The following is a 55,848-nucleotide window of genomic DNA, read 5'->3' as shown; positions in this document are numbered from 1 at the left end:
CGCTCGGCCCATTGGTGTTACGTTCTGAGGCTACCCCCTCTGTCGCCTTCGGCGACATCTCCCCCTCAAGGGGGGAGATTATCAGCGTAGCCATCACTCCGCGGCTTCCAGATGGCCGGCGATGCGGCGGCTCTGCTGAGCCTGCTCGTTGTATTCCTTCTGCCATTCCGACGGCCCGTTGGAGGCGCCGACCTGAACCGCCGTCACCTTGTACTCCGGACAGTTGGTTGCCCAGTCGGAGAAGTCGGTGGTGATGACGTTGGCCTGCGTGTCGGGGTGGTGGAAGGTGGTGTAGACCACACCCGGCGACACGCGATCAGTGATCTGCGCGCGCAGCGTCGTCTCCCCGGCGCGGCTCTGCAGCCGCACCCAGTCGCCATCGCGCAGGCCACGGTTTTCGGCATCGTGCGGGTGGATTTCCAGCAGATCCTCAGCATGCCAGGCGACGTTCTCGGTGCGACGGGTCTGCGCGCCGACATTGTACTGGCTGAGGATGCGGCCGGTGGTCAAAAGCAGCGGGAAGCGCGGGCCGGTCTTTTCGTCGGTCGCGACATATTCGGTGCGGATGAACTTGCCCTTGCCACGCACGAAGCCGTCTATGTGCATGATCGGGGTGCCTTCCGGCGCCTTTTCGTTACACGGCCACTGCACCGAGCCCATCTTATCCAGGAATTCATAGGAGACATTGGCGAAGCTCGGCGTCGTCTTGGCGACCTCGTCCATGATCTCGGAGGGGTGCTTGTAGTTCCAGTTCAGGCCCATCGCCTGGGCGAGGCGCTGCGTCACTTCCCAGTCGGCGAGGCCGTTCTTCGGGGCCATCACCTTGCGCACGCGGTTGATGCGGCGCTCGGCATTGGTGAAGGTGCCGTCCTTCTCGAGGAAGGTCGAGCCGGGCAGGAACACGTGGGCGTAGTTGGCGGTCTCGTTGAGGAACAGGTCCTGCACGACGACGCATTCCATGGCTTCCAGGCCGGCCGAGACGTGCTTGGTGTCGGGGTCCGACTGCAGGATGTCTTCACCCTGGATGTAGATGCCCTTGAAGGTGCCGTCGACGGCGGCATCCAGCATGTTGGGAATGCGCAGGCCTGGTTCGTTGTCGAGCTTGACGCCCCACAGGCTGTCATAGATGTCACGCACGGCGTCGCCCGAAATGTGCCGGTAGCCCGGCAGTTCGTGCGGGAACGAGCCCATGTCGCAGGCGCCCTGAACGTTGTTCTGGCCGCGCAGCGGGTTCACGCCGACGCCCTTGCGGCCGATATTGCCGGTCAGCATGGCGAGGTTGGCGATACCGATGACGGTCGTCGAGCCCTGGCTGTGCTCGGTCACACCGAGGCCGTAGTAGATCGCGCCATTGCCGCCGGTGGCATACAGGCGGGCAGCGCCGCGGATCGTTTCGGCCGGAACGCCGGACAGCTTTTCGACTTCTTCGGGGCTGTGGCGCTCATCCGAGACGAACGAAGCGTAGTCTTCGAACTCCGACCAGTCGCAGCGCTCGCGGATGAACTTCTCGTCGAACAGGCCTTCGGTGACGATGACATGCGCGATCGCGGTGACCACGGCGACGTTCGTGCCCGGCTTCAGCGCCAGGTGATGTGCCGCCTCGATATGGGCCGACTTCACCATCTCGGTGCGGCGCGGGTCGATGACGATCAGCTTGGCGCCGGCGCGCAGGCGCTTCTTCAGGCGCGAAGCGAACACCGGGTGGGCCGAGGCCGGGTTGGCGCCGATGATCAGCGCGACATCGGTGTCTTCGACCGAGTCGAAGTCCTGGGTGCCGGCCGACGTGCCGTAGGTCTGGCCGAGGCCGTAGCCGGTCGGCGAATGGCAGACACGCGCGCAGGTGTCGACGTTGTTGTTGCCAAAGCCCTGGCGGATCAGCTTCTGCACGAGGAAGGTTTCCTCATTGGTGCAGCGCGACGAGGTGATGCCGCCGATGGCCCCGCGGCCATACTGGTACTGGATGCGACGGAATTCCTTGGCCGTGTACTCGAGTGCCTCTTCCCACGACACTTCGCGCCACGGGTCGGCGATGTTCTCGCGGATCATCGGGTTGAGGATGCGCTCCTTGTGCGTGGCATAGCCATAGGCGAAGCGGCCCTTGACGCAGCTGTGGCCGCGATTGGCCTTGCCGTCCTTCCACGGCACCATGCGCACCAGTTCGTCGCCGCGCATTTCGGCCTTGAACGAGCAGCCGACGCCGCAATAGGCGCAGGTGGTGACGACCGAGTGTTCCGGCTGGCCGATCTGGATGACCGACTTTTCCGTCAGCGTCGCCGTCGGGCATGCCTGCACGCAGGCGCCGCAGGATACACACTCGCTGTCGAGAAACAGTTCATGCGCGCCGGGCGACACGCGTGAGCCGAAGCCACGGCCTTCGATGGTCAGCGCGAAGGTGCCCTGGACCTCTTCACAGGCCCGCACGCAGCGCGAGCAGACGATGCACTTGGAGGGATCGTAGGTGAAGTAGGGGTTGGACTCGTCCTTGGCCATCCACTTGAAGTTTTCGACGCCGTCGTTCTTGGCGCGAACGTGGTTGTCGCCCTCATAGCCGTAGCGCACGTCGCGCAGGCCGACGGCGCCGGCCATGTCCTGCAGCTCGCAGTCGCCATTGGCGGCACAGGTCAGGCAGTCGAGCGGGTGATCGGAGATGTAGAGCTCCATCACGCCCTTGCGGATGTCCTTGAGACGGCCGGTCTGGGTGTGCACCACCATGCCCGGCATGACGGGCGTCGTGCAGGACGACGGCGTGCCGTTGCGGCCCTCGATCTCGACCAGGCAAAGCCGGCACGAGCCGAAGGCGTCGACCATGTCGGTGGCGCAGAGTTTCGGAATGGCGATGCCCGCTTCCATCGAGGCGCGCATGATCGAGGTGCCTTCAGGCACGGTGACCTCGAAGCCGTCGACGGTCAGCGTGACCTGCTTTTCGGACTTGGAGGCAGGGGTGCCGAAGTCGATTTCGTGAATGAGACCCATGATGTTGTCTCCTATTCCGCTGCCTGGGCGACCGCTGCCGGTCGGAAATCTTCGGGGAAATGGTTGATGGCGCTCATCACAGGGTAGGGCGTGAAGCCACCCAGTGCGCACAACGAACCAAACTTCATCGTGTTGCAGAGGTCGGTCACCAGCGCGAGCTGCTTTTCCGGCTCGATGTTCTGCTTGAGCTTGTCGAGCGTCTCGACGCCGCGCGTCGAGCCGATGCGGCAGGGCGTGCACTTGCCACAGCTTTCGATGGCGCAGAATTCCATGGCGAAGCGTGCCTGCTTCAGCATGTCGGCGCTGTCGTCGAAAACGGTGATGCCGGCATGGCCGATCAGGCCATCGCGCTTGGCAAATTCTTCGTAGTCGAACGGCGTGTCGAACAGCGCGCGCGGGAAATAGGCGCCCAGCGGGCCGCCGACCTGCACCGCCTTGACCGGGCGGCCGGTTGCGGTGCCGCCGCCGATCTCGTCGACGATCTCGCCCAGCGTCAGGCCGAAGGCCACTTCGAACAGGCCGCCATGCTTGACGTTGCCGGCGATCTGGATCGGGATGGTGCCGCGCGAGCGACCCATGCCGAAGTCCTTGTAGTACTGGGCGCCCTTGTCCATCACGATTGGCACGGAGGCGAGCGAAATCACGTTGTTGATGACGGTGGGCTTGCCAAACAGGCCCTGGATCGCCGGCAGCGGCGGCTTGGCACGCACCACGCCGCGCTTGCCTTCGAGGCTGTTGAGCAGTGAGGTTTCCTCGCCGCAGACATAGGCGCCGGCACCCGAGCGGATCTCGATGTCGAAGCCTTGGGAGGATCCGAGAACGCTCTTGCCGAGAATGCCCGCGCGACGGGCGACCTGCACGGCCTTTTCCATCACCGCGATCGCATGCGGGTATTCGGAACGGATGTAGACGTAGCCCTTGGTCGCGTGCGTCGCGAGGCCGGCAATCGCCATGCCTTCGATCAAAACGAAGGGGTCGCCTTCCATGATCATGCGGTCGGCAAAGGTAGCCGAGTCGCCTTCGTCGGCGTTGCAGACGATGTATTTCTGCTCGCCCGGCGTATCGAGGACCGTCTTCCACTTGATGCCGGTCGGGAAGCCCGCGCCGCCGCGGCCGCGCAGGCCGGACTCGGTCACCTGCTTGACGATGTCGGCGGGAGCCATGGCAACGGCATTGCGCAGGCCGACCAAGCCGCCATGCGCTTCGTAATCTTCCAGCGAGATCGGATCGGTGATGCCGCAACGGGCGAAGGTCAGGCGCGTCTGCTTGGCGACGAAGGGCAGCTTTTCCGGATCGCCGAGCGAAAGTCTGTGCTCACCGCCGGTGACGAAACCTGCGTCAAACAGCGATGCCACGTCCTTGGCTGCTACAGGGCCGTAGGCAACGCGGCCAGCATCGGTGACGACCTCGACCATTGGCTCGAGCCAGTACAGGCCACGTGAACCGTTGCGCACGATCCTGGCGTCGATGCCGCGCGCTGCAATCTCTTTTTCGACCGCCTTGGCGACCTTTTCGGCGCCGAGCGACAGCGAACCCGAATCGCCGGGAATGTAGATCGTCACGCTCATGAGCGGATCTCCTCGGCGATTTCATCGATCTTGTCGGCATCGAGACGGCCGATCACTTCGCCGTCGAGCATCGCGGCAGGGGCACAGGCACACAGGCCGAGGCAGTAGATCGGCTCCAGTGTCACGGCGCCGTCCTTGCTGGTCTCGTGGAAGCCGATGCCGAACTTCTGCTTGATCTGGGCGGCGATCGCGTCGCTGCCCATCGACTGGCAGGCTTCGGCCTGGCAGACCTTGAGCACATGCCGGCCCGCGGGGTGGTGGCGGAAATCATGGTAGAAGGTGAAGACGCCGTGCACTTCGGCGCGCGACAGGTTCAGCGCTTCGGCGATGATCGGCAGGGTTTCCTGCGGAACATAGCCAAACTCTTCCTGGACGCCATGAAGAATCGGGATCAGCGGACCCTCGAGGTTCTTCAATTCGCTGATCACCGCGGCGGTTCGCGCGGCGAGTTCGGTACTTGCAGGCTGCATGACCACGCAGCGCCCTCCCTGACACTGGCGCCTTACTTGGGCGCTATATCCCTATTGAACCCGATCTAGGGGGTCGGAATCAATAAAGCTGTTTCGTCACATGATAAAAATTTTCTATCGAGTGGACGAAAGCAGGGGCATCATAGCTCACGCCTTGCGGCGGAAATCGCCTGCCAGCGCCATGGCTTCGTCAAGCAGCGCCTGCACCAGCGTCGTGTTCGGATCGCGCCGCGCCACGACCAGTCCGACGGTGTGGCTGGCATCCGGTTCGACGATCGGAATGGCCCGGATCGGTTCGGCAAAACCGAACGTTTCCGCGAGGTTGAGCGGCATGATCGACGACCACTTGCCGGTCCTGATGTGGGAGAACAGCACGATCATCGAGTTCGATTCGAGCGTCGGCCGCACCTGCACGCCGGCATCGGCGAGATGCTGGTCGATGATGCGGCGGTTCTGCATGTCGGGGGTCAAAAGGCACAGCGGTAGCGTGCTCACCTCTTCCCACGTCACCTTGTCGCGATCGGAATATTCGTTCCCCACCGCCGTGATCAGCTGGTAGCGCTCGGCATAGAGCGGCACGCTGGTCACCCGGCCGAGCGGCTCGTTGTCGAGATAGGTGATTCCCGCGTCGATCTCGAAATTGCCGAGCAGCGACAGAACTTCGATCGAGGTGCGCGACAGGATCGAGAAGGTGACGCCGGGGTGCTTCTCGCGAAACGGCGTCGTCAGCCTTGGAACCATGGCGAGTGCGGTTGGGATGGCGGCGATGCGGATGCGGCCCGAAAGGCCGTGGCGGGCGGCGCGCATTTCCTCGCGCATCGCCCGGGTGTCGCCGACGATGCGCCTGGCCCAGTCCAGCACCTGCCGGCCCTCCGTTGTCAGGCCTTGGAAGCGCGACCCGCGCTGCACCAACATCACGCCGAGGACGTCCTCGAGTTGCTTGATGCCGGCGGACAGCGTCGGCTGGGTGACGCCGCATGCCTCGGCGGCGCGCCCGAAATGTTGCTCCCTTGCGAGTGCGATGAAGAACTCAAGCTTGTCTATCATGCCGGAAGGCTATCCGGCGCCGGCCGGATTAGCCAGTCTTCACAAGGGACTACCGCATCAAAAATCATTGGTTGATGAGGTTGAGGATGTTGCCGTCGGGATCCTTGAACCACGCAACCCTCAAGTCGCCGAAGACATGGACGTCGCCTTCGAGGCGGGTGTCGGGCATGTCGTAGTGCTCGAATGTCACGCCTTTCGACTTCAGCTCCTCGACCAGCCCGTCGATCTTGTCGCCGACCGCCCAGGTGACCGCAGTCGCCTTGTTGGTCCCGGCATATTCCGAGCGGTAGACGTTGATCACGCTATCGCCGCTCTTCAGCACCGACACCTCCTCGCCCATATGCTCGACCTCCCTGAGGCCGAGTGTCTTTTCGTAGAAGCTCTTGGCGCGCCCGAGATCCTTGACGGCCAGATTGGCAACGGCATTGATTTGACCAAGCATGTCAGTCTCCTCTCTGTTTGCCCCCCGTTCAGGTGAGCCCTGCATTGGGTTGAAGATAGTGCCGCCCCGCTGGGGCGACAGGTCTTGCCGTGTGTCAGGTCGGCGAGTTCACGAGCCGGAAAGCCGCTTCCGTTCGGCAATCGCCTTGAGGCTGGCGAGGCCTTTTTCGAAGTCCTTGCCGACCATCTTGTCGAAGTTCATGAACACCTGCATCACCTTGGACATGAAGGGCGAGGGGCCGGTCATTTCCCAGTTCAGGCGGGTTTTCCCGCCCTGCGGCTCCATGGTGAAGCGGGCCACGTTGTGCGCTTCGAACGGCGTCAGGAAGTCGAGCTTGATGACCACCTTGTTCGGCGCCGTCACCTCGATGATCTCCATCCGGCCGCTGCCGACCTTCTTGTTGCCGTCCCATTCGTAGACTGCGCCCCGGCCGGATTCCGCCCCGCTCATCTTGCGCTTGAGGTCGGGGTCGAGCGCTTCCCATGGCGACCAGTCGCGCCAGTTGTGGAAGTCGTTGATCAGCGGAAAGATCGTGTCAGGCGCGGCGTCGATGTCGGTCGTCCGGCTGATGCTGAAGGTGGCGGGCTTGGTGGCGGCGATTGCCAGGATCACGAGGACCGCAAGCACGGCCAGCGCGAGGATGATGACGATAATCTGCATTTTCGTTTCCTTGGATATGGCTTGTTCAGCGGCTAAACGGGATCAGCGCCCGCAGGCGCGGATCGCGCAGATACAGCCCGCCCCAGGCCATCAGCCCGAGGTAAACGCCAAACAGGGTGTGCGAGAACATCGGGTTGCCAATGCGCAGATGGATGGCGATCGCGCCGCCGAGATAACCGGTCAGAAGGATCGCGCCGAGTATCGCCGTCCTTGGCCAGGCGTAGAGTACGGTGCAGACGAGCGTCAGGATGCCGAGCGTCCGGGCAAGCTCCGGCGGAAAGCCGAGTGCCGCGGTGGTTTCGATCACCACCTGTAGCGGCACGAGCTTGATCACCGCGTCAAACACCAGGAACGCGATCAGGGCGCCGCTCAACACGCGGCCGGTCCAAAGTGCCGGATTCGAAATTGCAGGGGTCTCAATGGCTGAATGCGTCATGTTTTCCTCGTAAAATCGCGTTTGCTGCTTATTCGCCGGCGTTGCCGCTGCTGATCATCCACGGCGTGCCGAACTTGTCCTTCACCATGCCGAAACCCTTGGCCCAGAAGGTCGGGCTGAACGGCATGTTGACGGTGCCGCCATCGGCAAGCGCCGCGAAGATGGCTTCGGCCTTGGCCAGATCATTGGTGTCCACCGATACCGAAAATCCCGACATCTCCGTCCGGTATTGCGGTGGTGCATCGGAGGCCATGATCGACTGGTCGCCGATGACCAGTTGAGCATTGATGATCTTGTCCTGCCATTCCTCGGAGACATCCTTGCCGGCTGGCGTTTCGCGGTGAGTAAGCATGCCGACGATCTCGCCGTCGAATACTTTGGCATAGAACTCGAAAGCTTCACGGCAGTTTCCGTTGAAGAAAAGATAATTGACGAACTTCATCGCCGTGCTCCAGGATTAGGCTTCGTATGCCCCAAGGACGGCGCAGGCAGCGCCGATCCTACATGGGGGCGAAAATTTCTTTTGTCGGACAATATCGGGCGATTGGCGGGCTTGCCCAACGGGCGAGAGCCCGCTGCCATTTCGGGTAGCTTGGTTCTTGCGGCAAACTGCATTATCTGAAGCCCAACAGATAGCAGCAGGTTCGACACATGACAGTCACCAAGGAAATCGTTGTGGAGCGTCTCAAGACGGTCAACGGCCCGGATTTCTCAGGCAACATCGTCGATCTCGGATTGGTCTCCGACATCTTCATCGCTGACGGCAAGGTGTTCTTCTCGATCACCGTTCCGGCCGCGCGCGCCCAGGAGATGGAGCCGCTGCGGGCCGCCGCCGAGCGCGTCGTCAAGGCGATTCCCGGCGTCAACGGCGCTGTCGTTGCCCTGACTGCCGAGAAAAAAGGCGGTGGCATGGAAGCGCCGGTGCCGTCGCGTCCAGCACCTCCGCGTCCGGCGGCAGCACCCGCACCCGCCGCGCGCCCCGCACCGCAGGCGCCCGCTTCGCATAGCCAGGGCAAGCGCGGCGTGCCAGGTATCGCCTCGATCATCGCGGTCGCCTCGGGCAAGGGTGGCGTCGGCAAGTCGACGACCGCCGTCAACATCGCGCTCGGCCTCGCCGCCAACGGCTTGAAGGTTGGCGTGCTCGATGCCGACATCTACGGCCCGTCGATGCCGCGCCTGCTGAACATCCATGGCCGGCCCGAGACGGTCGACGGCAAGATTTTGAAGCCGATGCAGAATTACGGCCTCAAGGTGATGTCGATGGGCTTCCTCGTCGACGAAGAGACGCCGATGATCTGGCGTGGCCCGATGGTCATGTCGGCGCTGACCCAGATGCTGCGCGAGGTCGAATGGGGCCAACTCGACGTGCTCGTCGTCGACATGCCGCCCGGCACCGGCGACGCCCAGCTCACCATGGCCCAGCAGGTGCCGCTTGCAGGCGCCGTCATCGTCTCGACGCCGCAGGACCTGGCCCTGATCGATGCCCGCAAGGGCCTGAACATGTTCAAGAAAGTCGACGTGCCGCTGCTCGGCATCGTCGAGAACATGAGCTATTTCATCGCCCCCGATACCGGCAAGCGCTACGACATCTTCGGCCATGGCGGCGCCCGCAAGGAAGCCGAGCGTCTCGGCGTCACTTTCCTGGGCGAAGTGCCGCTGGAGATGGGCATCCGCGAAAGCTCGGACGCCGGTACGCCCGTCGTGGTGTCGAAACCCGACGGCGCCGAAGCCAGGATCTATCGCGACATAGCGACCAAGGTCTGGGCGCGGATCCAGGAAGAGAAGGGCGCATCCGAGGCGGCTGTGCCGACGATCGTGTTCGAGTAAGGGCAGCGATATAGGCTGAGCACTTGGCCGGCGGGATGATCCCGGAGCTTGCGATCCTTCGCACCCCTCTCTGTCCTGCCGGACATCTCCCCCGCAAGGGGGTAGATTGGCAGCTCGTACGCCGCAGCACATCCTGCAACAATGGTGATTGGCGAAAGTCGATATGACGTCTGATCTCCCCCCTTGCGGGGGAGATGTCCAGCAGGACAGAGAGGGGTGGGAAGGATCGCTGCGCGCCTCCCGGCTCAGCTTTCTCTTGGTGGCAGCCGCAAGCCGGCGTTGCGGAAGCCAGGCGGTGCTTGCAGCCGGGTGAGCAGCACCACTTGTCGCAGATAAACGCCACGTGGCCTCAGGGTGCCAATTGCAAACGGTGCGCTAGTTCGGCTTGTATTCTCGCAATGGTTGTTGTACTCGGCGTCCATGCGAGCGCTGCCCTGTTCGCTCCAACGAGCGTCTATGTAGGGCAGGTACAATGATCTTCAAATCTTCGAATATGGCCAACCGACGTAACCCCGCGACGGCAGTGCTGCTGCTAGCTGCGTCCTTTGTTGTGCCATCAAACGTCGCCTCCGCAGGCGAGGCACCATCCTCTTACAATTGGTCGGGCGTGTATGTCGGTGGGAACGTGGGCTGGTCAGGCTTCAACAGCGAGTGGACCGACGTCGACGATGACTGGGGTATCTCGCCGTTCGACGCGGGGTCGCGCGGGTTTCTGCTGGGAGGCGTGGTCGGCTACAACCACCAGTTGGGCAACAACCTGGTGCTAGGCATTGAAGGCGACTTGGCCTTCACCTCCAACAAGCGCAGCTTCGATCCGACGGGTGCCGACGAGGTCGACATGGTCAACAGGATGGACATGTTCGGCACGGTGCGCGCGCGGGCGGGTTATGCTTTTGATCGCTTCATGCCATATGTCACCGGTGGTCTTGCCGTTGCGCACTTCAAACATGTTTGGACCGAAAGGGATGATGTCAGCGATAGCTGGCCAGATTTTGGCGGCACCAAGGCTGGCTGGACGCTGGGAGCAGGTGTTGAATTGGCCCTTAGTGACCGCTGGACGGTAAAGGCTGAGTATTTGCACGCCGACTTCGGCGATGTGGTCTCAAGGAACGAAGACGGCTATCGCTTGAAAGTCGATCGGGCGGTGAACACAGTTCGCTTCGGCCTGAACTACAGGTTCTGATCTCGACAGGCAGACCACAAAGCCCCGGCTCTAGCCGGGGTTTTTGCTGCAATTCAAGCGTTGCTTGGCCGGACGAACGCAGCCGCCGCGCGACCTGGATGGCGAGCCTGATTCGGGACTGCGCGCCAAACTCGAACGGTGAGCGGCCAAAGCGTTTCCGCCTCACCCCTCCCTTACCGGTATCCGCCTGACCTCAAATCCCGTCTTGGTCGTCTCGAACCCGGCGTTGCGGTAGAAGCCCAGCGTCGCCGGTTCCTTTGAGCTGGTCAGCAGCATCACCTTGTAGCAACCGAGCGACCACGCGGCCTCGACCGCCGCCAGCAGCACGGCCTTGCCGTGGCCCCGGCCGCGGAAGCCGGCATGGGTCACAACATTCTCGATCAGTGCATAGTTGGCGCCGCCGCGGACGAAGTTGGGCACCACCACCAGCGTACAGGTCGCAACCTGCTTGCCGTTGATAAGGCCGAGCAAGACGCCGCTCGGGCCGTAATGCGAGAACCGCTCCCAGATTTCCTCCGCATGTCCGGTGCTGACCGGCTCGTCAGGCACCAGATGGCGATAGAGCTGTACCAGTTCGGGCAAGTCCTCGCGGGTCGCCCGGCGGATGGTCAACTCGTTGGCCATGGGTTTTCCTTTGGAGTGGCTGGAGCCAACGGGTGTACCTGGGTAGACCCCGCTCAAGCCTCGCGCGCCAGATAGGCCGGCAGGTCGGCGATCGAGTCGAGCACCACGTCGGCCATCGGCGTCAGCGATTCCCGCGTGCCGGTGCCCGACAGCACGGCGATTGCCAGCGCGCCGCCGGCTTTTGCCATTTCGAGGTCGTGGCGGTTGTCGCCGACCATGGCGATCTCGGACGGCTTGAGGCCGGTCAGGTCGGAAAAGGCGTGGATCGCATCCGGCGCCGGCTTGGGATTGGCGACCGCGTCATAGCCATAGGCCGCGTCGAACATCTGGGCGACGCCGAGCGACAGCAGCGTCTTTTCCGCCCCGCCGGTCGAATCGTTGGTGGCGACGCCGAGCCGGAAGCCGGCGCTGTGCAGGCTTGCCAGCGCGTCCTTGCTGCCCGGCAGCGCCACTGCCTTGGCGGCACCTTCCTCCGCCGTCACCTCGTCGAAATGCCTGACCATCGCCGCCCGCTCGGCGGTGCTGGCTGCGGGATACCAAAGCTCGACGATGTCGGCGTTGGTGCCTGCGGCGAACACCGAGTCGGCCTTGAAGCAATGGGCGGCGAAATCGTAGCCGGCGGATTCCATCAGCGCCTTGGCCCGCTCCTGGTCGCCATCCGCCGCCTTCAGCGCCATCATTTCGCCGATGGCAAACCACGTCGCCTGGAAATCGACAAGTGTCCCGTCCTTGTCGAAAAGTATGCCCTTGATGCCCCTCAAATCGCTCACTCCTCCGACCTAGTGCACCGGCATAAGGCCGGATGCGCAGGTTCAATGCGCCTGTGCGGCGTCCGCGGCCTGGTTGTCGCGTGGCGCTCTGAGGCGGTGGATATGCTCCACGAGGCCGGCTGTCGAGGAGTCATGACGCGCGGCATTTTCTCGCCCATCCACGACAGGCAGCAGCCCGGTGGCCAGTTCCTTGCCGAGTTCGACGCCCCATTGGTCGAAGGCGTTGATGCCGAACAGCTGCGCCTCGACGAAGACGCGGTGCTCATAGAGCGCGATCAGCCGGCCGAGCATGTGCGGGTCGAGCTTGCGGTAGAGCAGCGTCACCGACGGGCGATTGCCCGAGAAGACGCGGTGCGGCGCGATCTTGTCGACCTCCTCTGGCTTGATGCCCTTGGTCAGCATCTGCCGCCGGGCTTCTTCAAGCGTGCGGCCCTTCATCAGCGCTTCCGACTGCGCCAGGCAGTTGGCAAGCAGCAGGTCATGGTGTTCCTTGAGGTCGGGCTCATGGCCTTCGGCCGCCGCCAGGAACTCGACCGGAATGAAATCGGTGCCCTGGTGCAGCAGCTGGAAGAAGGCGTGCTGGCCGTTGGTGCCGGGTTCGCCCCAGACCAGCGGGCCGGTCGGCGTCACCACGCCGCCGCCGGAAAGCGTCACGCTCTTGCCGTTCGATTCCATGTCGAGCTGCTGCAAATAGGCCGGCAGGCGCGACAGGCGCTGGTCGTAGGGGATGACGGCGCGGGCCGGATAGTTGCACACCGCCCGGTGCCAGAAGCCGACAAGCCCCATCAGCACCGGAATGTTGTTGAGCAGCGGCGCGGTGGCGAAATGCCGGTCCATGGCGTGCGCGCCGGCCAGGAACTCGCGGAAATTCTTCGGCCCGATGGCAATCATGATCGGCAGGCCGATGGCCGACCACAAGGAGTAGCGGCCGCCGACCCAATCCCAGAAGCCGAAGACGCGGGTCGGCTCGATGCCGAACGCGGCCACCTTGTCGAGCGCCGTCGACACGGCGGCAAAATGGCTGCCCACCGCCTTGGCGCCCAGCTTCTCTTCGACCCAGCGCCTGGCGGTGGCGGCATTGGTCATGGTCTCGACTGTCGTGAAGGTCTTCGACGCGATGATGAACAGCGTCGTCCCGGCGTCGAGCCCCTTCAGCGTGTCGTGGATATGGGCGCCGTCGATGTTGGAGACGAAATGCGCGCGCGGCCCATCATGATAAGGCGCCAGCGCCAGCGTCGCCATGGCCGGGCCAAGGTCGGAGCCGCCGATGCCGATATTGACGATGTCGGTAATCTTCTTGCCGGTGGCGCCCGCGGCCTTGCCCGAGCGGACGTCTTCGGCAAACGCCGACATGGCATCGAGCACGGCATGCACGTCCACCGTCACGTCATGGCCGTCGAGCATGACCGGTTCGCTGCGCGGGTTGCGCAGCGCCGTATGCAGCACGGCGCGGTCCTCGGTTACGTTGATGCGCTCGCCGGCAAACATCGCCGCGCGCCTGCCTTCGAGATCGACCGATAGCGCCAGCTTTTCCAGCAGCGCCATGGTGGTGGCGTCGACGGCGCATTTCGACCAGTCGAGCAACAGATCGCCATCAGAGGCGGAAAAGTGCTGGAACCGCTTCGGGTCGGAGGTGAACGCTGCCCGCAAGTTCTTCGGCGCGTCCTGGTGGTTGTTGCGAAGCGCGGCCAGCGCCGCCTTGAAAGGTTGGTCGATCACCTTGGAACTCCGGAATTTTGCTCTGCCCGCATCGCCTGCAATGTCATCCTAGCAGACCTTCGGACTCATTGAGAGGCGTCGCCGTGGACTATCGCGGCAAATTTCAATCGATTCAACTGGGTGTGTTTGCAACCGGGGCTGGAAAGGTTCACTGGCATAAATCTATAGGATTAGAAAAATTGATTGGTGCAACTGCTTGTACCAAGGATAGCTTTCTATGGTCCAGCAAAGTCAAAAAGACTGGACATGCAGGAAACGTCCCCATGCCACAGCGAAACGACACGGCGATCTGGTCAGGCTTGTTCCGGATTTCGGCGGAATCAGGTCAGACGCTCCAGGCCCAGATCCGGCAGGCGATCGTCGCTGCCATTCTCGATCGTCAGATCGCGGCTTCGATGCCGCTGCCCTCGTGCCGAATCCTCGCCGAAAAACTCGGCGTCGCGCGCGGCACGGTCGTGCTGGCGTTCCAGCAGCTTGTCGACCAGGGATTCCTCGTCGCGCGCGAGCGCCGCGGCCACTTCGTCAATCCCGAAGTTCTGGCAACGCCGGCCAAGCCGCAGCAGAAGAGCCCCGATCAGGCCAATGAAATCGATTGGAAGGCGCGCCGTCAGATCGCAGCCTCCGACATGCAGCCGCCGGCCAAGCTCGATAACTGGATCAAGTCGTCCTACCCGTTCGTCTACGGCCAGTTCGATCCGACGCTGTTTCCGACTGCCGAATGGCGCGAATGCAACCGCATGGCGCTGGCCGTGCTTGAGATCCGCAACTGGGCGGCCGACATGGTCGACCGTGACGACCCGTTGCTGATCGAGCAAATCCAGGCGCGGCTGTTGCCGCGGCGCGGCATCTTCGCCAATCCCGACGAGATCATCGTCACCCTCGGTGCGCAGAACGCCCTCTACATGCTGGCCACGCTCCTGATGACCAAGGGCTCCAAGGTCGCCATGGAAGACCCGGGCTATCCGGACGCGCGCTCGATCTTCCGGCTCTCAGGTGCCGACATCGAGCCGGTTCCAGTCGATCATTCAGGCATCGTCACCTCGGCGATTCCGTCGGATGCCGGCTTTGTCTTCGTCACGCCGAGCCATCAGTGCCCGACCATGGTGCCGCTGAGCGCCGAGCGCCGGCAGGATCTGCTCGCTCGCGCATCGCGCAACAACCAGATCATCATCGAGGACGGCTACGACAGCCAGCTGCTCGACGAAGCACCGCAGCAGGCGCTCAAGAGTCTCGATCGCTCGGGCCGCGTCGTCTATGTCGGCTCGATGTCGAAGACGCTCGCGCCCGGCCTGCGCCTTGGCTACATCGTTGCCTCGGCGGATCTCATCACTGAACTGCGCGCTCTGCGCCGCTTCATGCTGCGCCACCCACCGGCCAACAATCAGCGCGCGGTCGCGCTGTTCCTGTCGCTTGGCCATCATGAGGCCCTGGTGCGACGCCTGTCGACGGCCTTCACCGAGAGGCGCAAGCGATTGGTCCAGGCGATCTCGGCTTTTCTGCCAGACTGGCAGTCGACGGACTCGGCCGGCGGCACCTCGCTATGGCTCGAAGGGCCACGCGGCACCGACTCGCGCGGGCTTGCGGCGGCAGCCGCCAGCCGCAGCGTGATCATCGAGCCGGGCGAGCGTTTCTTCGAGCACTCCGACAAGCCGACGCGCTTCATGCGCCTGGGCATTTCCTCGATCGCCCTGCAGCACATCGAGCCCGGAATCCGCGAACTGGCCACCGCTGCCGGACGTCGCCCCGCGGCCGCGTGATTCCCAACAGAGCGTCCCGTGCGCGTCCGCTTGGACGCGCACGGGACGCTCTGACGTTTGGAATCTGCGCATCGTGCCTGCCGAAAATCGATGCCGATTTTCGCGCCGATGCGCTTGCCGGCGATCCCTCCGTCCGTCGGCTTATATGAGCGCTCTGGCATATCCGGCGCAATCCTCTGGCCCATAGTCTGGGCCAATGGACATTGCATAGTCGCGCAAAGGGAACGAGGCGACACGACGGTGGCATAATCACTGCGGGCCAGCCTCACACAAATTCGGAGGACCTGCATGTCAGTTGCCATCGAAAGCCATGACCTGTCGGCAGAGCAACGCTCGCGCCGGTCCGGTGGCAGGGAGGCGCGACGGGCGATGCGCGCCGCTCCGCTCGCCGATGACATCCGCCCCATCCGCGCCGGCCTCGAAGGCGGTCGCTTCAAGGCATTGGGCCAGGGCGATCTCGAACGCATCCATGAGGCCGTGCTGACGCTGCTCGAAACGGTCGGTTTCGCCAACGCCATTCCAAGCTGCATCGAGGCGCTGACGCGGGTCGGAGCGACCTACAGCGATGACGGGCGCATCCGCTTCCCTCGTGAACTGGTGCTCTCGACGATCAGGAACGCTGCCCGCAATTTCACGCTCTGCGGCCAGGACCCCAAACATGACATGCTGATCCAGGGCAAACGCGTGCATTACGGCACCGCCGGCGCTGCCGTTCACCTCGTCGACGTCGAGAAGCGTGAGTATCGCGAAAGCCTGCTGCAGGACATCTACGACGCGGCCCGTCTCGTCGATGGTCTCGACAACATCCATTTCTTCCAACGCCCGATGGTGCCGCGCGACATTCCCGACCCGCTGGAAATGGACTTCAACACGCTCTACGCCTGCGTTTCCGGCACCTCCAAGCATGTCGGCACCAGCTTCACCGTCCGCGAAAACGTCGCCCCTGCCTTGCAGATGCTTTACGAGATATCAGGCGGCGAGGAGAACTTCAGGGCGCGGCCGTTCGTCTCCAATTCCAATTGTTTCGTCGTGCCGCCGATGAAATTCGCCGAGGATGCCTGCGGCGTGCTCGAGGCCTGTGTCGAGGGCGGCATCCCGATCCTGCTGTTGTCGGCAGGGCAGGCGGGCGCCACCGCTCCGGCGGCTATCGCCGGCGCTGTCGTCCAGGCGGTGGCCGAGGTGCTGGCCGGCCTCGTCTACGTCAATGCCCTGAAACCAGGCCAGCCCGCCATCTTCGGCACCTGGCCCTTCGTCTCCGACCTGCGCACCGGTGCCATGTCCGGCGGCTCGGCCGAGCAGGCGCTCCTCACGTCCGCGTGCGCCCAGATGGCCCAGTTCTACGATCTGCCCGGCGGCTCGGCCGCCGGCATGGCCGACTCCAAGCTGCCCGACGTCCAGTCCGGCTACGAGAAGGGCATCACCAATGTGATGGCGGGCCTGTCCGGTCTCAATCTGGTCTATGAGTCGGCGGGCATGCATGCCTCGCTGCTCGGCTTCTGCCTGGAAAGCCTGATCATAGACAATGACATGCTGGGCCAATGCCTGCGCTGCGTGCGCGGCATCGAGGTGTCAGACGCAGCACTGTCGATCGACACCATCACTGAAGTCTGCCTCAACGGGCCCGGCCATTATCTCGGCAACGAGCAGACGCTCAGGCTGATGCAGACCGAATATTTCTATCCCGCCGTCGCCGACCGCTTTTCACCCAAGGAGTGGATCGAGAAGGGCAAGCCCGACCTGCTGGGCAAGGCCGTCGCCGAGAAGAAGCGCGTGCTGGCCGAGCGTTTTCCGCGCCACGTTCCAAAAGCTACCGACGACAAGCTGCGCGCCCTTTTCGGCGAACTTATCAAGCTGCCGCGCAGTGGCATGGGCGGGTAAGGCGGCTAGTCGGCGCTCAGCCCGAAGCGTTCAACCACTTCAGGGTTGATCAGCTTGGCGTGCAGTGCCAGCAGAATGATCTGGGCGTCGAAGCTGTCCTCCGCTTCGAGCGCCGCTTCGATGCGCAGTTCGACGCGATGGACCAAGTCACCACCATTGGCTTGCTGGAAAACCTCAGGTCCGGCGACGCAATAGCCGAACAATTGCGCCACCGGCGGGTACGCCTGCGACGGTGGATCGTTTGGCCAGTGGTCCTTCATCAGGTTGACGATGGTTAGCTTGACGCCTTCCGGCACCAGCGCGGGATGCAGGTCGTATGAGCGCAAGGCCGCGTCCAGTTCGCGCAGATCGCCCGAACGGCCGAACATGCCGAGAAAGCCGAGGGAAGAACGTCGTTTGGCCATGGGACATCAATTCCTTTGGTCCCCAGTTAGTCGGTCCTCGGTAGATTTTCAAAGATAGCTGGCTCGCCTCGGTCAGTTTTTTGTCTGGCGGATGGAATAGCTGTCATCCTCTCCCGTTCCTCCCGGGCAATCGCAAAGATTGTCCAACAGGAGATGACAGATGAAAAAGATGCTCGCCATCCTTGGCACAATGCTGCTCGCGGCGCCGGCTGCGAATAGCACGGCCCATGCCGACGACGACTTCTCGAAGTTCTTCAAGACGGTCATTTCGGGCGGGAAGTCGGGCGGCTCGAGCTGGTCGAATTCGAACAGCAATTCGAGTTCCAACCGTTCGTCGAACTCGTCGAACAATTCCAGCTCCAACAGCTCGTCCAATTCGTCGAGCAACTCCAGCTCGAATTCCAGCTCCAACTCCTCGTCGAACTCGAGCTCGAACAGTTCCTCGAATTCGTCGTCGAACGACGACTGATCTACACGCAAGACATCAAGCAAAAGGGCCGGTGGAAATCTCCACCGGCCCTTTTCGTTTCCTTCGGAACCGATTTCTAGCGCAGTGCCCGCGCCATCTTCCTGTACCAGCCGTCGGAGGCGATGGTGTTGCGGAAGACGCGGGTGCGGTCCTGCTTTTCGTCTTCCCGCTCGGCGCGGATGTCGGCTGACAGCTCCAGCGCCTTGCGTTCGAACGGAATGACCTGCGCAATCGGCGCGCCCTTTTCGATGATATGCAGCCCGTCCGCGCCGGTGGCGAAGAACGGGAAGTGGATTTCGGCCGTATAGGTATCGGTGTCGACCACGCCCGACACCAGCTCGAAAATACCGTTCGGCCGGTTGAGCGGCTGCACGAACAGGCAGCTCCAGCCCGGTGGCGTGCGAACGGTCCAGTAGTTGTGGAACTTGCACGGCGGTGCCGGCTGGCGTGGGTTGCCGGCGACCTGGTGCGCACCGTGATTGCTGACCAGCGTGCGATCGAAATCCCAGGCCGTATCAACCTTCTTGCCGCCGTCCGAGATTTCCATCCGCACCGTTGCCTGCAGCCTGATGATCCAGCCGGCGGACATGGCATCGAGAAACGGCATGCAGCGCTTGATGGTCAGCCCGCTGTCGCCTGTCGAGAGCTTGGCCGGGTCGACCGCCGGCAACTTGCGAAACCAGTCGGGCAGGAAGGTCTTGGCCGGCACCGGCGGCGGAATGACACCTTCATCTTCGGGACGGCACAGAAAGCGGATCGAGCGCGGCTTGGGCGAAAATGAAAACATCGGGATCTCCTGCGTGATGGCGGGAGAACGTGCAAACCAGGGTTCTATTCCGTCCGTATCGGCACTCTTGACAGGGCGCCTTTGCAGTCGTATTTAGCAAATAAGTTAATTAACAAGACTGCTAAATAAAATGATGGACGATCGCCTCGACGCCACTTTCTCTTCGCTCGCCGACCCGACCCGGCGCGCCATCCTTGCTCGGCTCGCCCAGGGCGAGGCGACGGTCAACGAACTCGCCGAACCGTTCGCCATGAGCCTGCCGGCCATCTCGCGCCACCTCAAGGTGCTGGAGCGTGCCGGGCTGATCAGCCGCGGCCGCGAGGCGCAGTGGCGACCGTGCCGGCTGGAGGCCGCGCCACTCAAGGACATCGCCAACTGGGTCGAGCACTACCGCCGCTTCTGGGATGCGAGCTTCGACCGCATGGCCGACTATCTGAAGGAATTGCAGACAGCCAAACCGAAGGGAGGTCCCGATGACCGCAAGAACTGACACCGTCGCCGCACAGTCGCTTTCGCTTGAGTTCTCTCGCGTTTTCGACGCTCCGCCAGCGCTCGTCTTCAGGATGTGGTCGAGCCCGGAGCACCTGACGCGCTGGTGGGGGCCGAAGGGCTTCACGTCGAGCTGCAACAAGCTCGAGTTCCGTAAAGGCGGCAGCTACCATCTGCTGATCCATGGCGATGTCCAGGATGGCATGACGGGCATCTTTCGCGAGATCGTCGACAACGAGCTGATTGTCTTCACCTTCGCCTGGGATCACGATCCAGACTGGCAGACGCTGGTGACGGTGACGCTGAAAGCTGAAGGTGACGGCACGCGGCTGACCTTCCGGCAGGAGCCTTTCCTCGATATCGAGACCCGCGACTCGCATCTGGGAGGCTGGGGCGAATGCCTCGATCGCCTGGCCGATGCGCTCGCCGGCCGACCCGTGGTCTGACCCTTCGCGCGCCAAACGCGCCAGTTACGCGCCTAATGAAACCAATGCCTGCCGGGGATCGTAGCCAATCCTCGGAACGATGAGCCATGCCTGGGAGACATGATATGCTGAAATCCTATCGCGGCAGCTGCCATTGCGGGGCGGTGCATTTCGAATGCCAGCTCGATCTTGCGCCCGTGGGGCAGCGTTCGAAACCCGAGCTCGACGGCGTCTGGTGGACGTCGAGCTTCCGCTGCAATTGCTCGTGGTGCGCCAAGACGCGCTTCTGGAAGGGCTTTGCCCGTCCCGCCGGCTTCCGCGTCTCGTCGGGCCGGGAGTTGCTGACCGAATATCGCTTCGACGGTGCTGAGATCCGCCACACTTTCTGTAGCCGCTGCGGTGTTCATCCCTTCGCGACTGCCAGTTTCGAGCCGATGGGCGATTTCGTCGCCGTCAACATCGCCTGCCTCGACGGCGTCACGCCAGAGGAGCTGGCCGCAGTGCCGATCACCTACGAGGACGGCAGGAACGATGCCTGGGACCGGCCGCCAGCGGTGACCTCCTACCTCTAGCCCAGACACTGATAGTTTGAAGCCGAGTATGTCGGCTGCCATTCGGCAGCCGATGGGAAACCTGTGTCCAAACGATGGAGCGTGAAATGCAGCATGAAATCGTAAGCCGAGACGAGTGGGTGGCAGCGCGCCGGGCGCTGCTCGCCAAGGAAAAAGCAATGACCAGGGCGCGCGACGAGTTGAGCGCCGAGCGGCGCCAGTTGCCCTGGGTGAAGATCGACAAGCAGTACTATTTCGACGGCCCCGATGGCCGGCTTTCGCTGTCTGACCTGTTCGATGGCCGCAGCCAGCTGTTCATCAAGCATTTCATGATGGGCCCGGGCCAAGTCCACCACTGCGTCGGCTGCTCGTTCGAGGTCGACAACGCCGAAGGCGTGCTGGTGCATCTCGAAAACCACGACGTCACCTATGTCGCGGTGGCGCGCGCGCCGCTGGCCGAGATCGAGGTGCTGAAGCGGCGCATGGGCTGGCGCTTCAACTTCGTCTCTTCCTTCGGCAGCGACTTCAATTACGACTTCAACGTCTCCTACACACCCGCGCAATTTGCGGCGAAGAAGGCGGTCTACAACTTCACGCCGCTCGACTTCGAGATCGAGGATCTGTCCGGCGACAGCGTCTTCTACAAGGACGATGACGGCCAGATCTACCACACCTATTCGACCTTCGGCCGTGGCGGCGAGCAGTTCCTCGGGGCTTATGGTTTTCTCGACGTGATGCCGAAGGGCCGCAACGAGAACGGGCCGTTCTATCTCCTCGCCGACTGGGTGAGGCCGCACGACATGTATGGCAAAGGCGGCACCGTCGAGATGACCGGACGCTACCACCCGGCCGATTGCGGCTGCGGCAAGCACGCATGAGCAGGGAGCAACGCCGATGTGCTGCGCCATTGGAGCGCTGATCATCGCTGTTGTTGCAGCCTGGCGCCGCTTGTTGGGAGCGGCGTCTGGCTGGCATCGCTGGGCGCGATGGGTTGCGGCTGTTGCCGCGGCCTTGGCCCTTGGCGCCGGGACCGCCGCTGCCGCGCAACATTTCCAGCATTATGCCGAACGCGCCGAGGCGCATCGGCGCACGGTTCTGGCCGAGATTTGGGCCCAGCCAATCTGCGACGGCGCGTCCGCGCGCCGTCCGAACGGGCAACTGCTGTCGCGGCTCGACTGACCAAGGCGCTTGCGCCCTGGTCTCCGCGCCTAATGATTGTCGCGCGGGATACCCTTGGTTTGCGCCACGCGCTGGTACTTCACCGCCGGCTTCAGCACCATGCCTTCCGACAATTGGTCGACCATGCCGCGCTGGATTTCCTGCCACGGCGTCTGGTGCGCCGGATAGTGATAGCCGCCATTGTTTTGCAGTTCGGCGCGGCGGCGGGTGATCTCGTCGTCGGTGACCAGAATGTCGGCGGTGCCTTTCTTCAGGTCGATGCGCACCCGGTCGCCCGACTTCAGCAGCGCCAGCCCGCCACCGACGGCAGCCTCGGGCGAGGCGTTGAGGATCGACGGCGAACCCGAGGTGCCCGACTGGCGCCCGTCGCCGATGCAGGGCAGCGAGTGGATGCCGCGCTTGAGCAGGTAGGCCGGCGGCTGCATGTTGACCACTTCGGCGCCGCCGGGATAGCCGACGGGGCCTGCACCGCGCATGAACAGCACCGTGTTCTCGTCGATGTTCTCGGCCGGGTCGTCGATGCGGGCGTGATAGTCCTCCGGCCCGTCGAACACCTTTGCGGTGCCTTCGAAGGCTTCCGGATCCCTGGGGTTCGACAAGTAGCGGTCGCGGAACTCGGGCGAGATCACGCTGGTCTTCATGATCGCGCTGTCGAACAAGTTGCCCTTGAGGTTGATGAAGCCGGCATCCTTCTTCAGCGGGTCGGCGACCGAGCGGATGACCTTGGGGTCCATATTCTCGGCGGCGGCACAATTCTCGCCCATGGTCTTGCCGTTGGCGGTGATGACGTCTGGATGCGGCAACAGGCCGGCCTTCATCAGCTCGGCGACGACGGCAGGCACGCCGCCGGCATGGTGGTAGTCCTCGCCGAGATATTCGCCGGCTGGCTGCAAATTTACCAAAAGCGGCACATGGTGGCCGACCTTTTGCCAGTCGTCATTGGTAAGCGGCACACCGAGATGGCGGGCGATGGCGTTGAGATGGATCGGCGCATTGGTCGAGCCGCCGATCGCCGAATTGATGACGATGGCGTTTTCGAAGGCCTCGCGGGTCATGATGTCGGAGGGCTTCAGGTCCTCGCGCACCATGTCGACGATGCGCTTGCCGGTCTCGTAGGAGATCTGGCCGCGCTCGCGATAGGGCGCGGGGATCGCGGCGGCACCGGGCAGCTGCATGCCCAGTGCTTCGGCCAGGCTGTTCATCGTCGTTGCCGTGCCCATGGTGTTGCAATAGCCGACCGACGGCGCCGACGATGCGACGATGTCCATGAACTGGTCGTAGTCGATCTCGCCGGCCGCGAGCTTTTCGCGCGACTTCCAAACGATGGTGCCCGAGCCGGTGCGTTCGCCCTTGTGCCAGCCATTGAGCATGGGGCCGACAGACAGGGCGATCGCCGGGATGTTGACGGTGGCGGCGGCCATCAGCAGTGCCGGCGTGGTCTTGTCGCAGCCTATGGTCAGCACCACGCCGTCGAGAGGGTAGCCGTACAGCACTTCGACGAGGCTGAGATAAGCGAGGTTGCGGTCGAGCGAGGCGGTCGGGCGCTTGCCGGTTTCCTGGATCGGGTGGCAGGGAAACTCGAACGGCACACCGCCGGCGGCAACGATGCCGTCGCGCACCCGCTTGGCCAGCTCGATGTGATGGCGGTTGCAAGGCGACAGGTCCGAGCCGGTCTGGGCGATGCCGATCAGCGGCTTGCCCGACTGCAGCTCCTCGCGCGTCAGGCCGAAATTCAGGTAGCGCTCGAGATAGAGCGCGGTCATGCCGGGATTGTCGGGATTGTCGAACCACTCCTGCGAACGGAGCTTCTTCGTCGTTTTTTGGCCGGCCATCAATTCCTCCCGAAATCCGGACCTGCATCGTTATGGCAAGGACCAAACAGCTGCAAGAGCGACGAAGGGCGCACCGCGCGGGATGCCGCCGCGAGGTGCCGTGGCGCAACTTTCACCCGGCAACTGGTCCGGCATGCAAGGCTTCTCTCCCGGCGCTGCGATGATATGAATGCGCCCGCCAGCATGGGAGCAGCAGTGCCTTGATCGACGATCGCCTCTACATCGACCCCGAGCTTGTCCAGTTCTACGACCTCGAAAACGAGGGCGGCGACGACGTCGACTTCATCATGCGGTTCGTCGGCGATGCCGGCAGCGTTCTCGACCTCGGCTGCGGCACCGGCGCGCTGACGGCAATGCTGGCCAACGGCCGTGCCGTCACCGGCGCCGACCCCGCGCCTGCCATGCTCGATGTCGCCCGCAAGCGCCCCGGCGGCGATCGTGTCGAATGGGTCGAGGGCGATGCGCGTTCGCTGCGCCTCGGCAAGAGCTTCGACCTTGTGCTTCTGACCGGCCATGCCTTCCAGGTGTTCCTGACAGCCGAGGACCAGCGCGCCGCGCTCGACACCATTGCGGCTCATCTCGCACCTGGCGGACGCTTCATCTTCGACAGCCGCAATCCGCTGGCCAGGGAATGGCTGGAGTGGGGGCCTGACGATTCGCGGCGCATCATCGAGCATCCGACCTTCGGCGCCGTCGAGGCGTGGAACGACGCCGTCCGGGACGAGGCGAGCGGCATCGTCAGCTATGACACCTTCTACCGCATCCCGGCTGACGGGCGGCAGTTCCATGCCCGGTCGCGCATTGCCTTTCCGGCGCAGGAGCCGCTCGCCGCTGTCATGGCCGAGGCCGGGCTCGTCGTCGACCGCTGGCTCGGCAGCTGGCAGGGCGCTCCATACGCGCCTGATATGCGCGAGATCATCCCGATCGGCCACAAGGGCTGACCCGGGCGGCGCGATGGACAAGCGCCGGAGGCTGCGATACCCCTCAAGGATCGGCATTCGGGAGGATTTCGCATGGCTCTGGTGATCGAAGGCGAAGAAAAGATCGCGGCACCCATCGCGGTGGTGTGGAAAGCGCTCAATGATCCCGCCGTGCTCAAGGAGAGCATCCCCGGCTGCGAAAGCCTGGAGATGACTTCGCCGACCGAGATGGCCGCCAAGGTGGTGCTCAAGATCGGGCCGATCAAGGCGACCTTCACCGGCGAGGTGACGCTGAAGAACCTCAAGCCACCGCACTCCTACACCATCGTTGGCGAAGGCAAGGGCGGCATCGCCGGCTTCGCCAAGGGCGGCGCCGACGTCACGCTGACCGAGGACGGGCCCGATGCGACGATCCTCAAATACGAGGCCAAGGCCGATGTCGGCGGCAAGATCGCCCAACTCGGCAGCCGCCTGATCACCTCGACCTCCAAGAAGCTGGCCGGCCAGTTCTTCTCGACCTTCGGCGAGAAGGTGGGCGGAGCGTAAGAGGATTTCCCTCGCCCCGTTTACGGGGAGAGGGTGGCCCGAAGGGCCGGGTGAGGGGCAGCGCCATCTTTTCATCAGTTTGCGCTGCCCCTCATCCCCCTGCCGGGACCTTCTCCCCGCAAGCGGGGCGAAGGGACCAAGCTTATTCACCGCCACGCCCCGTTTCCGGTCTGGCCTTTGTCAAAGAACGCTCCCGTGTTGGGAGAAAAGTTCGGGAAGCGGGGCGCGAGGCCGAGCCTGCCGAATGTGAGTATGTGGCGCGAACCTCGCGCCCCGCCGGCGATTTCTGTTTCCGCCCGTTCCGCTTCCGCAGGCATGGCATTTGCGCCTTGCCCCACTAGCGCTCGTCCAGCGCACCCCGGGCGTAGTCCCGGGAGGGGAACCTTTTGGCGGAACCTCCCCGGGCGACGAGCTACGTTGGCTCGCCGCCGGAGGCGCCGGTTCCTCCCCGCTGACCACCGTCGCGACCGGCGTTCCCGCGGGAGAAACTGGAGTGGATTGTACGGGAGGTTTTCAGGGCGTGGAGAAATGGCAGCGGCTGTCCACGCGGGATGGTGACAGCTGGTGACGGTTTGGTTTGCGCTTTACGAGGCCAGCCTTCCACGTCTCGTTCCTTCGCACCCCCCTCTGGCCTGCCGGCCATCTCCCCCACAAGGAGGGAGATTAGTCGCGTCGCCGATGGCGCTCGTCCTGCGAAATTGTACGGAAAAGCCCGACGGTTCTGGTGAAGTAGACGGTTGGCTGCGGGGGCAGATGACGGCCTGATCTCCCTCCTTGTGGGGGAGATGCCCGGCAGGGCTGAGGGGAGTGCGAAGGATCGCGACCGTGCAGATGCTGCGAGCGTTTCTGCGCGGCAAAACGCGAGAGCGTGGAAAACATCTCCACACATCGCAGCCCTGCCGATCTCCGCCCGTTACATCGCCGCAACCGGCGCCGCCTCCCTGAACCTCAAACCCAGCACCAGCGGTACGCTGAGCGCGTAGACGGCGATGACCGACAGCCAGATCGCGCCGGGCCATTGGGCGCGGACGAGGAAGTAGAAGCTGGAGAAGCCCAGCGGTGCTGCGATCGAGGCCAGGCTGAGCGCCGAGGCCATGACGCCCTGGAATTGCCCTTGCTGGCTCTCGTCGACCTGTCGGGTCGCGAGCGACTGGAGCGCCGGCACGCCGATGCCGCCGAGGGCGAAGAGCGGCATGATGGCAAAGATCATCCAGCCCTTGGTGGCGAAGGCCATGACGACCAGTGCTACGCAGGCGCAGGCGATGCCAACGAGGATGGCCGCGCGCTCGCCGAGCAGCTTGACCGCAGGGCCGGGGAGGAACGCCTGGGCGAGGGCCTGGCAAACGCCGAACGTGCCGAGCGACAGGCCGATCCACAGCCCGTTCCACTGGAACGCATCGCTGCCCCATAGGGCCCAGGAGGTGCCATAGGCCTCGCCGGTGGCGCTGAAGATGAAGAAGACAAAGATGACGGGCAAAAGGCTCTTCATCGAAAACAGCCAGCGCAGCGGCCGAAGTGGATTGAGGGCGGCGAGGTCGATCTTCTCCCGGCTGGGCGTGCGCGATTCCGGCAGGACGAAGAAGGCCAGCAAGAGGTTGCAGGCGTTGAGCAGGGCGGCGGCGATGAAGGGCAGGCGCAGCCAATGGTCGCCGAGCACACCGCCCAGCACCGGTCCGATGATGAAGCCTGCGCCGAACATGGCGTTGAACAGGCCAAAGCGGCGGGCGCGCTGATGCTCGGCGGAAATATCGGTGATGTAGGCCGTCGCCACCGAGACGTTGGCGCTGGTCAGGCCGGCAATGGCGCGGCCGAGCAGCAGCATCCACAGGCTGGGGGCGAAAGCCAGGAACAGATAGTTGACGGCGGCACCGGCGAGCGAAATCAGCAGCACCGGGCGGCGGCCGAGCCGGTCGCTCAGCGAACCGAGGACGGGTGCGAAGACGAACTGCATGGCGGCGTAGAGCGCTGTCATGACGCCGATGTAGGCGGCGACATTTTCGGCGTGGGTGACGTCGCGCAAAAGTGCGGGCAGGATCGGAAAGATGAGGCCGATGCCGATGGCATCGAGGACGACGGCAACAAAGATGACGATGAGCGGCTTGCTCATGGCGGACTCCAATGGACGCAAGCGTGCAGCGGCGCCTGGCGCCGACGGGTGCTCGCAATGGGGCCTGATTGGTGTCAGGCGGGATGATTTTCGGGAGCCGCTGGCGACCCACGCTCGAAACGGCATGGGTGCTTATGCTTGACCGCCTGGACGACTATTCATCCACCTGTTTACTCCGCCACTGAGCGGATCAAGGGAAGCGGTCGCTTTTCGCGACGGGTTCCCTTTACGTCATGTGGTGGTGCGCGGCAACAGTCTTCTTGCTCGGCATGCGTGCAACAATGGGTCCGCCACGTCCTTGTAGCGGATTGACCGCGCGATATACGAAACATATATGGTACGTATATTCGTTTCAGGAGACGTTCATGGGCATCGTGAAAATCGACGAGGACCTGCATGAGGAAATCAGGCGGGCGAGCACGGTGATGTGCCGGTCGATCAATGCGCAGGCCGAGTTCTGGATGAAGATCGGCATGCTGGCCGAGGCCAATCCGACGCTGTCGTTCAACGAGATCGTCAAGATGCAGTTTGCGGCGGCGCAAGTGCATGTCCGGGATCTGGCGGTCGCCTGAGATGGTCAAGACGGCGGACGAACTGGCGCTGATGCGCGTGGCGGGCAGGATGCTGGCGTCCGTCTTCGAGATGCTGGACGAGCAGGAGCTTGCCGGCATGTCGACATTGCAGGTCAACGATCTTGTCGAGCGCTTCATCACTGTCGACCTTGCCGCCCGTCCGGCCAGCAAGGGGCAGTATGGCTTCAAGCATGTGCTGAACTGCTCGATCAATCACGTGGTCTGCCACGGCGTGCCCAATGGGCAGGAGATCATCCGGGACGGCGACATCGTCAACTTCGACATCACGCTGGAGAAAGGCGGCTACATCGCCGATTCGAGCAAGACCTACCTTGTCGGCAACGCCCCGCCCGCGGCGACCCGGCTGGTGCGGGTGGCGCAGGAGGCGATGTGGAAAGGCATAAGGCAGGTTCGGCCGGGTGCGCATCTCGGCGACATCGGCTTTGCCATCGAACGGCATGCCAAGCGGAACGGCTATTCGGTGGTGCGGGAATATTGCGGGCACGGCATCGGCCGCGAGATGCACGAAGAACCGCAGGTGCTCAATTTCGGGAAGCCGGGAACAGGCATGAAGCTGCGCGAGGGCATGGTCTTCACCATCGAACCAATGGTTAACCAGGGCACCCGCAAGGTTTCGACCGGAAGCGACGGATGGACCGTCGTGACCAACGACCGGAAACTCTCGGCCCAGTTCGAGCATACGGTCGCCGTCACGGCGACCGGCGTCGAGGTCCTGACCCTACGCCGCGACGAGGCGCGGATGCCGGGGTGACGGCCATGCCGCAGCCGGCATTGACGCCGAAACCACACTGAGGCAGTGACGCGGCGTTCATGGTGGCGGTGCGATGTCTTCCTTTTCCCTTGCGATTTTCGACTATGACGGAACGCTGGCCGACAGCTTTCCGTGGTTCTGCTCGGTGCTCAACCAGACCGCGCGGCAGTTCGGCTTTCGCGAGGTCGCCGAAAACGAGATCGACGAACTGCGCGCGCTTGGTACGCGCGAGATCGTTGCCCGCCTGGGCGTCGCCAAATGGAAGCTGCCGGCGATCGCCATGCATATGCGCAAGCTGAGCGCGGAGAGCCGCGATGCGGTGGCACTTTTCCCTGGCGTCGAAGCCATGCTCGCGAGCCTTGCCGCAAAAAACATAAGCGTCGCCATCGTCAGCTCCAACACTGAACCGACCATCCGCCGGACGCTTGGGGCGGCTGCGGTTCATGTCAGTCACTTCCAGTGCGGCGCGTCGCTTTGGGGCAAGGGGGCGATGTTCAAGGCCGCCATCAGGCACCTGGGCGCCGACAAGCGGCGCACCATCGCCATCGGCGACGAGGTCCGCGACATCGAAGCGGCACGAGGCGCCGGCATCGCTTCGGGAGCGGTGACCTTCGGCTACAACACGGGTGCAACTTTACGCGCCCAAGGGCCCGATCTTGTTTTTGACGACTATGCCGATCTTGTCGCGAAATTGACGGCCTGATCCGGCACCTCGGCAAACCACCTTATCGGACACAGCGAGACGGCCACCGTGGAGTTTCCACGGTGGCCGTCACGTTCGGATGGAGCTTGGCCTCAGCCCCTCAATTCGCGCCTGAGGATCTTGCCGACATTGGTCTTCGGCAGTTCGGTGCGGAACTCGATGTATTTCGGCCGCTTGTAGCCGGTGAGGTTTTCGCGGCAGTAGGCGATCAGCGTCTCGACGGTAAGGTCGGGATCCTTGCGCACGACGAACAGCTTGGGCACTTCGCCCGAATGCTCGTCCGGCACGCCGACGGCAGCGACCTCGAGCACGCCCGGATGCTGGGCAACGACGTCCTCGAGCTCGTTGGGATAGACGTTGAAGCCCGAGACCAGGATCATGTCCTTCTTGCGGTCGACGATCTTGGTGAAGCCGCGCTCGTCCATGAAGCCCATGTCGCCCGACTTGAAGAAGCCGTCCGAGGTCATCACCTTGGCGGTCTCGTCGGGGCGGTTCCAATAGCCGGCCATCACCTGCGGCCCCCTGATGCAGATCTCGCCGACCTCGCCGAGCGGCATGTCGTTGTCGTCCTCGTCGCGGATGGCGATGTCGGTCGAGGGCAGGGGCAGGCCGATGGTACCGGTGAAGTCGGGCGACGAGCACTTGTTGGCGGTCGCCACCGGCGAGGTTTCCGACAGGCCGTAGCCTTCGGTGATGTGGTTGCCGGTCGCCTTCTTCCAGCGCTCGGCCACCGGCCGCTGCACCGCCATGCCGCCGCCGAGCGACAGGATCAGGCCCGAGAAGTCGAGCTTGCGGAAGTCCTCGTTGTTGGTCAGCGCGTTGAACAGCGTGTTGAGGCCGGGGAAGATGTTGAACTGGAACTTGCCCAGTTCCTTGACGAAGCCGGGGATGTCGCGCGGGTTGGGGATGAGAACGTTGAGCGCGCCCTGCTGCATGCCCATCAGCGCGTTCACCGTGAGCGCGAAGATATGGTAGAGCGGCAGCGCGCAGACGAAGGTCAGGTGCGGCGGCTTGGGCCTGACCGTGTAGGCGTCCTCGACCCACAGCGCCAGCTGGGCGACGTTGGCGAGCACGTTGGAATGGATCAGCATCGCGCCCTTGGAGACGCCTGTCGTGCCGCCGGTATATTGCAGGAAGGCGATGTCGTCGGCCTTGACCGCGACCGGCTTGAAGCTGAGGCCGGAGCCTTCCTTCAGCGCCGCCATGAACTTGACGTGGCCGGGCAGCGACCAGGCCGGCACCAGCTTCTTGACGCGGCGCACGACCAGATTGACCAGCAGGCCCTTGAGCCCGAGCATTTCGCCCATCGAGGCGACGACGACATGCTTGACCTGGGTCCTGGCAACTACAGCCTGGAGTGTGGTGGCGAAGTTTTCGAGGATGATGATGGCCTCGGCGCCTGAATCCTTGAGCTGGTGCTCGAGTTCGCGCGGCGTGTAGAGCGGGTTGACGTTCACCACGGTGTAGCCGGCGCGCAGGATCGCCATCATGGCGACCGGATACTGCAGCACGTTGGGCATCATGATGGCGACACGCGCACCCTTGGCGAGGCCCTTGGACTGCAGCCATGCGGCGAATGCCGTCGACATGCGCTCGAGCTCGCCATAGCTCATCGACTTGCCCATGCACGAGAAGGCCGGGCGGCCGGCATACTGGCGGCAGGCTTCGGTGAGCAGATCGCCGATCGAGCTGTGGGCGAGCGGCGGCATCTCGGCCGGCACGTTGGCCGGATAGCTCTCCAGCCACGGCTTGGCGCCGGACCTTGCGGCTACTGTCTTGGCGGGTGCCGCGGCTTTGGCCGCGGGTGCAGCCTTTGCCGCCGGTGCGGGCTTTGCGGCAGCTGCCTTGGCGGCAGGCTTTGCCGGCGCTGACTTTGCAGCGGGCTTCGCCTTGGCCGCGGGCATCTCGGCAATCTTGGCCGGGGCGGCGGCTGCGGTCTTGGGTGCCGGGGCCTCGGCCTTCGATGCGGCGGGCTTGGCGGCAGCCGGTTTTGCGACGGCGGTCTTGGTCTTGGTCGCGGCAGCCTTGGCGGTCGGCTTTGGCGCTGCAGCCTTTGCCTTGGCCGGGGCGGCTTCGGTCTTGGTTGCAGGCTTCGCAGCCGCTGGCTTGGATGCCTCGGGCTTGGCGGCCGCTGGCTTGGACGTCGTCGACTTGGCTGCGGCCGGCGTGGCCTTCGCAGCAGCGGCGGCAGGCTTTGCTTCGGTTTTCTGAGCCGGCTTGGCGGCGGGCTTGCCTGGCTGGGCCTTGGGCTTCGGCGCCGCAGAAGCCTTTGCCGGCGCTGCGGCCGTGGCCTTGGCGGGTGCGGCTTTCGGCGCCGTCGTCTTGGCCGTCGCTGCCTTGGCAGGCGCTGCCTTTGGTGCCGCCGCCTTGGCTGCCGGTTTGGTTTCGAGCTTGGTCGTATCGGCTGGCTTGGTGGCCGCCTTCGTGGTTGCGGTCTTTGCCGTGCTTGCCTTGCCGGTCGATTTAGCCAATGCAGCCTCCCTGGGTTGTTCTTGTTACCGGCGTTGATGGTCCGCCGGCTTTCGCCCTCATCCACGTCGCAGCGCCGCAAGAACAGTGCCGCGTCGGGGCATGTTGTAGTTGTTTGTATTGCCACCTGACGTTAACGGCAAGTATCACCCAACGTCACCTCGCAGAACGAATTTTAGGATTCGCAGTTATATCGGGCCGAACCAGCAACAGCGCCCGAATTGCCCTCGCCCGCGATGATAAAACCTGCCGCCGCCGAATCTAACGCGAAGTGCAAATGGCTGGCCGGCCAATGGAAATCGCGAATTTTCGACTATTTCGAAGTCATCTGTGGGTAAATTATTCTGCTTACCAAAGGGCAGGTAGGCGGGGAGTTCCAAAGCTGGATAAACGGTGCTTATATGCGCGCCTGCGAGCCTGACGGGTAGGGCTTGGGAAAAATCATAGGGAGTGTTCAATGTTGAAAAAAACGACCTTTGCGGCCGCGTTGCTGGCTGCAACCGTCCTCAGCGGTGCGGCGAGCGCTAAGACGTTCGTGTACTGCTCGGAAGGTTCGCCGGAAGGCTTTGATCCGGGCCTCTATACCGCCGGTACGACCTTCGACGCCGCCGCGCACACTGTCTACAACCGCCTGCTTGAATTCAAGAAGGGCACCACCGAGACCGAGCCGGGCCTGGCCGAGAGCTACATGGTTTCCGACGACGGCCTGGAGTACACCTTCAAGCTGCGTCCGGGCGTCAAGTACCAGACCACCGAGTTCTTCACGCCGAGCCGCGACTTCAACGCCGACGACGTCGTCTTCTCGTTCGATCGTCAGCTCAAGGCCGACAATCCCTGGAACAAGTACGTTGCCGGCGCTTCGTGGGAATACTCCGCCGGCATGGGCTTCCCGGAAGTGATCAAGTCGGTCGAGAAGGTCGACGACCTGACCGTCAAGATCACCCTGACGCGCAAGGAAGCACCGTTCCTCGCCAACATCGCGATGCCGTTCGCTTCGATCGTGTCGAAGGAATATGCCGACAAGCTGCAGGCTGACGGCAAGATGAACCAGATGAACCAGCAGCCGCTCGGCACCGGTCCGTTCGCGTTCGTCGCCTACCAGCAGGACGCCATCATCCGCTACAAGGCCAACCCGGATTACTGGGGCGGCAAGCAGAAGATCGACGACCTCGTCTTCGCGATCACCCCTGACGCATCGGTTCGCTACCAGAAGCTGAAGGCTGGCGAATGCCACCTGATGCCGTTCCCGAACGCTGCCGACGTGGCTGCGATGAAGGCTGATACGAACCTGAAGGTCGTGGAGCAGGCTGGCCTGAACGTCGCCTACCTCGCCTACAACACCACCCAGGCTCCGTTCGACAAGCCGGAAGTCCGCAAGGCGCTCAACCAGGCCATCAACAAGCAGGCCATCGTCGACGCCGTGTTCCAGGGTGCCGCAACGCCAGCTACCAACCCGATCCCGCCGACCATGTGGTCGTACAACAAGGCCGTCGAAGACGACAAGTACGATCCGGAAGCATCGAAGAAGGGTCTTGAAGCCGCTGGCGTCAAGGACCTCAAGATGAAGGTCTGGGCGATGCCGGTTTCGCGTCCCTACATGCTCAACGCCCGCCGCGCGGCGGAGCTGATCCAGTCCGATTTCGCCAAGGTCGGCGTCACGGTCGAGATCGTCTCCTACGAGTGGGCCGAGTACCTCGACAAGTCGAAGGCCAAGGATCGTGACGGTGCCGTCATGCTCGGCTGGACCGGCGACAATGGCGATCCGGACAACTTCCTCGACACCCTGCTTGGTTGCGACGCCGTCGGCGGCAACAACCGCGCCCAGTGGTGCAACAAGGAGTTCGACGATCTGGTGACCAAGGCCAAGGAGACCTCCGACGTGGCCGAACGCACCAAGCTCTATGAGCAGGCGCAGGTCGTGTTCAAGAAGGACGCTCCCTGGGCAACGATCGACCACTCGCTGTCGATCGTTCCGATGCGCAAGGGCGTCGAAGGCTTCGTCCAGAGCCCGCTCGGCGACTTCGCTTTCGACGGTGTTGACATCACGGAGTAAGGTTGCCTAAACAGGCCAGCCTTGGGTTGGGGCGCTTGGATCACAAGCGCCCCAATGCACATTTTGTGCTACCCTTACCTTTTTCTCGGAACATTCACTTAAAAGGTCTGACATGCTCCGGTTCCTCTTGGGGCGGCTAGCCGTCCTTATCCCGACGTTCGTCGGGGTCTCCATCATCGCATTCTCGTTCATTCGTCTGCTGCCCGGCGATCCGGTCGCCCTTCTTTCCGGCGAACGCGTCATGTCGCCCGAGCGGCACGCGGAAATCTCCGCCCAGCTGGGTTTCGACCGGCCCATCGTCATCCAGTATCTCGACTATCTCTGGGGCGTGGTGCGCGGCGATTTCGGCACGTCGATCGTCACCAAGAGGCCGGTTGTCGACCAGTTCTTCGAACTTTTCCCCGCGACCGTCGAGCTTTCGCTCTGCGCCATCATCTTCGCCGTCGTCCTTGGCGTTCCGGCAGGCATTATCGCCGCGATCAAGCGCGGCTCGTTCGCCGACCAGGCGATGATGGGCACGGCACTCGTCGGCTTCTCGATGCCGATCTTCTGGTGGGGCCTGCTTTTGATCATGCTGGTATCAGGCATGCTCGGCTGGACGCCCGTCTCCGGCCGCATCTCGCTGATGTTCTATTTCCCGCCCGTCACCGGCTTCATGCTGATCGACTCGCTGCTCTCCGGCCAGGCCGGCGCGTTCAAGTCGGCCGTCAGCCACCTGATCCTGCCGACCATCGTGCTGGGCACCATTCCGCTCGCCGTCATTGCGCGCCAGACGCGCTCGGCGATGCTGGAAGTGCTGTCGGAGGACTATGTCCGCACCGCTCGTGCCAAGGGCTTGTCGACCTTCCGTGTCGTCGGTGTCCATGCGCTGCGCAACGCCATGATCCCGGTCGTCACCACGATCGGCCTGCAGGTCGGCGTGATGCTTGCCGGCGCGATCCTGACCGAGACGATCTTCTCATGGCCGGGTATCGGCAAGTGGATGGTCGATTCCGTGTCGCGGCGCGACTATGCGGTCATCCAGGGCGGCCTGCTGATGATCGCCGCGGTCATCATGCTGGTGAACCTTGCCGTGGACCTGCTCTATGGTCTCATCAATCCGCGTATCCGGCACTAGGAGGGCGTCATGTCTCAAGCTGCTGCAACCAGTGCCGTCTCGACCGATCCGTCCCGCCGGGCGCGACTGGCCGAATTCTGGTACTACTTCTCCGAAAACCGCGGCGCCGTCATCGGCCTCGTGTTCTTCATCTTTCTCGTGCTGGTGGCGATATTCGCGCCGCTGATCGCGCCGCACGATCCGACCCAGCAGTACCGCGACGCGGTCCTGGTTCCACCGGTCTGGCAGGAGGGCGGCCGCGCCGACTTCCTGCTCGGCACCGACGCGGTCGGCCGCGACATGCTTTCGCGCCTGATCTACGGCACCCAGTTCTCGCTGTTCGTCGGCGTCATCGTGACGACGCTGTCGCTGGTCGTCGGCGTCGTCTTCGGCGTCATCGCCGGCTATTTCCGCGGCTGGGTCGACACCGCCATCATGCGCGTGATGGACATCATTCTCGCATTCCCGTCGCTGCTGCTTGCCCTCGTGCTGGTGGCCATCCTCGGGCCGGGCCTTGTCAACGCGATGATCGCGATCTCGCTCGTCTACCAGCCGCATTTCGTACGCCTGGCGCGCGCGGCGGTGATGAGCGAAAAGTCCCGTGACTACGTCGTCGCCGCCAAGGTCGCCGGCGCGAGCCATACACGGCTGATGTTCAAGACGATCCTGCCGAACTGCATGGCACCGCTGATCGTCCAGGCTACGCTGTCGTTTTCTTCCGCCATTCTCGACGCCGCCGCACTGGGCTTCCTCGGCATGGGCGCGCAGCCGCCGACGCCGGAATGGGGCACCATGCTGGCCGAGGCCCGCGAGTTCATCCAGAGCAAGTGGTGGGTGGTGACGCTTCCGGGCGTGGCGATCCTCATCACCGTGCTGGCGATCAACCTGATGGGCGATGGCCTGCGCGACGCGCTCGACCCCAAGCTGAAGAGGTCCTGACATGGCGCTTCTCGAAATCGAAAACCTTGTCGTCGAGTTCCAGACGGCCTCCGGCCCGTTCCGGGCGGTCAACGGCGTGTCGATGAAGGTCCACGAACGCGAGGTTCTCGCCATCGTCGGTGAATCCGGTTCGGGCAAGTCGGTGTCGATGCTGGCGGCGATGGGGCTTTTGCCCTGGACGGCCAATGTCACCGCCGACAAGCTGACCTTCAACGGCCGCGACCTGCTCGCGATGCCCGCCAACGAACGGCGCAAGATCATCGGCAAGGACATTGCCATGATCTTCCAGGAGCCGGTGGCGAGCCTCAACCCGTGCTTCACCGTCGGCTTCCAGATCGAGGAAGTGCTGCGCGTGCACATGGGCCTCGACAAGTCCGCCCGCCGCAAGCGCGCGATCGAACTGTTCCAGTCTGTCGGCATTGCCGATCCGGCCGAGCGCCTCGGTTCCTACCCGCACCAGATGTCGGGCGGCCAATGCCAGCGCGTGATGATCGCCATCGCCATCGCCTGCAACCCGAAGCTGCTCATCGCCGACGAGCCGACCACGGCACTCGACGTGACGATCCAGAAGCAGATTCTCGATCTGCTGATGAAGCTGCAGGCCGACCATGGCATGGGCCTGATCATGATCACCCACAACATGGGCGTCGTGGCCGAAACCGCCGACCGCGTGGTCGTGCAGTACAAGGGCCGCAAGATGGAAGAAGCCGACGTGCTGACGCTGTTCGAGAACCCGAAGAGCAACTACACGCGCGCTCTGCTGGCGGCGCTGCCGGACAATGCGACCGGTGATCGGCTGCCGACGATTTCGGAACTCTTCGTCGACGACCAGGTGGAAGGGGCTGCACGATGAGCGTCATTCTCGAAGCGCGCAACATCGTGCGCGACTACCATGTGCCCGGCAGCTTTCTGAAGAAGGCCAAGACCGTTCATGCCGTCAAGGGCGTGAGCTTCCAGGTCGAGAAGGGCAAGACGCTGGCGATCGTCGGCGAAAGCGGCTGCGGCAAGTCCACGCTCGGCCGCATCCTGACGCTGATCGACCCGGCGACGTCGGGCGACTTGCTGCTCGAAGGCAACAAGGTCGACATCGCCAAGGGGGATCTCACGCCGGAGATGCGCCGCAAGGTGCAGATCGTGTTCCAGAACCCCTATGGCTCGCTCAATCCGCGCCAGAAGATCGGCGACATCCTGACCGAGCCGCTGGTCATCAACACCAACACGCCGGCCGACGAACGCCGCGACCGGGCGATGGCGCTGCTGAAGAAGGTCGGCCTCGAAGAGAAGCACTACAACCGCTACCCGCACATGTTTTCGGGCGGCCAGCGCCAGCGCATCGCGATTGCCCGCGCACTGATGCTCAACCCGAAGCTCCTGGTGCTGGACGAGCCGGTCTCGGCGCTCGATCTTTCGGTGCAGGCACAGGTGCTGAACCTGCTTGCCGACCTGCAGGATGAGTTCCAGCTGACCTACGTCTTCATCAGCCACGACCTCTCTGTCGTGCGCTACATCGCCGACGAGGTGATGGTGATGTATTTCGGCGAGGCGGTCGAATATGGCAGCCGCGACGAGGTCTTCGCCGACCCCAAGCACAGCTATACCAAGACGCTGTTTGCGGCGACGCCGCGCGCCGATGTCGAAAGCATTCGCGCCCGCCTGGCCAAGAAGAAGGCCGCCTGAGCGGCTGCGAATCTTCGACTGACGACGTCACGCTTCGGCCCGGAAATCGGCAACGGTTTCCGGGCCGAAGCATTTCCGGGGCGTTCGCGCGCCAAATGGCTGCTCACGTAGCACAATGTTTTGGGCCAGCGAGCCAAAACGCCAATTTCGTCTCTCGCAAAACGGCTTTCCCGGATCATAATCCCGGCCATGATCTTGATGGGGCCGGCGATGTCGCCGTGCCGAGGGCATGGAGGCTGACATGGCGGGTTTTGACATTTCGAGGCGCAAGATGCTGGCCGGGTCGGCCTTCCTGCTGGCCTCGACAGCGCTGCCGTCGATCGGCTGGACGCAGGCCAAGAAGGGCGGGCGGCTCGTCGTCGCCGCCGACTCCGAGCCGCGCAATCTCAACCCGGCGATCGTTGCCTCCAACGGCGTGTTCTTCGTGTCGAGCAAGGTTGTCGAGCCGCTGGCCGAGGCCTCCTTCGACGGCGAGGACGGCCTGGCCCCGCGCCTGGCGACAAGCTGGGAGGGCTCGGCCGACGGGTTGTCTGTGACCTTCAAGCTGCGCGAGGGCGTGACCTGGCACGACGGCAAGCCGTTCACCTCGGCCGACGTGGCGTTCTCGGCGCTCAGCATCTGGAAGCCGCTGCAGAATCTCGGCCGCGTCGTGTTCAAGAACCTCGAGGCGGTTGAAACGCCCGACGCGCACACGGCCGTCTTCAAATTCTCCAAGCCGACGCCGCTGCAGCTGATCAAGAACGCCCTGCCGGCGCTGACGTCGGTCGTGCCCAAGCATGTCTATGAAGGCACCGACATTGCCGCGAACCCGGCCAACAATGCCCCTGTCGGCACCGGGCCGTTCAAGTTCGCCGAGCACAAGGCCGGCGAATATTACCGGCTCGAGCGTTACGACAAATATTGGGGCGAGAACGAGCCGGCACTCGACGAGATCATCTATCGCGTGCTGCCCGACCGTGCTGCGGCTGCCGGCGCGCTGGAAGCCGAGGAAATCCAGCTGGCGGCGTTTTCGGCGGTGCCGCTGGCCGACCTCGAACGCATCTCCAAGGTGTCGGGCCTCAAGGTGATCACGGAGGGCTACGAGGCGCTGACCTACCAGCTCGCCGTCGAGATCAACCATCGCCGCAAGGAGCTGGCCGACCTCAAGGTGCGCCAGGCGATTGCGCATGCGATCGACAAGGACTTTGTCGTCAAGACGATCTTCCTCGGCTACGCCAAGCCGGCGACAGGCATCGTGCCGCAGAATGACAAGCAGTTCTACAGCGCCGACGTGCCGGCCTATGGCTTCGACGTCGCCAAGGCCAACGCGCTGCTCGACGAGGCGGGTTATCCGAAGAAGGACGATGGCAAGCGTTTTGCGCTCAAGCTTCTGCCGGCGCCCTATTTCAACGAGACCAAGCAGTTCGGCGACTATCTGCGCCAGGCGCTGGCCGCCGTCGGCATCGACGCCGAACTGGTCAACAACGACTCGGCCGCGCACCAGAAGGCCGTCTACACCGACCATGCCTTCGACCTGGCCATCGCGCCGCCGGTGTTCCGCGGCGACCCGGCGATCTCGACGACGATCCTGGTGCAGTCGGGCATCCCGGACGGCGTGCCGTTCTCCAACCAGGGCGGCTACAAGAACGACGAGCTCGACGCGCTGATCGCAAAGGCGGCGGAGACACTCGACGCCAAGGCGCGCATCGAGCTCTACAAGGAGTTCCAGAAGAAGGTGGCAGCCGACCTGCCGCTGATCAACGTCGCCGAATGGGGCTTCATTACGGTCGCGCGCGACACGGTGAAGAACGTGTCGAACAACCCGCGCTGGGCGGTTTCGAACTGGGCGGACACCTATGTCGAAACGTGACATCATCGTTCCAGTTGGGATGATGATCCGTTACTGAGCATGCCTTTCGAAATCGCAGTGCCTGAATTTACCCACACCCCTACCCCCTCCCCACAAGGGGGAGGGGGACTGGCTGCTGCGCGCCCTTCAAGTGCGTGGCCGCTCGTCTTGGCAGTCGGGGCGGCGCGAGTATTCTCCTCCGTCTTGTGGGGAGAGGCCAGGGGCGGGGGGAACTCCTTCACTCCGGCAACCCCCACGCGGCCCCTTCGGGCGACGCATCGGGGCGAGCCACGGGTCTCGCCCGTCCTTCGGACCCCCGCAAGGGGGAGGGTCGGCTGATGAACCGCGCCTGGCGCCTCCTGAAACGCCGTTTGGTCGGCAGCATCCCGGTGCTGTTGATCGTTGTCGTCGGCTCTTTCCTGTTGCTTGAAGCCGCCCCAGGCGATGCGGTCGACGCCTATGTCGCCTCGGTCGGCGGCGACGCCGGCATGATCGAGGCGCTGCGCCAGAGCTGGGGGCTCGATGCCTCGCCCATGACGCGGCTTGCCGCCTATCTCTGGGCGCTGTTGCATCTCGATCTTGGCCATTCTGTCGCGCTGTCGCGGCCGGTGCTGTCAGTGGTGCTGGAGCGGCTGCCCAACACGCTGCTTTTGATGGGTGCTGCCACGGCGCTGTCGTTCTTCCTCGGCACAGCCCTTGGCATCGTCGCCGGCTCGCGCCCCGGCAGTCTGCGCGACCGGCTGTTGTCGGTCGGCTCACTGGCGCTCTATGCCGTACCCGGCTTCTGGCTGGCGCTGGTGCTGACGATCGTCTTTTCGGTGCAGCTGCGCTGGCTGCCGCTCGCCGGCATGGAAACCATCGCTTCCGGCAAGACCGGTTTTTCGCGCGTGCTCGACATCGCCCGCCATCTCGTGCTGCCGGTGACCAGCCTCGGCATCATCTATCTCGCGCTCTACCTCAGGATGATGCGCGCCGGCATGGCCGAAGTCTGGCGCATGGATTTCACCCTTGCCGCGCGTGCCCGAGGCATTGGCCGGCGGCGCATCGTCTGGCGCCATGTCGCGCGCAACGCGCTGTTGCCGCTGGTCACCATGCTCGGCTTGCAGTCGGCGGCGATGCTCGGCGGCAGCGTCGTCATTGAAAGCGTGTTTTCTATCCCCGGTCTTGGCCGGCTGGCGCAGGAGGCGGTCGGCGCGCGCGACACGCCGCTGCTGATCGGCATCATCCTCGTCAGCGCGGTGCTGGTGATTGTCATCAACCTGCTTGTCGACATCGCCTATGCAACGCTCGACCCGCGCGTCGGCGCGAGCGAGGCGAACGCATGAGCCTGCGTCGCCTGTTCCGCACGCCCGAGGCCGTGGCCGGCTTCGCCATTCTCGGCTGCCTGGTGCTGATGGTGCTGTTGGCACCGGTGCTGTTTCCGCGCGATCCGCTGTCGATTGCCGGGGCGCCCTTGCTGCGGCCGTTTCAGGACTGGGCGCTGCCGCTCGGCACCGACAGGCTCGGCCGCGACGTGCTGGCCGGGCTGTTCCATGGCGCGCGCACCTCGCTGGCCGTCGGGCTTGCTGCGGCTGCCGCATCGATCCTCGTCGGCAGTGTCATAGGCACCGTCGCCGGTTTTGCCGGCGGGCTTGTCGACGAGGCGCTGATGCGCATCACCGACGCGTTCCAGACCGTACCGGGTTTCCTGCTGTCGCTGGCGCTGGTCAGCGTCGTCGGTCCTTCGCTTGGCGTCGTCGTGGTGGCGATCTCGCTCAGCGCCTGGACCGGGCCGGCGCGCATCGCGCGTGCCGAAGTGCTGTCGATCCGCGAGCGCGATTACGTCGCCTCGGCGCGCGTCATCGGCATGCACCCCATCGAGATCGCCTTCCGCGAGATACTGCCCAACGCATTGCCGCCGGTGCTGGCGCTGTCGTCGGTGATCGTGGCTGCCGCCATCCTGACCGAGGCAGCGCTGTCCTTCCTCGGCCTCGGCGATCCCAACCGCGTCACCTGGGGCGGGATGATCGCGGAGGGCAGGGCGGTGTTGCGCTCGGCGCCGTTCCTTTCGATCATCCCAGGCATCGCCTTGGTGCTCGCCGTGCTTGGCGTCTACCTGGCCGGCGAGGGCATCGTCGAAAGCGCGGCCACCAGGCGGGGGAACGCCTGATGCCGCTGCTCAGCATTCGCGGGCTTGGTGTCCGCTACGGCAACAATGTCCAGGCGCTCGACGGCGTCGACCTCGACCTCGGCGCCGGCGAGCGGCTGGCGATCATCGGCGAGAGTGGCTCGGGCAAGAGCACGCTGGCGCGGGCTGTCGCCGCGCTTCTGCCGCCAACGGCCACCCTCCAAGGCAAGGTCACCTGGCCGGAACTGGGACGGGTTGCGCGAAACGGACGCGACATCGGCTTTGTCTTCCAGGACCCGGCATCGAGCCTCGACCCTGTCATTTCAGTTGGCGACCAGGTCGCCGAGGTGGCGCATGTCAATCTCGACATGGCGTGGCCTGCAGCGCGGCGCCTGGCTGGCGAGCTGCTCGACCGGGTCAGGCTGCCCGAGCCGGCGCTGCTGGCCAGCGCTTATCCGCATCAGCTCTCGGGCGGGCAAAAGCAGCGCGTGGCGATTGCCGCGGCGATTGCGGCGGGGCCACGGCTGTTGATTGCCGACGAGGCGACGAGTGCGCTCGACACCATTGTCCAGGCCGAGATCGTGGCGCTGATCCGCCGCCTTGTCGACGAAGACGGCATGGCCCTGTTGTTCGTCAGCCACGACATCGCGCTGGCTGCCAACCTGGCCGACCGCATCGCCGTGTTCCGGCATGGCCGGATGGTTGAGCTGGCGGCAACGGGCGACCTGATCGCGGCACCGGTGAGCGACTACACCCGCGCCCTGCTCGGCGCCCATCTGGGGCTGGGTGCCGCCTTGGGGGCCGGCGCATGAGCGCGCCACTGCTTGGGGTCGAGGGCCTGTCCAAGCGTTTTTCGCGCGGCGGCAAGAACTTTGCTGCGCTCGATGGCGTCGGCTTTTCCATTGCGGCGGGCGAAACCCTGGCGCTCGTCGGCCCGTCCGGCAGCGGCAAGTCGACTGTGGCGCGCATCCTGCTGCGGCTCGTCGAGGCCGATGCGGGCAGCGTCCATTTCCAGGGGCAGGACCTGCTGGCGCTGCGGGGGCCTGCGCTGCGCGCGGTGCGTGCAAAGTTGCAGATGGTATTCCAGGACCCGCAGGCGGCTTTCAATCCGCGCGCGACGGTGGCGCGTCTGCTCGATGACCCGCTGCGCATCCACGGCGTGGTCGACAGGAGCGAACGACCAAAGGCGATTGCCGCACTGTTGGCGCGTGTCGGCCTGTCGGCGGAACTCGCTGGCCGCGCCGTGCACGAGATTTCGGGCGGCCAACGCCAGCGCGTGGCGATCGCGCGCGCGCTTGCTACGAGGCCGTCGCTGATCGTGCTCGACGAGGCGGTGTCGGCGCTCGATGTGCTGGTGCGCGCCGACATCCTGCGCCTGCTCGCCGAGCTGCAGCGCGAGCAGGGCATCGCCTATCTTTTCATCTCGCACGATCTCGGCGCGGTGCGTGCCATTGCTCACCGCATCGCCATCATGGATGGCGGCAGGATCGTCGAACAGGGTGCGGCGCGGGCGGTGATCGCGGCACCAGTCTCGGCTACCGGCAAGGCGCTGGTGGCGGCTACGCCCGAACTGCCTGTTTCCAAGGAGACCGTTTCGTGACCGAACATGCCATCAGGGCGGAAAAACTCGCTGCCGAACTCGATGCGGCCTTCCGCAACCGCGCCGACCTATACCGGTTGATGCTCGACGAACTCGCCGCCGAACTCGGCGACGACAAGGCTGAGGAGATACTGATCCGGGCGATCGAAAAGCGCGGCCGCGAGGTGGCCGAGGTGGCCTTCTCCAGCTTCGGGCCCAACGACGCGCGCGCCATCGGCGAGGCCTTCCTGGCCGTCAGCCCGGATGGCGGGCGCATGTATCCGACCGATGTCGAGCGCAGCGATCACCACATCGCTTTCAAGGTCAAGCGCTGCCCGCTCAAGGATGCCTGGGTCGGCGCAGGTGTCGGCGACGACAGGCTTGCCACCTTGTGCCGGATCGCCGGCGCTTTCGACCGCGGCCTGTTCGAGGCGACCGGCGTGCGCTTCGACAATGTCACCTGGACGCCGGGCCATGGCTCCGGCTGCTGCCACATCTGCCTGACCGACAGGGACGGCTGAAAAGCTCCAATTCGGGCACGATGGACTTCGCCCGGCGGGTCATGCGACGATTCCGTCACCGGCGTGAGTCGTGGGCCGGCAACATGAGGCAAGGCGATGTATAAATTCGAGGTCTACAAGGACAAGGGCGGCGAGTTTCGGTTCCGCTTCAGGGCGTCCAACGGCGAGGTGATGTTCGGTTCGGAAGGCTACGCGGCCAAGGCATCGGCGCTGAAGGCAATCGAGTCGATCAAGAAGAACGCACCGGGTGCCACCGTCGACGACCAGACAACGGCCATCGCCTGATCCTGCACTGCCGCGGGTCCAGATGGACGCGCAATGTCGTTGAACCAGCGTATCGAGCTTTCCGAAAACCTGTGCGGGGTTCCGGGCCGATGCGCGAAACAGGAGAGATCATATGGGTATCGAAAGCCTGCTTATCTTCCTTCTCGTCGGTGCGGTTGCCGGCTGGCTCGCCGGCCAGCTCGTCAAGGGCTACGGCTTTGGCCTCATCGGCAACATCGTCGTCGGTATCGTCGGCGCGCTGATTGCCGGCTGGCTGTTTCCGGCCATCGGCATCAGCCTTGGCTCCGGCATCGTCGCCGCCATCATCCACGCGACGATAGGTGCGGTGATCCTGCTTGTGCTGCTCAGGCTGGTAAAACAGGCGTAGCGAAGCGCCACAAGAACTCAAAAAAGATCGCCGGCAAGCCAAGCTTCGCCGGCGATTTCTTTTTCCGCCTGATACCGCGCAGGCGCTAGTGGCCGTGCCGCCTTGGCTCGGCGATCTTGCTCGCAAGTCCCAGCACGCCGAGCAGCCGGATCGACAGGTAGGTGATGTCGAACTCCCACCACTTGTGGCCGTGGCGCGCCGAGCGCGGGTCGGCATGGTGGTTGTTGTGCCAGCCCTCGCCATTGCTGAGCAGGCCGACGACGACGTTGTTGGTGCTATCGTCTGACGTCTCGTAGTTGCGGTAGCCCCAGACATGGGTGACCGAATTGACCGACCAGGTGATGTGCCAGGTAATGACGGTGCGCAGGAACACGCCCCAGACCAGCAGGCTGAGGCCGAACTGCACGGCTTCGCCCGTCGTCCCGCCGGCGATCAGGCTGGCGGCCACGCCGCCGCCGAAAAACGCCGCCCACGACGCCAGGATGATGCCGAGATAGACATGCGGCTTGTCGAGCTTGCGGTAGAACGGGTCGCGGACGATGTCCTTGGCGTAGCGCGCGTAGATCTGCATGCGCTCCATGTCGGGCGACTTGACCATCAGCCAGCCGACATGGGCCCACAGGAAGTTGATGACCGGGCTGTGCGGGTCTGGCTCTTCGTCGGCATGCTCATGGTGGCGGCGATGCACGGCCACCCAGCGCGCCGGCGTATCCTGGAAGGCGCAAACGGCGATGATCGCCAGCCCGTGCTCCAGCCATTTCGGGCAAGCGAAGCCGCGATGGGTGAGCAGGCGATGGTAGCAGAGATTGATGCCGAGCGTGCCGAAGACATAGATGCCGGCGATGCAGAGGACGACGCCGGTCCAGCTGAAGAACCAGGGCAGCAAGGCATAGAGCGCCACGAGATGATAGAAGGCGAGGCCGCTGACATTGAGCCAGTCGATACGCGCCAGCAGCGGCTGACGCGTAAAGGCGGGTGTGGCGGACGACTCCGCGGTCTGGTCGGACATGCTTGCTCCCCATGGCGGCGGATCGCACTCCCCGCGATCGGGCCACCTCCTCCATTTTCGAGCGACGTTGCGCAGTTTCTAATCCATGGTCAAGTCAAGTTCGGGACCGGCGCGAAATATGCGCGTGGGGGTGACCAGCCAGTCGGTCACGGCCTGTCGCCATGGCAGGTGCAACGGTGGCCGGATCGCCGGGGAGGGACGGACCGCCAGGCCGAAAAATGTCTGTCCAGGTCGGCGATGAAAGCCAGCGCCGTTACGGGCCGGCCGCCCAGCTCTCGCCACAGGCCCGCTCTCAGAGGAGCCGCGCTATGTCAGACACTCAGTCGTGATGCAGGCAATCGTCGCAGAGCCCGAATTTCCAGGCGGCCGCTGTGACGCCATTGAAGCGATGATGGCAATGGATGCATTCCAGATTGCCATCTTCTTCGTCGTCTCGCGCCGGCTTTGAGAGGATTTTTTGTATCGCGAAATAAGTTTCGCGCCGGTGCAGCAATTCTTTCCGCACTTCCCGTTGTGAGTAAGATAGTTGAATTGTCATGCCAAGCACCGCCCGCTGTCTGATCTAGCCCTCTGCAATAGTCGCTGATGTTTTCCTTGGGTCAATTAGATCGATGGATTGAGGCGCGGCACGGCGGGCCGTCGAGGCCGCCAGGCGCGTGCCAAATTGCTTTCGGTAGCGTTGCCGCCGGCGAGGGTTCAGGCCTTGCCTTCGAGCCAAATACGGAAATCCGCGGGCAGATCCGTCGATCCGTTCAGGAGCGGATTGAGGGCCGGCGCCTTTGCGAAGACGTCGTGGTAGTGGATGATCGAAAGCGGCAGGCGTTGCTGTTCGGCGGACATCTGGTCAAACAGATGGAGCGGATAGTTGTGCGGTTCGGAAAGCGTGCGCACGGTCAGGCCGCTGCCCCATATCGCCAGCGACAGGCAGGCCTGCGAGCTGCCCCACAGTTCGCTACCTCGGCCGGAAACGACGCCATGGCCGGCCTCGATGCGGTGGCTGACATTCGGTGCGATCTTTGCCGCAACCGAGCGTTCGAAATAGCCGAGCGTGCGTTCGAAGATGCGGTCCTGTCGGCGCACCACCACGAGGCCGCCATTGTAGCTTGCCTTGACCATAGCCTTGTCGATGGTGGTCTGAACCATCGGCACCTGGTCGTAGTCGACGCCGACGGTCTGGCAAAGGGCCTGCCAGTATCCGTCCCTTGGGTCGTCGCGACCGTATGTGCACATGCCCTTGACGTCGACGGGCCGAAGGGCAGCCGCCGCACCGTCCAGGGCCAGGTCCGGTTCGCGACAGAACAGCATGTCACTGTCCATGACGACCAGCGTGTCCGCCGTGGAAATCTTCTCCGCTTCGGTTGAAACGTACATTCGGAACGTCGTTCCGTACTCGGGCTCGACACTCTTGATGTCCAGCGGGAGGTAAACGCAGCCCAGTCGCCCGAGACTTGTCAAAGTCTCCCGCGATGGTCGGCGGTCTGCTCTCGGCGACGCGACGGTGATCGGGCAGCGCGCGTATTTGCCAGCGAACCGGCGCAGGCTTTCGCATAGGAGAAGCGCCTGGCGCTCAAGAGTTCCCGCTTCGGCGACAAGCACGAACTCGACGTCCAGACCAGCCGAAAGCTGGGCCTCGGGCAGGTTGGAAGTAGTCGCCTTACGGCGGCGAAATGGCCACATGGCTGGTCCCTGAAAAGGTCTGAAGAGAGGCGGCTATTTCCGCCAACCCAGCCTGGGTCTGCGCCATTTCAGAATGTCCAATTGTTTCGCGATCAGTTCTATCTCGCGATGCTGACTGGCCAGTTGCTGATTGGTCATTGCCAGCTGTTCCTGCACGGCCGACAGCTGCTGCCGGCTGCTTGCCAATTGCGCCTGGGAATCGGCCAGCTGTCGGCTTTCTGCTGCCGAAGACGCGACTGCAGCAGCGACCAGGAACGAGGCCTCCTCAAATTCCGCCTTGATCCGGTCGAGCTCCGCAAAATCATCGCTGTTTTCGCCGCTGCTTGCCCAGCGGTCGACGATTTCGAACGCCTTGCGCAGGCCGCCAGGGACCGGATCCTCGAACAATCGAGCCGGTGGCTCGCGGTGGTGTCGATGAGAATCCGACAGCAAGGCGTCGACATCGTGGCTGGCGTCACTGATCGCGCGCGGCCAATCGAGGGCCAGGACCGCCTGCATCTTCCCGGCCAACTGGCGCCAGTCGCCGAGCAGTTCATCATAGGTCGTGAAGACACGCGGCCGGCCCCGTGTGGCAAGTTCGGCTTCAAGGACGTGGCGCAGCCAGAGCAGGTGGCTGATGCCTGGTTCGATTCCGTTGCGGATCTTGAGCGATGCCGCCACCTCCAGCGGATTTCTGATCGGCAAGACAAAGACCGGGCTGACGTTCATCTGCCCGAAAACATCGATCCAGAATGTCGACAGGCGGCAGATGCGCGGTTCCTTGATCACAAAGGGGCCTGTTCCACCGAACTCAGCCTCGAGGATCGTGCAAGCTTCGCTGCGGAACTGCTGTGCCTCAACTGATTGAAACCAGCGGGAATCGACCGGCCTGAAATCGTGCCAACTGGATCCCGCCGCAGCAAGGATCCGGTCATTGAGATGGACGACAGGCGTCGGTTCCCAGTGACCGATGATGTTGGTTTCGTTGCCGCCCAGCGGCGTTTTCGGCAGATCGATGCCTAGGAGCCCGAGCATGCGCGTGAGCGCGCTTGTCCCGGAGCGGTGCATGCCCAGGACCAGAAGACACTGCCGATCGGCAGACATGTTCGATGGTAGCTTTGAAGCTGTGAGCCGTAGATGATTTGTCAAACGTAACCTATGAACTCGGTGCAGCCATCGCGAAGGTGCCAACGTCGCGCTTGGTTTGGTTACGTCAGGGTAGCGAGATATTCAACACCCCTCATGCGACCACAGGCTGTCTCGGCTCGTCCGCCGCAAGCGCCGGAGGCCGCTCTGTGTTCCCACGACCAAGCTTCGTAGTGGTTTGCGCCGACGTCGGATCCGGCGCCCGCCGCCATCATGATTTTCCCGACTTTTTTGGGTGCATGGTGCCTGTTGGTGAACCCGTGGCCGGGGGCGCCGGAATGCCTGTATCCTGCCCCGGCCGCCAAAGGCCCCGGCACCCAAGCGGTCGGCGTCGGAACGCTTCTACCGCGCTTGCTCGCCGCCGCCTGTGGCCGGCCCGTCACGCAGCACCTGCTTGCGGCCGGTGGGCTGGTAGGCGAAATCCTCGACCGCCACGCCGCCGAGCAGGTGCTCGGTGATGATGCGGTCGATGGCGGCTTCGGTGACGCCGCCATAGTAGGTGCCCTCGGGAAAGACCTGCAGCACGGGTGCCAGGTTGCAGGGGCCGAGGCAGGTCGACTTGGCGGTCATGGTTCCGTCGCCGGTCACACGCAGCTTCAGCCGTTCCTGCTGGTTGCGCAGGTGGCCCCAGACCAGGTCGGCGCCGGCGGCGTTGCACGGGCCGCCCTGGCAGACCAGCACGCGCCGTTTCTGCGCCGGAACCAGCGAGCCCTCTGGCGTCAGCTTCTCGAGCGGCGGGACCGGCGATGCCGCGTCGCCACCGGCGACAAGCTCGGCCATCAGCGCAGGCAGCAACGGGCTTTCGGCAAGGCCATGGGCGATGCGCACATGCGGCCAGGGCAGGTCGTCCTCGACCTGCCAGCGGCGCAGCGACTTAGTGAGCCAGGCGGTAAAGCTCGGTTCGACCGGCAGCATCAGCGGCAAGAGCAGGATGTCGGAAAACTCGCCCTGGCGAAGTGTCACAAGTGCTTCGCGCAGCGACGGCGTTCCCTGTTCGGTGAAGCCGAAGCTCGCGTGATCGACGCCCGGCAACGTCGCGGCGAGATCGGCGAGCCGCTGCATCTGCTTGTGCGGGGCGGCGGCGAAGGCCGATTTGGCGATGAGCACGACGGCGCGTTTGGGCGGTAACGGCGCGGTCTCGATTTCAGCAATAGGCAAACGGTCTATCCCTGGCCTGATCGCGGTGGGGATTGCGGCAACGCATGCTGGTGAAAGGCAAAGGCCGATATGGCCGCCTGCACGAACCTGCGTTCCGGTGGTACACCCCGCCCACGGAACATCACTCGGTCAGGCAGGTCTCCTGGCTCGCGGGTCCCAGCCTCATCGCCTGTCTTCCCGGCCAATGAAGCCAGTGACAAAATTGGCAATGCGGCTCGCCGCTTACAGTTGCGGGGCAGCTTCGGTGTTGCACCGAATTCCCTCTTAGCTCCCGCCCGAAAGCGAAAGAACCATAACCGAGCGGCAAGCTATAGGCGGGCCGGGCCAAGTCAAGCGATATGTCGCCAGCCGTGGCAAGGGTCTGTTGCAGATGCATGGACACCAGGCGCACCCTGAAGGCGACAGCCGCACCGCGTCTCATTTGCCGTCTTATGATCTGGCCGAACCGAACGGCCACCAGCGCCGCCAGCGCGTCACCGGGCTTGGAGCAGCGGCCAGCCGGTGGACATCCCACCAATGGGGCCCGGCATGCATCTCGGAAAGTTGCAGGTCGGGGTTTGACGTCTCGACGATGTGGGCCACAACCTCGTTCCAGTTTTGGCGCAGCTCGTCAGTCGACCACGAATATTGAACGCCCCATTTCAAGGCGAGATCCTTGGCCCTCTGCCGCGTGAGGCTTTGTTTGAGGCGCTGGTAGGTGCGCTCGAAGTCCAGGAACTTGTAGTGAAGCAAAAGCAACTCGTCGCGGGCGGGAGCAACGACATTCCCCTGTGGCGACGCGGAATGCCTGCCTACGGTGAAGTGAGTTGCCTCGATGTCATCAGGCGAAAAGATGTTCATCTTGTTCATCACAGGCGATGGCGCGCCTGTTGTCACCGTCTCAGTGAGCAGGCAGTCCCGGCCGGGGAAATGGTCGGACAGCATCTGGAAGCCGAGGGCGGGAATAATCGTCACGCCGTCGTTCTTCTGGCGGCAAAGATATGCATCAAGGTCGCGATGCCACAGATGCTCGTCGATGTCTGTGACGATCACCCAATCCGCCAACCCGCGACTTTCATGCCAGCAGCTGTCGAGGACGGCCAGACCCGAGGCGACGCGGGATTCGGGGTCGCTGTAAGTCGGCATCGGGCGCAGGTCGACCTTCGGGTTGGAGCGCAATATGTCCAGCGATGCATCGGTCGAGCCGTCGTCGAACACGACGTAGCGCTGGACGAGACGATCATAGTGCCGGAACATGAAGTCCAGCATGTCGGCGTCGTTCCAGCACCGCGTGTACAGATCGATTTTCATTCACATTTTCCCGGCGAGCGCCAATGGCTCCGGCCATGGCAGATGGTGCAAGCATTTGCTGAACGGTCACAAGCTTATGGAGCATTGCATCGGCTTTGCTGTAAACATAAACGGCGACATTGATCGAAAAGAACGAAGCGAAGGGAAAATCACGTCATGGCGTATGTCGGCACCAAGGATCCGCAGACGGTCGTTGCGGGCGGCGGTCGGGCCGCGGCGCCGAAAATCTCCGGGGTCCAGGTCCACGAACTCGGCAATGTGCTGACGCGCAGCGGCTTCATGACCGAGATATTCCGGTCCGATTGGCCGGTGATCGGAATCTCGGTCCACCAGATCAACTGGGTGCAGCTCAACCCGGGCGCCGTCACCGATTGGCATGCCCACGCCAAGCAGACCGACCATCTCATCGGCGTCGGCGGCAACATCAAGCTGGCATTGTGGGACGGTCGCGAAAGCTCGTCCACCTATGGCGCCACCGACCTCGTGCGCATCGGCGCGCTGCGTCCGGTCCTGGTGATCGTACCACCCGGCGTCTGGCACGGGCTGCGCAATGAGAGCGGCGAACCGGCTGGCTACATCAATGCCATCGATGAGCTCTACGAGCACGACAACCCCGATAATTGGCGGCTTTCGCCACGCTCGACCGATATCCCCGATATTCTCTGAGGGCGTTTCGGAGTGGCAAGCTTCGGAGATGCATTCCGCCTGACACTGATCACGAACGACCCCGCCCTGGCTGCCAATGTCGATGGTTGCGGCGTCGAAAGGATCGGTGTCGATCTCGAGACGCTGGGAAAAGCCGAGCGCCAGGCCGGCCAGAATACGCGCCTTTCCGGGCACACGATTGAAGACCTCGTCGTCATTGCGGCATCGCTTCGGCGGGCCGACTTGTTCGTGCGCGTCAATCCGATCAACCCCGGCACGGCAGCCGAGGTCGAGGCGGTGCTGCGCCATGGCGCGAAAGTGCTGATGCTGCCGTATTTTCGCACGGCGGGCGAAGTCGAGGCGTTTGTCCGCCTCGTCGACGGACGCGCATCGGTGATGATCCTAGTCGAGACCGCGTCGGCGCTTGTCCGGATCCGCGAGATCCTGGCCGTTCCGGGTGTTCAGGAGGTGATGGTCGGCCTCAATGACCTGCGCCTCGAACTTGGCGTACGCAATCATTTCGAGGTGCTGGTCTCGCCCTTGATGGATGCCGTGGCGAGCGAAGTAAGCAAGGCACGCCTGCCTTTCTCGATTGGTGGGGTCGCGCGTGTAGACGATGTGTCGCTACCGGTTTCTCCCGACCTCATCTTCGCCCAATATGCGCGCCTCGGAGCTACCGGGGCCTGGATTTCGCGGTCGTTCTTCGAAAACGTGCCGGAGAACTGGGATTTCGGGGGCGCGGTATCATCGGTCCGGCAACGCTTGTCCGAGTGGGCTTCCGCTTCGCCCGAAGCATGGTCGCGTGCACGCGACGAACTTGCCGAACATGCTCGTGGATGGCGGTGAGGGACGACGTCTTGCGGCGCGAGCCAGTCGCGGCATTACGTCGATTGAACTGAATTTTCTTGAGTAGGCTGGTGCCGCTTAGGTGACTCGAACACCTGACCCCATCATTACGAATGATGTGCTCTACCAACTGAGCTAAAGCGGCTTCCAGGCTTCGCGACCCGAGGGGCGCGAGACAGTGAGCGCGTGATAACTTCATTGCGCGCGGATTTCAAGCGGCCTTTGAAGGGTTTTGACAAGAGGCGTACATGTCGCCGCCTGTCGTTGCGGAAAGCCGCTGCCGGTCAAGGGAGGGCGGAAGCACGAGGCGTCCTATCGCGCCGGCTCCACTCAGCCGGCGAGGCGGGCCTTGGCGGCGGCATATTCGCTGGCCAGGCGCTCGACCAGTTCGGCCACCGGGGCCACCTTGTCGACCGCGCCGATGCCCTGGCCGCAGCCCCAGATGTCCTTCCAGGCCTTGTATTTGTTGTCGCCTTCGAAATCCATGTGCGTGGGATCGGAGACGGCGAGGTTGTCGGGGTCCATGCCGGCGGCGCGGACCGAGCCCTTGAGGTAGTTGCCGTGGATGCCGGTGAACAGGTTGGAGTAGACGATATCGGCGGCCTTGGATTCGACGATCATCTGCTTGTAGGCGTCCGAGGCGCGCGCCTCCTCGGTGGCGATGAAGGGCGAGCCGATATAGGCGAGGTCGGCACCCATGGCCTGGGCAGCGAGCACTGCACCGCCATTGGCGATGGCACCCGACAACAGCAGCGGGCCGTCGAACCACTGGCGGATTTCCTGGATCAGGGCGAAGGGCGACAGCGTACCGGCATGGCCGCCGGCACCGGCGGCGACCGCGATCAGCCCGTCGGCGCCCATCTTGATCGCCTTGCGGGCGTGGCGGTCGTGGATGATGTCGTGCAAAACGATGCCGCCATAGGAGTGGACCGCCTGGTTGACCTCCTCGACGGCGCCGAGCGACGAGATGACGATCGGTACCTTGTACTTCACGCACAGGCGCAGGTCGTGCTCGAGGCGCTTGTTCGACTTGTGGACGATCTGGTTGACGGCGAAGGGGGCTGCCGGCCGATCCGGATTGGCGGCGTCATGGGCGGCGAGATCTTCGGTCACCATCGCCAGCCATTCGTCGAGCTGGGCTTCGGGGCGAGCATTCAGCGCCGGGAAGGAACCGACGATGCCGGCCTTGCACTGGGCCAGCACCAGCGGCGGATGCGAGATGATGAACAACGGCGCTCCGACGACGGGAATGCGCAAGTTCTTCTTGAGGATTTCAGGCAAAGCCACGCTTGTCTCTCCCGGCAAGATTTTGACGTTTCCGTAAACGTCACTCCATACAACAGATTGCATCGTCTCGACAATGGATCGGTGGCGAGCCTCGCCCGAGTTGTTTTGCCGGCCGCAAGGCGCATTGCACCCTGTTTTGGCCGACAATTCGCTAACAGCGCCGTTGATTGATGCCTTTTCTGCCGCTAACCATCTGGCAACACAGGCGCGTTGCGAGGAACATCGGTTGGATTCGATCGAAAAGGCGATCCGGAACGCTTTCGAAAAGGGCGATCCCGAGAACCGCGAGTTTCGCGAAAAGGTCTATCGCGCCGCATTTGGCGCGCTCGACCGCGCGCTGAAGGCAAACCCGGCGATGACCGTCGAGGCGGCGATCAATCGCCGCAAGTCGCTGCAGGCGACGATCACCGAGATCGAATCAGAATTCATGCCGGCCGCTCCCGCAGTCTCGCTGGGCGCGGCCGACGCCGCAGCAGCACCCGAAGTGTCGCTCAACGGCAATGGCGCGGCCCGGGCGCCGTCCGTCTCCATCGAAAACCCGGCGGCGGGCGTGACGCCCGTCGTGCCCGATATCATGCCCGATGCGACCTTGCCCGGCGGGCCACCGGTCGAGATCACCGAAAAGCGCAGCCGGGCGGAACGGCGCGCGGCCGACAGGGCCAGCGCGCGGGCTGAAAGACGGCGGCCATTCGCGGCGATGTTTCTTGCCGTGACGCTACTTGCCATGGGCGGCATCGGTGCGTGGTGGGCGGTGCAGACGGGCCAGTTCAAATCGGCCGAAGAGCTCGACACCTCGGTGCACAACCCGCCCAAGCAGCTCGAAAGCGAGGACTTTTCGCCCACCGAAGCCGGACCGGCACGGCCGGGCGCGGTCGACGCGGCGCGCAACTGGATCACCGTGTTCACGCCGACCGACCCTACCGACGTCAGTGCGCCGAGCGGCACCTCCGCCGAAGTCGCCAAGGATGACACGGGCAGCTTCCTGCGTATCCGCTCCGGCAACACCGGCTCGGCGATCGTCTTCGATGTCGGCCGCGGCGTGCTCGAACAGATCGCTGGCAAGCATGCGGTGTTCGACATCGTTGCGCGCGCCGAGGACGGCAAGGAAACGCAGATGGCCGTCGACTGCAATTTCGGCGAACTCGGCGACTGCGGCCGCAAGCGCTATCTCGTCGGCTACCAGCGCGGCGAATACCTGTTCGAGATGGACGTGCCCGACAAGGAGCCCGGCGCCGCCGGCACCATCGCCATCAACTCGGACCTGACCAAGGAAGGCAAGGCCGTCGACATCTACGAGATCAGGGTCTCGGTGACCGAGTAGCTGGGCTTTGGCTGGGCATGATCCAGTTTTCGGGATCATGCCTTAATCCAGCAGCGCCTGTAGCGTTTCGATGCGGTCGGCCTCGGCGGGCGGCTTGTCCCAGCGCAGGCGCGAGATGCGGGGAAAACGCATGGCAACGCCCGACTTGTGGCGCGTCGAGCGGTTGAGGCCCTCGAAGGCGACCTCCAGCACCAGACCGTTGGCCCTGTCGGCGCGCACCGAGCGCACCGGGCCGAAACGCTCGATGGTGTTGTCGCGCACGAACTTGTCGATCTGTTTGAGCTCGTCGTCGGTGAAGCCGAAATAGGCCTTTCCGACCGGCACCAGCTCCTCCGCGCCCTCGGCGCCAGACCAGACGCCAAAAGTGTAGTCGGAGTAGAAACTCGAACGCTTGCCATGGCCGCGCTGGGCATACATCAGTACGGCGTCGACCGTGTGTGGGTCGCGCTTCCACTTGAACCACGGGCCCTTGGGGCGACCGGCGAGGTAGGGCGAGTCGAGCCGCTTCAGCATGACGCCCTCGATGATCGGGTGGGGCGGCGTGCTGCGCATCGCCTCCAGCTGGTCCCAGCCGTCGAAGGCGACCAGCGGCGACAGGTCGAAGCGGTCGGGGTCGAGCGTGGCGATGAAGGTTTCGAGGCGCTGGCGGCGCTCGGTGAAGGCGAGGCCGCGCAAATCCTCGCCGCCGAGCTGGAGCAGATCGTAGCAGCGCATGAAGGCGGGATAACGGTCCTGCATCTTGGCCGACACGGTCTTGCGGTTGAGCCGCTGTTGCAGGTCGGAGAAGGTACCGGTCGCCTCGCGCGGCACGCCGACGAGCAGCTCGCCGTCGAGCGCGGCGTCGAAATTCATCGCGGCGACGACATCGGGGAAGGCGCCTGACACATCGTCGCCGGTGCGCGAATAGAGCCGGCGAATGCCGCCCTCCGACACCGCCTGGACGCGGATGCCGTCCCATTTCCACTCGGCGGCATAGTCGGCCGGCGCGAGCTTTTCGAGATCGCCGTCACTGAGCGGGTTGGACAGCATCACCGGCCGGAATGGCGCCTTGGCTGCCTGTTCCGGCTTGGGCGCCTTGCCCTCCAGCCAGGCGAAGAGTTCGACATAAGGCGGCGCAAGGCCGTGCCAGAGCTCCTCGATCTCGGTGACGTCGACAGTGCCGAATTCGGCCAGCCCCTGCTTGGCAAGGCGGGCGGAGACGCCGATGCGCAAACCGCCGGTGACGAGCTTGATGATGGCGAAGCGGGCCGAGACTTCGGCCTGGTCGAGCAGGCGGGCAAGCACCGCCGGGCCGTCGGAGCGGCTGGCCGACTGAAGAGCGGTGACGACATCGGCCAGTGTCTGCGACTTGGGTTTGGGGTCGTGCTCCTGGCTACCCCCACCCCTTACCCCTCCCCACAAGGGGGAGGGGGATTCTGAGGCGCCGACGTTCCCCTCCCCCTTGTGGGGAGGGGTAAGG

Annotated in this window: 55 protein-coding genes, 1 tRNA gene and 1 riboswitch; of the genes, 30 read left to right on the top strand and 26 right to left on the bottom strand. The window is 63.9% G+C overall.

From position 1 onward, the window contains the following. Positions 1-93 precede the first annotated feature (93 nt). The 8 genes from fdhF to J1C56_RS31705 form a co-directional block, all read right to left on the bottom strand. The gene (fdhF, locus tag J1C56_RS31740; RefSeq protein ID WP_214393892.1) at positions 94-2,973 is read right to left on the bottom strand and encodes a formate dehydrogenase subunit alpha; all 2,880 of its coding nucleotides are present in this window, start codon (positions 2,971-2,973) and stop codon (positions 94-96) included. 11 nt (positions 2,974-2,984) lie between these two features. Further along, positions 2,985-4,541 (bottom strand): formate dehydrogenase beta subunit, encoded by a 1,557-nt coding sequence (locus J1C56_RS31735; RefSeq protein ID WP_214393891.1) that lies wholly within the window; start codon positions 4,539-4,541, stop codon positions 2,985-2,987. Further along, entirely contained in the window at positions 4,538-5,017 is a 480-nt protein-coding gene (locus J1C56_RS31730; protein ID WP_214393890.1) for a formate dehydrogenase subunit gamma, read from the bottom strand. The genes J1C56_RS31735 and J1C56_RS31730 overlap by 4 nt, the downstream gene beginning before the upstream one ends. Positions 5,018-5,158: 141 nt before the next feature. Then, on the bottom strand, positions 5,159-6,058 hold the full coding sequence (locus J1C56_RS31725) for a LysR family transcriptional regulator (RefSeq protein WP_214393889.1): 900 nt from the start codon (positions 6,056-6,058) through the stop codon (positions 5,159-5,161). Between the two features lie 64 nt (positions 6,059-6,122). Continuing rightward, on the bottom strand, positions 6,123-6,500 hold the full coding sequence (locus J1C56_RS31720) for a VOC family protein (RefSeq protein ID WP_214393888.1): 378 nt from the start codon (positions 6,498-6,500) through the stop codon (positions 6,123-6,125). A 108-nt stretch (positions 6,501-6,608) separates the two neighbouring features. After that, positions 6,609-7,160: an SRPBCC family protein gene (locus J1C56_RS31715; RefSeq protein WP_214393887.1), complete on the bottom strand. Its 552-nt coding sequence runs from the start codon at positions 7,158-7,160 to the stop codon at positions 6,609-6,611. 25 nt (positions 7,161-7,185) lie between these two features. Continuing rightward, the gene (locus J1C56_RS31710) at positions 7,186-7,596 is read right to left on the bottom strand and encodes a DoxX family protein (RefSeq protein ID WP_214393886.1); all 411 of its coding nucleotides are present in this window, start codon (positions 7,594-7,596) and stop codon (positions 7,186-7,188) included. Positions 7,597-7,624: 28 nt separating this feature from the next. Then, the gene (locus J1C56_RS31705; protein WP_214393885.1) at positions 7,625-8,038 is read right to left on the bottom strand and encodes a VOC family protein; all 414 of its coding nucleotides are present in this window, start codon (positions 8,036-8,038) and stop codon (positions 7,625-7,627) included. Positions 8,039-8,247: 209 nt separating this feature from the next. Between J1C56_RS31705 and J1C56_RS31700 the strand changes: the two genes are divergently transcribed. Both J1C56_RS31700 and J1C56_RS31695 read left to right on the top strand, forming a co-directional pair. Continuing rightward, positions 8,248-9,423 (top strand): Mrp/NBP35 family ATP-binding protein, encoded by a 1,176-nt coding sequence (locus J1C56_RS31700; protein ID WP_214393884.1) that lies wholly within the window; start codon positions 8,248-8,250, stop codon positions 9,421-9,423. 472 nt (positions 9,424-9,895) lie between these two features. Further along, complete coding sequence (locus J1C56_RS31695; RefSeq protein WP_214393883.1) at positions 9,896-10,606, top strand: outer membrane protein; 711 nt, start codon at positions 9,896-9,898, stop codon at positions 10,604-10,606. 162 nt (positions 10,607-10,768) lie between these two features. Here J1C56_RS31695 and J1C56_RS31690 read toward each other — a convergent pair whose 3' ends face one another. Genes J1C56_RS31690 through pgi form a run of 3 tightly spaced genes read right to left on the bottom strand, consistent with a single transcriptional unit; the run spans position 10,769 to position 13,719 of the window. After that, positions 10,769-11,230, bottom strand: coding sequence for a GNAT family N-acetyltransferase (locus J1C56_RS31690; protein WP_214393882.1), 462 nt, complete (start codon positions 11,228-11,230; stop codon positions 10,769-10,771). Positions 11,231-11,283: 53 nt separating this feature from the next. Further along, positions 11,284-11,991, bottom strand: a complete 708-nt coding sequence (locus tag J1C56_RS31685; protein WP_214393920.1) for an HAD family hydrolase — start codon at positions 11,989-11,991, stop codon at positions 11,284-11,286. A 51-nt stretch (positions 11,992-12,042) separates the two neighbouring features. Next, positions 12,043-13,719 carry a glucose-6-phosphate isomerase gene (gene pgi, locus J1C56_RS31680; protein ID WP_420797452.1) on the bottom strand — a complete coding sequence of 559 codons (1,677 nt, stop codon included), beginning with the start codon at positions 13,717-13,719 and terminating at the stop codon, positions 12,043-12,045. 263 nt (positions 13,720-13,982) lie between these two features. On the opposite strand from pgi, the gene pdxR reads away from it, so the two are divergent. Together pdxR and J1C56_RS31670 are read left to right on the top strand one after the other, a co-directional pair. Continuing rightward, positions 13,983-15,476, top strand: a complete 1,494-nt coding sequence (gene pdxR, locus J1C56_RS31675; RefSeq protein ID WP_214393881.1) for a MocR-like pyridoxine biosynthesis transcription factor PdxR — start codon at positions 13,983-13,985, stop codon at positions 15,474-15,476. Positions 15,477-15,764: 288 nt separating this feature from the next. Next, complete coding sequence (locus J1C56_RS31670) at positions 15,765-17,354, top strand: trimethylamine methyltransferase family protein (protein WP_214393880.1); 1,590 nt, start codon at positions 15,765-15,767, stop codon at positions 17,352-17,354. Positions 17,355-17,359: 5 nt separating this feature from the next. On the opposite strand, the gene J1C56_RS31665 is transcribed toward J1C56_RS31670, so the two are convergent. The 3 genes from J1C56_RS31665 to J1C56_RS31655 form a co-directional block, all read right to left on the bottom strand. Next, positions 17,360-17,758: a hypothetical protein gene (locus J1C56_RS31665; protein WP_214393879.1), complete on the bottom strand. Its 399-nt coding sequence runs from the start codon at positions 17,756-17,758 to the stop codon at positions 17,360-17,362. Between the two features lie 72 nt (positions 17,759-17,830). Next, on the bottom strand, positions 17,831-18,238 hold the full coding sequence (locus tag J1C56_RS31660; RefSeq protein WP_214393878.1) for a hypothetical protein: 408 nt from the start codon (positions 18,236-18,238) through the stop codon (positions 17,831-17,833). Between the two features lie 65 nt (positions 18,239-18,303). Further along, a complete protein-coding gene (locus J1C56_RS31655) occupies positions 18,304-19,014 on the bottom strand; it encodes a DUF6065 family protein (RefSeq protein WP_214393877.1) in 711 nt (236 codons plus the stop codon). Positions 19,015-19,144: 130 nt separating this feature from the next. Here J1C56_RS31655 and J1C56_RS31650 point away from each other — a divergent pair, with 130 nt between their 5' ends. The 5 genes from J1C56_RS31650 (at position 19,145) to J1C56_RS31630 (ending at position 21,658) form a co-directional block, all read left to right on the top strand. Further along, complete coding sequence (locus J1C56_RS31650; RefSeq protein ID WP_214393876.1) at positions 19,145-19,504, top strand: ArsR/SmtB family transcription factor; 360 nt, start codon at positions 19,145-19,147, stop codon at positions 19,502-19,504. Beyond that, on the top strand, positions 19,488-19,949 hold the full coding sequence (locus J1C56_RS31645) for an SRPBCC family protein (RefSeq protein WP_214393875.1): 462 nt from the start codon (positions 19,488-19,490) through the stop codon (positions 19,947-19,949). Before J1C56_RS31650 ends, J1C56_RS31645 begins: the two co-directional genes overlap by 17 nt. Before the next feature lie 104 nt (positions 19,950-20,053). Next, a complete protein-coding gene (locus J1C56_RS31640; RefSeq protein ID WP_214393874.1) occupies positions 20,054-20,500 on the top strand; it encodes a GFA family protein in 447 nt (148 codons plus the stop codon). 86 nt (positions 20,501-20,586) lie between these two features. Next, positions 20,587-21,357 (top strand): DUF899 domain-containing protein, encoded by a 771-nt coding sequence (locus J1C56_RS31635; protein ID WP_246592253.1) that lies wholly within the window; start codon positions 20,587-20,589, stop codon positions 21,355-21,357. A gap of 16 nt (positions 21,358-21,373) precedes the next feature. Beyond that, the gene (locus J1C56_RS31630) at positions 21,374-21,658 is read left to right on the top strand and encodes a hypothetical protein (protein ID WP_214393872.1); all 285 of its coding nucleotides are present in this window, start codon (positions 21,374-21,376) and stop codon (positions 21,656-21,658) included. 29 nt (positions 21,659-21,687) lie between these two features. Here J1C56_RS31630 and J1C56_RS31625 read toward each other — a convergent pair whose 3' ends face one another. Next, positions 21,688-23,490, bottom strand: a complete 1,803-nt coding sequence (locus tag J1C56_RS31625) for an IlvD/Edd family dehydratase (RefSeq protein WP_214393871.1) — start codon at positions 23,488-23,490, stop codon at positions 21,688-21,690. Between the two features lie 200 nt (positions 23,491-23,690). Here J1C56_RS31625 and J1C56_RS31620 point away from each other — a divergent pair, with 200 nt between their 5' ends. Beyond that, positions 23,691-24,431 (top strand): class I SAM-dependent methyltransferase, encoded by a 741-nt coding sequence (locus tag J1C56_RS31620; protein ID WP_246592251.1) that lies wholly within the window; start codon positions 23,691-23,693, stop codon positions 24,429-24,431. A 72-nt stretch (positions 24,432-24,503) separates the two neighbouring features. Next, on the top strand, positions 24,504-24,956 hold the full coding sequence (locus J1C56_RS31615; protein WP_214393870.1) for an SRPBCC family protein: 453 nt from the start codon (positions 24,504-24,506) through the stop codon (positions 24,954-24,956). 913 nt (positions 24,957-25,869) lie between these two features. On the opposite strand, the gene J1C56_RS31610 is transcribed toward J1C56_RS31615, so the two are convergent. Next, complete coding sequence (locus tag J1C56_RS31610; protein WP_214393869.1) at positions 25,870-27,063, bottom strand: TCR/Tet family MFS transporter; 1,194 nt, start codon at positions 27,061-27,063, stop codon at positions 25,870-25,872. Between the two features lie 365 nt (positions 27,064-27,428). On the opposite strand from J1C56_RS31610, the gene J1C56_RS31605 reads away from it, so the two are divergent. From J1C56_RS31605 to J1C56_RS31595, 3 genes are all read left to right on the top strand, one after another. Next, positions 27,429-27,635 (top strand): ParD-like family protein, encoded by a 207-nt coding sequence (locus tag J1C56_RS31605; protein WP_214393868.1) that lies wholly within the window; start codon positions 27,429-27,431, stop codon positions 27,633-27,635. A 1-nt stretch (position 27,636) separates the two neighbouring features. Then, positions 27,637-28,407: a type I methionyl aminopeptidase gene (gene map / locus J1C56_RS31600; protein ID WP_214393917.1), complete on the top strand. Its 771-nt coding sequence runs from the start codon at positions 27,637-27,639 to the stop codon at positions 28,405-28,407. 73 nt (positions 28,408-28,480) lie between these two features. Further along, positions 28,481-29,110 carry an HAD-IA family hydrolase gene (locus J1C56_RS31595; protein ID WP_214393867.1) on the top strand — a complete coding sequence of 210 codons (630 nt, stop codon included), beginning with the start codon at positions 28,481-28,483 and terminating at the stop codon, positions 29,108-29,110. A 92-nt stretch (positions 29,111-29,202) separates the two neighbouring features. Here J1C56_RS31595 and J1C56_RS31590 read toward each other — a convergent pair whose 3' ends face one another. Further along, positions 29,203-31,581 carry a long-chain fatty acid--CoA ligase gene (locus J1C56_RS31590; protein WP_275945197.1) on the bottom strand — a complete coding sequence of 793 codons (2,379 nt, stop codon included), beginning with the start codon at positions 31,579-31,581 and terminating at the stop codon, positions 29,203-29,205. Between the two features lie 455 nt (positions 31,582-32,036). Here J1C56_RS31590 and J1C56_RS31585 point away from each other — a divergent pair, with 455 nt between their 5' ends. From J1C56_RS31585 to J1C56_RS31525, 13 genes are all read left to right on the top strand, one after another. Continuing rightward, complete coding sequence (locus J1C56_RS31585; RefSeq protein ID WP_214393866.1) at positions 32,037-33,632, top strand: ABC transporter substrate-binding protein; 1,596 nt, start codon at positions 32,037-32,039, stop codon at positions 33,630-33,632. Positions 33,633-33,744: 112 nt separating this feature from the next. Further along, on the top strand, positions 33,745-34,749 hold the full coding sequence (locus tag J1C56_RS31580) for an ABC transporter permease subunit (RefSeq protein ID WP_214393865.1): 1,005 nt from the start codon (positions 33,745-33,747) through the stop codon (positions 34,747-34,749). A gap of 9 nt (positions 34,750-34,758) precedes the next feature. After that, positions 34,759-35,667 carry an ABC transporter permease subunit gene (locus J1C56_RS31575; protein WP_214393864.1) on the top strand — a complete coding sequence of 303 codons (909 nt, stop codon included), beginning with the start codon at positions 34,759-34,761 and terminating at the stop codon, positions 35,665-35,667. 1 nt (position 35,668) lies between these two features. Next, positions 35,669-36,520 (top strand): ABC transporter ATP-binding protein, encoded by an 852-nt coding sequence (locus tag J1C56_RS31570; protein ID WP_214393863.1) that lies wholly within the window; start codon positions 35,669-35,671, stop codon positions 36,518-36,520. Further along, the gene (locus tag J1C56_RS31565; protein WP_214393862.1) at positions 36,517-37,344 is read left to right on the top strand and encodes an ABC transporter ATP-binding protein; all 828 of its coding nucleotides are present in this window, start codon (positions 36,517-36,519) and stop codon (positions 37,342-37,344) included. Before J1C56_RS31570 ends, J1C56_RS31565 begins: the two co-directional genes overlap by 4 nt. A 241-nt stretch (positions 37,345-37,585) precedes the next feature. Further along, positions 37,586-39,193 carry an ABC transporter substrate-binding protein gene (locus J1C56_RS31560; RefSeq protein WP_214393861.1) on the top strand — a complete coding sequence of 536 codons (1,608 nt, stop codon included), beginning with the start codon at positions 37,586-37,588 and terminating at the stop codon, positions 39,191-39,193. A 317-nt stretch (positions 39,194-39,510) separates the two neighbouring features. After that, entirely contained in the window at positions 39,511-40,497 is a 987-nt protein-coding gene (locus J1C56_RS31555; protein WP_214393860.1) for an ABC transporter permease, read from the top strand. After that, positions 40,494-41,321, top strand: coding sequence for an ABC transporter permease (locus J1C56_RS31550; protein ID WP_214393859.1), 828 nt, complete (start codon positions 40,494-40,496; stop codon positions 41,319-41,321). Before J1C56_RS31555 ends, J1C56_RS31550 begins: the two co-directional genes overlap by 4 nt. Then, positions 41,321-42,091 carry an ATP-binding cassette domain-containing protein gene (locus tag J1C56_RS31545; RefSeq protein ID WP_214393858.1) on the top strand — a complete coding sequence of 257 codons (771 nt, stop codon included), beginning with the start codon at positions 41,321-41,323 and terminating at the stop codon, positions 42,089-42,091. The genes J1C56_RS31550 and J1C56_RS31545 overlap by 1 nt, the downstream gene beginning before the upstream one ends. Continuing rightward, positions 42,088-42,879 carry an ATP-binding cassette domain-containing protein gene (locus tag J1C56_RS31540; RefSeq protein ID WP_214393857.1) on the top strand — a complete coding sequence of 264 codons (792 nt, stop codon included), beginning with the start codon at positions 42,088-42,090 and terminating at the stop codon, positions 42,877-42,879. Before J1C56_RS31545 ends, J1C56_RS31540 begins: the two co-directional genes overlap by 4 nt. Then, a complete protein-coding gene (locus J1C56_RS31535; RefSeq protein ID WP_214393856.1) occupies positions 42,876-43,379 on the top strand; it encodes an L-2-amino-thiazoline-4-carboxylic acid hydrolase in 504 nt (167 codons plus the stop codon). Before J1C56_RS31540 ends, J1C56_RS31535 begins: the two co-directional genes overlap by 4 nt. Before the next feature lie 96 nt (positions 43,380-43,475). Continuing rightward, positions 43,476-43,664: a YegP family protein gene (locus J1C56_RS31530; protein WP_214393855.1), complete on the top strand. Its 189-nt coding sequence runs from the start codon at positions 43,476-43,478 to the stop codon at positions 43,662-43,664. A gap of 112 nt (positions 43,665-43,776) precedes the next feature. After that, entirely contained in the window at positions 43,777-44,031 is a 255-nt protein-coding gene (locus J1C56_RS31525; protein ID WP_214393854.1) for a GlsB/YeaQ/YmgE family stress response membrane protein, read from the top strand. A gap of 85 nt (positions 44,032-44,116) precedes the next feature. Here J1C56_RS31525 and J1C56_RS31520 read toward each other — a convergent pair whose 3' ends face one another. The 6 genes from J1C56_RS31520 to J1C56_RS31495 all read right to left on the bottom strand — a co-directional run bounded on the left by J1C56_RS31520 (position 44,117) and on the right by J1C56_RS31495 (position 50,290). Next, positions 44,117-45,040: an acyl-CoA desaturase gene (locus J1C56_RS31520; RefSeq protein WP_214393853.1), complete on the bottom strand. Its 924-nt coding sequence runs from the start codon at positions 45,038-45,040 to the stop codon at positions 44,117-44,119. A 319-nt stretch (positions 45,041-45,359) separates the two neighbouring features. Beyond that, positions 45,360-45,578 (bottom strand): hypothetical protein, encoded by a 219-nt coding sequence (locus J1C56_RS31515; protein ID WP_214393852.1) that lies wholly within the window; start codon positions 45,576-45,578, stop codon positions 45,360-45,362. Positions 45,579-45,736: 158 nt separating this feature from the next. Continuing rightward, a complete protein-coding gene (locus tag J1C56_RS31510) occupies positions 45,737-46,411 on the bottom strand; it encodes a hypothetical protein (RefSeq protein ID WP_214393851.1) in 675 nt (224 codons plus the stop codon). A 339-nt stretch (positions 46,412-46,750) separates the two neighbouring features. Next, the gene (locus J1C56_RS31505) at positions 46,751-47,800 is read right to left on the bottom strand and encodes a hypothetical protein (protein WP_214393850.1); all 1,050 of its coding nucleotides are present in this window, start codon (positions 47,798-47,800) and stop codon (positions 46,751-46,753) included. Positions 47,801-48,184: 384 nt separating this feature from the next. Beyond that, positions 48,185-49,000 carry a (2Fe-2S) ferredoxin domain-containing protein gene (locus J1C56_RS31500; protein WP_246592249.1) on the bottom strand — a complete coding sequence of 272 codons (816 nt, stop codon included), beginning with the start codon at positions 48,998-49,000 and terminating at the stop codon, positions 48,185-48,187. A gap of 115 nt (positions 49,001-49,115) precedes the next feature. Further along, positions 49,116-49,311, bottom strand: a riboswitch (cobalamin riboswitch). A 118-nt stretch (positions 49,312-49,429) separates the two neighbouring features. Next, positions 49,430-50,290 carry a glycosyltransferase family 2 protein gene (locus J1C56_RS31495; protein ID WP_214393849.1) on the bottom strand — a complete coding sequence of 287 codons (861 nt, stop codon included), beginning with the start codon at positions 50,288-50,290 and terminating at the stop codon, positions 49,430-49,432. Positions 50,291-50,446: 156 nt separating this feature from the next. Between J1C56_RS31495 and J1C56_RS31490 the strand changes: the two genes are divergently transcribed. Together J1C56_RS31490 and J1C56_RS31485 are read left to right on the top strand one after the other, a co-directional pair. Beyond that, a complete protein-coding gene (locus tag J1C56_RS31490) occupies positions 50,447-50,956 on the top strand; it encodes a cupin domain-containing protein (RefSeq protein WP_214393848.1) in 510 nt (169 codons plus the stop codon). Between the two features lie 12 nt (positions 50,957-50,968). Continuing rightward, complete coding sequence (locus J1C56_RS31485) at positions 50,969-51,781, top strand: aldolase/citrate lyase family protein (RefSeq protein WP_214393847.1); 813 nt, start codon at positions 50,969-50,971, stop codon at positions 51,779-51,781. 69 nt (positions 51,782-51,850) lie between these two features. Here J1C56_RS31485 and J1C56_RS31480 read toward each other — a convergent pair. Together J1C56_RS31480 and J1C56_RS31475 are read right to left on the bottom strand one after the other, a co-directional pair. Then, positions 51,851-51,926: transfer RNA gene (locus J1C56_RS31480), tRNA-Thr, on the bottom strand. Between the two features lie 185 nt (positions 51,927-52,111). Beyond that, positions 52,112-53,068 carry an NAD(P)H-dependent flavin oxidoreductase gene (locus J1C56_RS31475; protein WP_214393846.1) on the bottom strand — a complete coding sequence of 319 codons (957 nt, stop codon included), beginning with the start codon at positions 53,066-53,068 and terminating at the stop codon, positions 52,112-52,114. Positions 53,069-53,294: 226 nt separating this feature from the next. On the opposite strand from J1C56_RS31475, the gene J1C56_RS31470 reads away from it, so the two are divergent. Then, the gene (locus J1C56_RS31470) at positions 53,295-54,389 is read left to right on the top strand and encodes a hypothetical protein (RefSeq protein ID WP_214393845.1); all 1,095 of its coding nucleotides are present in this window, start codon (positions 53,295-53,297) and stop codon (positions 54,387-54,389) included. A 42-nt stretch (positions 54,390-54,431) separates the two neighbouring features. Here the strand turns inward: J1C56_RS31470 and J1C56_RS31465 are convergent. Further along, on the bottom strand, positions 54,432-55,848 hold a 1,417-nt coding region (locus J1C56_RS31465), incomplete at its 5' end, for a cisplatin damage response ATP-dependent DNA ligase (RefSeq protein WP_246592247.1).

Origin of the sequence: Aminobacter anthyllidis (assembly GCF_018555685.1) — a bacterium.
GTDB classification, from domain to species: domain Bacteria; phylum Pseudomonadota; class Alphaproteobacteria; order Rhizobiales; family Rhizobiaceae; genus Aminobacter; species Aminobacter anthyllidis.
The sequence above is the reverse complement of the archived record's forward strand: the minus strand, read 5'-3'. Positions and strand labels throughout refer to the sequence as shown.

What these genes read in the sequence shown, in the direction of transcription:
- J1C56_RS31625 (WP_214393871.1), bottom strand. Translation starts at nt 23,490, where the DNA reads ATGGCCGGCCAAAAAACGACGAAGAAGCTCCGTTCGCAGGAGTGGTTC.
- J1C56_RS31650 (WP_214393876.1), top strand. Translation starts at nt 19,145, where the DNA reads ATGATGGACGATCGCCTCGACGCCACTTTCTCTTCGCTCGCCGACCCG.
- J1C56_RS31545 (WP_214393858.1), top strand. Translation starts at nt 41,321, where the DNA reads ATGCCGCTGCTCAGCATTCGCGGGCTTGGTGTCCGCTACGGCAACAAT.
- J1C56_RS31720 (WP_214393888.1), bottom strand. Translation starts at nt 6,500, where the DNA reads ATGCTTGGTCAAATCAATGCCGTTGCCAATCTGGCCGTCAAGGATCTC.
- fdhF (WP_214393892.1), bottom strand. Translation starts at nt 2,973, where the DNA reads ATGGGTCTCATTCACGAAATCGACTTCGGCACCCCTGCCTCCAAGTCC.
- J1C56_RS31550 (WP_214393859.1), top strand. Translation starts at nt 40,494, where the DNA reads ATGAGCCTGCGTCGCCTGTTCCGCACGCCCGAGGCCGTGGCCGGCTTC.
- J1C56_RS31520 (WP_214393853.1), bottom strand. Translation starts at nt 45,040, where the DNA reads ATGTCCGACCAGACCGCGGAGTCGTCCGCCACACCCGCCTTTACGCGT.
- pdxR (WP_214393881.1), top strand. Translation starts at nt 13,983, where the DNA reads ATGCCACAGCGAAACGACACGGCGATCTGGTCAGGCTTGTTCCGGATT.
- J1C56_RS31585 (WP_214393866.1), top strand. Translation starts at nt 32,037, where the DNA reads ATGTTGAAAAAAACGACCTTTGCGGCCGCGTTGCTGGCTGCAACCGTC.
- J1C56_RS31670 (WP_214393880.1), top strand. Translation starts at nt 15,765, where the DNA reads ATGTCAGTTGCCATCGAAAGCCATGACCTGTCGGCAGAGCAACGCTCG.
- J1C56_RS31515 (WP_214393852.1), bottom strand. Translation starts at nt 45,578, where the DNA reads ATGACAATTCAACTATCTTACTCACAACGGGAAGTGCGGAAAGAATTG.
- J1C56_RS31635 (WP_246592253.1), top strand. Translation starts at nt 20,587, where the DNA reads ATGCAGCATGAAATCGTAAGCCGAGACGAGTGGGTGGCAGCGCGCCGG.
- J1C56_RS31655 (WP_214393877.1), bottom strand. Translation starts at nt 19,014, where the DNA reads ATGTTTTCATTTTCGCCCAAGCCGCGCTCGATCCGCTTTCTGTGCCGT.
- J1C56_RS31525 (WP_214393854.1), top strand. Translation starts at nt 43,777, where the DNA reads ATGGGTATCGAAAGCCTGCTTATCTTCCTTCTCGTCGGTGCGGTTGCC.
- J1C56_RS31700 (WP_214393884.1), top strand. Translation starts at nt 8,248, where the DNA reads ATGACAGTCACCAAGGAAATCGTTGTGGAGCGTCTCAAGACGGTCAAC.
- map (WP_214393917.1), top strand. Translation starts at nt 27,637, where the DNA reads ATGGTCAAGACGGCGGACGAACTGGCGCTGATGCGCGTGGCGGGCAGG.
- J1C56_RS31510 (WP_214393851.1), bottom strand. Translation starts at nt 46,411, where the DNA reads ATGTACGTTTCAACCGAAGCGGAGAAGATTTCCACGGCGGACACGCTG.
- J1C56_RS31560 (WP_214393861.1), top strand. Translation starts at nt 37,586, where the DNA reads ATGGCGGGTTTTGACATTTCGAGGCGCAAGATGCTGGCCGGGTCGGCC.
- J1C56_RS31690 (WP_214393882.1), bottom strand. Translation starts at nt 11,230, where the DNA reads ATGGCCAACGAGTTGACCATCCGCCGGGCGACCCGCGAGGACTTGCCC.
- J1C56_RS31715 (WP_214393887.1), bottom strand. Translation starts at nt 7,160, where the DNA reads ATGCAGATTATCGTCATCATCCTCGCGCTGGCCGTGCTTGCGGTCCTC.
- J1C56_RS31695 (WP_214393883.1), top strand. Translation starts at nt 9,896, where the DNA reads ATGATCTTCAAATCTTCGAATATGGCCAACCGACGTAACCCCGCGACG.
- J1C56_RS31605 (WP_214393868.1), top strand. Translation starts at nt 27,429, where the DNA reads ATGGGCATCGTGAAAATCGACGAGGACCTGCATGAGGAAATCAGGCGG.
- J1C56_RS31595 (WP_214393867.1), top strand. Translation starts at nt 28,481, where the DNA reads ATGTCTTCCTTTTCCCTTGCGATTTTCGACTATGACGGAACGCTGGCC.
- J1C56_RS31665 (WP_214393879.1), bottom strand. Translation starts at nt 17,758, where the DNA reads ATGGCCAAACGACGTTCTTCCCTCGGCTTTCTCGGCATGTTCGGCCGT.
- J1C56_RS31495 (WP_214393849.1), bottom strand. Translation starts at nt 50,290, where the DNA reads ATGAAAATCGATCTGTACACGCGGTGCTGGAACGACGCCGACATGCTG.
- J1C56_RS31540 (WP_214393857.1), top strand. Translation starts at nt 42,088, where the DNA reads ATGAGCGCGCCACTGCTTGGGGTCGAGGGCCTGTCCAAGCGTTTTTCG.
- J1C56_RS31610 (WP_214393869.1), bottom strand. Translation starts at nt 27,063, where the DNA reads ATGAGCAAGCCGCTCATCGTCATCTTTGTTGCCGTCGTCCTCGATGCC.
- J1C56_RS31575 (WP_214393864.1), top strand. Translation starts at nt 34,759, where the DNA reads ATGTCTCAAGCTGCTGCAACCAGTGCCGTCTCGACCGATCCGTCCCGC.
- J1C56_RS31555 (WP_214393860.1), top strand. Translation starts at nt 39,511, where the DNA reads ATGAACCGCGCCTGGCGCCTCCTGAAACGCCGTTTGGTCGGCAGCATC.
- J1C56_RS31710 (WP_214393886.1), bottom strand. Translation starts at nt 7,596, where the DNA reads ATGACGCATTCAGCCATTGAGACCCCTGCAATTTCGAATCCGGCACTT.
- J1C56_RS31705 (WP_214393885.1), bottom strand. Translation starts at nt 8,038, where the DNA reads ATGAAGTTCGTCAATTATCTTTTCTTCAACGGAAACTGCCGTGAAGCT.
- J1C56_RS31565 (WP_214393862.1), top strand. Translation starts at nt 36,517, where the DNA reads ATGAGCGTCATTCTCGAAGCGCGCAACATCGTGCGCGACTACCATGTG.
- J1C56_RS31530 (WP_214393855.1), top strand. Translation starts at nt 43,476, where the DNA reads ATGTATAAATTCGAGGTCTACAAGGACAAGGGCGGCGAGTTTCGGTTC.
- J1C56_RS31490 (WP_214393848.1), top strand. Translation starts at nt 50,447, where the DNA reads ATGGCGTATGTCGGCACCAAGGATCCGCAGACGGTCGTTGCGGGCGGC.
- J1C56_RS31640 (WP_214393874.1), top strand. Translation starts at nt 20,054, where the DNA reads ATGCTGAAATCCTATCGCGGCAGCTGCCATTGCGGGGCGGTGCATTTC.
- J1C56_RS31505 (WP_214393850.1), bottom strand. Translation starts at nt 47,800, where the DNA reads ATGTCTGCCGATCGGCAGTGTCTTCTGGTCCTGGGCATGCACCGCTCC.
- J1C56_RS31735 (WP_214393891.1), bottom strand. Translation starts at nt 4,541, where the DNA reads ATGAGCGTGACGATCTACATTCCCGGCGATTCGGGTTCGCTGTCGCTC.
- J1C56_RS31725 (WP_214393889.1), bottom strand. Translation starts at nt 6,058, where the DNA reads ATGATAGACAAGCTTGAGTTCTTCATCGCACTCGCAAGGGAGCAACAT.
- J1C56_RS31615 (WP_214393870.1), top strand. Translation starts at nt 24,504, where the DNA reads ATGGCTCTGGTGATCGAAGGCGAAGAAAAGATCGCGGCACCCATCGCG.
- J1C56_RS31570 (WP_214393863.1), top strand. Translation starts at nt 35,669, where the DNA reads ATGGCGCTTCTCGAAATCGAAAACCTTGTCGTCGAGTTCCAGACGGCC.
- J1C56_RS31645 (WP_214393875.1), top strand. Translation starts at nt 19,488, where the DNA reads ATGACCGCAAGAACTGACACCGTCGCCGCACAGTCGCTTTCGCTTGAG.
- J1C56_RS31630 (WP_214393872.1), top strand. Translation starts at nt 21,374, where the DNA reads ATGTGCTGCGCCATTGGAGCGCTGATCATCGCTGTTGTTGCAGCCTGG.
- J1C56_RS31580 (WP_214393865.1), top strand. Translation starts at nt 33,745, where the DNA reads ATGCTCCGGTTCCTCTTGGGGCGGCTAGCCGTCCTTATCCCGACGTTC.